The sequence below is a fragment of the Pseudomonas carassii genome, from assembly GCF_036324045.1.
Lineage (GTDB): Bacteria > Pseudomonadota > Gammaproteobacteria > Pseudomonadales > Pseudomonadaceae > Aquipseudomonas > Aquipseudomonas peradeniyensis.
This window is the reverse complement of the sequence record NZ_JAZDCT010000012.1, coordinates 56,409-111,658: the sequence shown is the minus strand read 5'-3', so window position 1 is coordinate 111,658 and position 55,250 is coordinate 56,409. Positions and strand designations below refer to the sequence as shown.

Below are 55,250 nucleotides of genomic sequence, written 5' to 3'. Positions count from 1 at the left end.
GGCGATCGCCTCGACGAAGGTCTTGCCGTGTTCGTCCTTGCCATCGAGGTCATAGCCGGCCGCGACGAAGAAGCCCACATAGCGCTCGAAATCATCGACCCGCAGGCCGCGGTAGCCCTTGATCAGCTTGTGATGGGACGGCGAGGTCAGGCCATCGGCCGGCTCGAACTGCAGGAACGTCTTGATGTACTCGTCGCTGATCTCGTCACCAATCACTTGTTTCTTGTCTTTACGCATCGCCGACTCCAACTGGACCATCACGGACATTTTCGAAGGCCGGCAGTTTACCCCCCGAAACCTGCGGCCCTCAACGCGTACGTACGGTACCGGTGTGCAGGTCGGCCCAGACGTGACCGTTGGCGTAGGTGAGGAACTGCACGTACAGGGTTTCGTTGCGCAAAAGGTCCATGATCACCCGATAATCGGCCATCGGATAGTTGAGGGTCAGGGTGCGGGTCTTTTCGTCGTAGACCGGTTTCTTCAGGCTCTTGCCACCTTCGCCGTCGAAGTTGAGCAGCACCTGGGCAATAGTCGACCCCTTGCTCAACGGCTTGCCCTTCAGGCGCATCTGCAAGGAGGAGGTGATCGGAATCGGTTGCTGGTCGGACTGGCGCTGGGTGCCCACCACCACGGTGTAATCGGTGACCTGCAGCAATTGCTGGCTGGCCGGTGCTTCCTGGCGCAGGGAGAGGTCGTCGGGCGGGAGGAACTGGCTGTGCAGCGGGGCGGCCGAGAGTGGCAGGCTCACCGCCAGCAGGAGGGGGACGATCGCACGCATGTGGGGCTCCTTGGCATGAGCAGGCACTCTACGCACAGGCCCTGTCGCGGGGCAAGCCGCAGCGGCGAACCGCCGCTCCCTCGATGAGGGGGCGCAGGCTCAATCGAACTGCGCGCGCATCCAGGCATGATACTCGGCAACCCCCGCCTCACCTTCACGCGGCGCCCAGTGAGCATGTTCTCCCTCGCCCACCGGCCGGTATGGGCCGGCCTTGCACTCGAACATCACGCTGTCCGCCTCGAGCACCACCAGGCCGTGGTAAGTGCCAGGCGCCAGGTCGACACCCAGGCACTCGCCGCCCGCCAACAGGACACGCTTGTCGATCACCTCACCCTGATCGTCGAAAATCAACAACCCCAGGCGCCCCTTGAGCACGATCAAAACCTCGGCCTTGTCATCACTCAGGTGCCGGTGCGGCGGAATGTAGGTGTGCGGCTGCAACCCCACCGCCATGCGGTGGCAGGGCTCTTCCATCTGGTGGAAGTTGTGGTGCTGGCGCCCACGCGGGCTTTCGCTGGCCTTCTGCGCCAGCCCGTCGAACAACGACTGATCGAGGAACGCGGGCTGGCGCATGATCACAGCCCCTTGACCGCGAAGATGCCGTTGGCGTTGCGCCAGTAGCCCTTGTAGTCCATGCCGTAGCCGAAGATGTAGCGGTCGACGCACGGCAGGCCGGTGTAGGTGGCCTTCAGGTCCGGGCTGGCCTTGCGGTCGTGGTCCTTGTCGATCAGCACGGCGGTGTGCACCGCGCGGGCACCGGCGTGCTTGCAGAACTCGATGATGGCGCTGAGGGTGTGGCCCTCGTCGAGGATGTCATCGACGATCAGCACATCGCGGTCGATGAACGACACTTCCGGCTTGGCCTTCCAGAACAGCTCGCCGCCACTGGTGGTGTTGCGGTAGCGGGTAGCGTGCAGGTACGAGGCTTCCAGCGGGAACTGCAGGTGGGTCAGCAGCTTGCCGGAGAAGATCAGGCCACCGTTCATCACGCAGAAGACCACCGGGTTCTTGTCGTGCAGGTCCTGGCAGATCTGTTTGCCGACCTCGGCGATGGCGGCCTCGACCTCGGCTTCGTTGTACAGGCAATCAGCCTCGTGCATCACTTGACGGATATGCTCGAGATCGGCGGACATGGCGCTCTCCAGGGGGTGCGTTTTGGAAAAGCGGGCAAAGGTACGCATCCGCTCGTCCCAGATCAAGCCTTTATGGACTAACGTGCACAATGACTGCACGACATCAAGGACTGAATAGATTAATCTAGCGCGGTTTTTTTGCCCGCCTCCCGGAGCCCTCCCCCTATGCCTACTCGTGAGATCCGCCATCCGCTGATCCGCCACAAGCTCGGCCTGATGCGCCGTGCCGATATCAGCACCAAGAATTTTCGCGAACTCGCCCAGGAAGTCGGTGCACTGCTGACCTATGAAGCCACCCAGGACCTGCCGCTCGAAACCTACGAGATCGACGGCTGGTGCGGCAAGGTGCAAGTCGAGAAAATCGCCGGCAAGAAGATCACCGTCGTGCCGATCCTGCGCGCCGGCATCGGCATGCTCGACGGCGTGCTCAGCCTGGTCCCCGGGGCCAAGGTGAGTGCCGTGGGCGTTGCCCGCAACGAGGAAACCCTCGAGGCCCACACCTACCTCGAGAAACTCGCGCCGGACATCAACCAGCGCCTGGCCCTGATCATCGACCCGATGCTGGCCACCGGCGGCTCGATGGTCGCCACCATCGACCTGCTGAAAAAGGCCGGCTGCAAGGAAATCCGCGCGATGGTCCTGGTCGCGGCGCCCGAAGGCATCGCCGTGGTGGAGAAAGCCCACCCGGACGTGCAGATCTACACCGCCTCGATCGACCAGCGCCTGAACGAACACGGCTACATCGTCCCAGGCCTGGGTGATGCCGGCGACAAGATCTTCGGCACCAAGCAGAAGGACGCCTGATCATGCAGGACGGCTTCAACGACCCGCTCTGGCGCCAGGTCGTCTCGGGCGCGCAGATGCTCTTCGTGGCATTCGGCGCGCTGGTGCTGATGCCGCTGATCACCGGCCTCGATCCGAACGTGGCGCTGTTCACCGCCGGCATCGGCACCCTGCTGTTCCAGCTGGTCACGGGCCGTCAGGTCCCGGTATTCCTGGCCTCGAGCTTCGCCTTCATCACCCCGATCATCCTCGCCAAGGGCCAGTTCGGCCTGGCCGAGACCATGGGCGGCGTGATGGCCGCAGGCTTCGTGTACACCTTCATGGGCCTGATGGTGAAGATCAAGGGCACCGGTTTCATCGACCGCATGCTGCCGCCGGTGGTGATCGGCCCGGTGATCATCTCCATCGGCCTGGCCATGGCGCCGATCGCCGCCAACATGGCGATGGGCAAGGGCGGTGACGGTGCTGCGCTGATGCCGTACAAGACCGCCATGCTGATCTCCATGCCGGCACTGCTGACCACGCTGATCGTCGCCGTGTTCGGCAAGGGCATCTTCCGCCTGGTGCCGATCATTGCCGGCGTGCTGGTGGGCTTCGCCCTGTCGTTCGCCTTTGGCGTGGTCGACACCGCCAAGATCGCCGCGGCCCCTTGGCTGGAACTGCCGAACTTCACCGCGCCGGCCTTCAACTGGCAGGCCATCCTGTTCATCGTGCCGGTGGCCCTGGCCCCGGCGATCGAACACATCGGCGGGGTGATCGCGGTGGGCAGCGTGACCGGCCGCGACTACCTGAAAAAGCCCGGCCTGCACCGCACGCTGCTGGGTGACGGCCTGGCCACCACCGCCGCCGGCCTGTTCGGCGGCCCGCCCAACACCACCTATGCCGAAGTGACCGGCGCGGTGATGCTGACCAAGAACTACAACCCGAAGATCATGACCTGGGCGGCGATATTCGCCATCACCCTGGCCTTCATCGGCAAGTTCGGCGCGCTGCTGCAGAGCATTCCGGTACCGGTGATGGGCGGTATTCTCTGCCTGCTGTTCGGCTCGATCGCGGCGGTGGGCATGAACACCATGATCCGCCACAAGATCGACCTGGCCGAGGCGCGCAACCTGGTGATCGTTTCGGTAACCCTGGTGTTCGGCATCGGCGGCGTGCTGATCGGCAGCGGCGACGGCCCGGACGACTGGGGCCTGAAGGGCATCGCCCTGTGCGCCGTGGTGGCCATTGCCCTGAACCTGATCCTGCCGGGCAACGATGGCTGGAAGAACAAGAAGCTGGATGATCAGTTGCCTTGAGTCTTTCTTGAAATCCTGGGGCCGCCTTGCGGCCCCTCGATTCAAAGCCAGGCGAGTCTCTCAAGCCTTCTCGCACATCCCCGCCAACACCCTCACCCACTCCGGGTGATCATTCAGGCACGGCACCAGCACCAGCTCCTTCCCGCCCGCCTCGATGAACTGCTCCTTGCCCCGATCGCCGATCTCCTCCAGCGTCTCGATGCAATCGGCGACAAACGCCGGGCACATCACCAGCAGCTTCTTCACCCCCGCCTTGCCCAGCTCATCCAGGCGCGTCTCGGTGTAGGGCTCGATCCATTTGGCCCGGCCCAGGCGCGACTGGAACGACACCGACCACTTGCCGTCCGGGATGCCCATCTTCTCGGCGAATGCCCTGGCCGTTGCCAGGCACTGGCCGCGATAGCACACCGCACGCATCTCGGCGCTGGCGTCCTTGCAACAGTCGGCGGCCTGGAAGTCATGCCGGCCGGTGGGGTCGAGCTTCTTCAGGTGTCGCTCGGGCAAACCATGGAAGCTCAGCAGCAGATGATCGTAATCCTGCTCCAGATACGGGCGGGCGCTGGCCACCAATGCATCGATGTACTCAGGGTGATCGTAGAACGGCTGCAGAATGCGGGTCTGCAAGGGCAGCTTGCGCTCGGCGATGGTCTGCTTCGCCAACTCCACCACGGTGGTCACGGTGCTGTCGGCGAACTGTGGATAAAGCGGTGCCAGCGTCACCTTGCGCACCCCTTGCGCGGCCAGGCGCTCCAGAACCTCCGGCAGCGCCGGTTGTCCGTAGCGCATGGCGATCTCCACCGGCCCATGGGGCCAATGGGCCGTCATCGCCTGCTGCAGACGACGGGTCAGCACCACCAGCGGCGAGCCCTCGTCCCACCAGATCGAGGCGTAGGCATGGGCCGACTGCTCGGGGCGCTTGATCAGGATCAGCGACACCAGCAACCGCCGCACCGGCCAGGGCAGATCGATCACGTACGGGTCCATGAGGAACTGGTTGAGATAACGGCGCACGTCGGCCACCGAGGTGGAGGCCGGCGAACCCAGGTTGACCAGCAGCAGGGCGTGATCGGTCATGCAGCGTCCTATGTCAGAGGCGGCTGGACAGGTTGTCCAGGGCCGATTGCAGATCGTTGAAACGGAACGTGAAGCCCGCCGCCAGCAAGCGCACCGGACGGGCGCGCTGGCCACCGAGCAGCAGCGTCGAAAGCTCGCCGAGCCCGGCCTTGAGCAACAGCGCTGGCATCGGCATGAACGCCGGGCGATGCAGGGTGTGGCCCAGGCGCTTGGCGAACTCGCGGTTGCGCACCGGCTCCGGCGCGCAGGCATTATAGGGACCGCTGGCTTCGTTGTGCCGCAAGAGAAAATCAATCAGGGCGATTTGGTCTTCGATATGCACCCAGGGCATCCACTGCCGACCATCGCCCAACGGCCCGCCCAGGCCCAGCTTGTATGGCAGGCGCAGGCGCGACAAAAAACCGCCATCGGCGGCCAGCACCAGGCCGGTGCGCACCAGCACCACGCGAATTCCCAGGGCCTCGGCACGCTGGGCGGTTTCTTCCCAGGCGATGCACAGCTGGCTGGCGAAGTCCTCCTTCACCGGCTGCGAAGCCTCGGTGAGCTCACGCTCGCCACCGTCGCCGTACCAGCCCACCGCAGAGCCGGAAATCAGCACTTGCGGGCGGCGCTCGCGGCGCTCCAGCCAGGCCAGCAACTGCTCGGTGAGGGTCACCCGACTGGCCCAGAGCAGATTGCGCCGCGCCGCGGTCCAGGGCCGGTCGGCGATCGGCGCACCGGCCAGGTTGACCACCGCGTCGACCTCGTCGTCATCAGCAATGTCCTCCAGTCGGGCCACGCCCCGCACGCCGGTACCGCAGATTTTCGCCACCTGTTCGGGGCGGCGGCTCCAGACTGTCAGGCGATGCCCTTGCTGGCGCCACACCTGGCAGAGGTGTTGGCCGATCAGGCCGGTACCGCCGGTCAGCAATATATGCATGGCTGTGTCCTCACACTGGGCGGCCGTGGTCTATTTTTAAGATCAAGGCACTTTTTTGACCGAACGCTCTCGGATAAACATAGGCCAACCTGCCTATCGAGCGGAATAACCTTATACAAACATTGTGCATTGTACAGGTTTGCCTGGCAGCGTAGGCTGCGTATAGCTAGGTTCGAAGAGGCCATCATGACAGTACCTATTGCCATCATCGGTGCCGGAATCGCCGGCCTGTCCGCCGCCCAGGCCCTGCAGAAGGCCGGGCAGACCGTCCACCTGTTCGACAAGGGCCACGGCAGCGGCGGACGCATGGCCAGCAAGCGCAGCGATGCCGGCGCCCTGGACCTCGGCGCCCAGTACTTCACCGCCCGCGACCGGCGCTTCGTCGAGCAGGTTCAGCACTGGGTGGCCAACGGCTGGGCCGCGCAGTGGAAGCCACAGCTGTACAACTACCGCGATGGCGAACTGACCCCCTCCCCCGACGAACAGACCCGCTGGGTCGGCGTACCGCGCATGAGCGCCATCACCCGCGGCCTGCTCAAGGATGTCACGGTGAACTTCGGCTGTCGCATCACCGAGGTATTCCGCGGCAAGCAGTACTGGCACCTGCAGGATACCGAAGGCTGCAGCCATGGGCCGTTCAGCCAGGTGGTGATCGCCGTGCCGGCGCCCCAGGCCACTCCGTTGCTGGCCGCCGCGCCCAAGCTCGCGGCGGTTGCCGCCGGGGTGCAAATGGAGCCGACCTGGGCCATTGCCCTGGGCTTCCAGGCACCGCTGGAAACCCCCATGCAGGGCTGCTTCGTGCAGGACAACCCGCTCGACTGGCTGGCCCGCAACCGCAGCAAGCCGGGCCGCGACGAACACCTCGACACCTGGGTGCTGCATGCCACCTCCAGCTGGAGCAAACAGCACATCGACCTGCCCAAGGAAGAAGTGATCGAACAGCTGTGGGGAGAATTCGCCGAACTGGTCGGCTGCGTCGTCCCCGCACCGACCTTTGCCCTCGCCCACCGTTGGCTGTACGCCCGCCCTGCCGTCAATCACGAGTGGGGCACGCTGGCCGATGCCGACCTGGGCCTGTACGCCTGCGGCGACTGGTGCCTGTCTGGCCGGGTCGAAGGGGCCTGGCTCAGCGGCCAGGAAGCTGCCCGACGCCTGCTGGAGCATCTGGAATAATCGACGGCAAACTTATACAAAAAAATATTCTTGTATAAGTTTTCATCTGTGCTGGAATAGACTTGTACAAACCGTGCAGCCTGTACAAGTCATTCCGGAGACCGCGATGAACGCTTCCCCGCCCAGTGGCAAGCCACGCCTGGCCATCAGCGCCTGCCTGACCGGCCGCAATGTGCGCTACAACGCCGGCCACAAAGCCTCCAGCCTGTGCCTCGAGCTGCTCGGCAAGCATTTCGACTGGGTCCCCCTGTGCCCCGAGGTCGCCATCGGCCTGGGCACGCCCCGCGAACCCATCCGCCTGGTGGGCGACCCCGAGCATCCGGCCGTCACCGGCACACGCAACAGCGCCACCGATTTCGCCGGCCCGCTGCGAGCCTATGGTGCCCAGATGGCCGACGAACTCGACGATATCTGCGGCTACATCTTCATGCAGAAGTCACCGTCCTGCGGCCTCGAACGGGTCAAGGTCTACCAGGAGGACGGCCATCCGGCCCACCAAGGTGGCCGAGGCGCCTACGCCGCGGCATTCTGCGAGCGGCGCCCGGACCTGCCGGTCGAGGAGGAAGGCCGCCTGCACGATCCGGTGCTGCGGGAAAATTTCATCGCCCGCGTCTACGCCTACGCCGACTGGCGGCAACTGCTGCGCCAGGGCCTGAGCCGCGGCGCGCTGATCCGCTTCCATGCCCGCTACAAGTACCTGTTGATGGCGCACAATCCCCAGGCATACCGCAGCCTTGGCCGCCTGCTCGGCAGCATGAGCCGCGACGACGACCCGACGCAACTCGGCCCGCGCTACTTCAGCCAGCTGATGCAGGCCCTGCGCCGCTGCGCCAGCCGCGGCACCCACGGCAACGTGCTGCAGCACCTGAGCGGCTACCTGCGCAACGACCTGGGCCAGGCGGACAAAGCCGAGTTGCAGCAGGTCATCGGCCAGTACCAGAAAGGCGTGGTGCCTCTGGTGGTGCCCCTGACCCTGCTCAAGCACCACCTGCGCCGCCATCCCGATCCCTACCTGCTGCAACAGGCCTACCTGCAACCCCATCCGGAAGACCTCGGACTGCGCAATGCCATCTGACCCATTGCTGCCCATCGGTGAAGTGGCCCGCCTGACCGGCGTCAACCCGGTCACCCTGCGCGCCTGGGAACGCCGCTACGGCCTGATCAAGCCGCAGCGCACGCCCAAGGGCCATCGCCTTTATCCACAGGACCAGGTACAGCGGGTCCAGGCCGTTCTGCGTTGGCTGGAGCGTGGCGCCGCGGTGAGCCAGGTGCGCGAACTGCTGGACAATGCCGCGCACGCCACGGCGCCGATCCAGGGCGAATGGGGCGAACGCATCGAACAGCTGATCGCGGCCATCGCCCGCCTTGCCCAACGCCCGCTGGACCAGTTGATCAACCAGGTCATGGCTCTCTACCCCGCCGTGACCGTCTGCGAACGCCTGCTGCTGCCGCTGCTCGAAGCCCTCGTCCAACGCTGGCAAACGCATTTCGACGCTCGCCTGGAACAGGTGTTCTTTCAGGGCTGGCTGCGCAGCAAGCTGGGGGCGCGGGTCTACCACGACAGCCATTCGCTCGGCGGCCCCTGTGTGCTGCTCGCCCGCTCCGACGATTCCCCCTTCGATGCCGAGTTCTGGCTCTGTGCCTGGCTGCTGAGCAGCAACGGCTACCCACTGGAAATCCTCGAGTGGTCGGTCGAGCCCCGCCAACTGCGCCTGGCCGTGGAACAGCTGCAGCCACGAGCACTGCTGCTGCACCTCGGCCGTCGCCCCGACCTGGCCGCGCTCGGCCGCGCACTGCAGGACGTCAACACACTGAAACTCCTGGGTGGTAGCACAGTCACTCTCCATGAGACGGAGTTGCACGCACTGGCGCTGCCTGACCTGCACCTGTTCGACAGCCCGCAAACCGCCTTGCGCTGCCTTCAGCAAACCCGACCTTGAGCCTGCCCCCATGCAACTGATCTGGCTGCGCAGTGACCTGCGCATCGACGACAACACCGCCCTCACAGCCGCCTGCCAACGCGGCCCGGCCGTGGCCCTCTGGATCGCCAGCCCCGGCCAGTGGCAAGCCCACGACGATGCGCCATGCAAGGTCGACTTCTGGCTGCGCAACCTGCGACTGTTGCAACAGTCGCTGGTGGCATTGAACATTCCGCTGCTGATTCGCACCACCGACACCTGGGCCGACGTCCCTGAATGCATGCTCGAGGTCTGCCGCCAACACCGCATCGAGGCCGTGCACTGGAACGACGAATACGGCATCAACGAGGCCCGGCGGGACCAAGCAACTCGCGAATCACTGCAACAAGCCGGGATCACCGCCACCAGCCATCTCGACCAGCTGCTATTCAGGCCCGGTAGCGTACTGACCCGCACCGGCCAGTACTTTCAAGTATTCAGCCAGTTCAAGCGGGTCTGCCTGGAGCATCTGCACCGCAGCCTCCCGCCGCTGGCTCAACAGGTACAGGCCCAGCAGGCCCTCGGGATCCGCAGCGACGCCGTCCCCCAGCAGGTCGAAGGCTTCGCGCTCCCTTGCGAAACCCTGCGCCAACACTGGCCGGCAGGCGAGGATGAAGGTAAGCGGCGGCTGCAGCGCTTCGTCGACGAAACCATCGACGACTACGCACAACTGCGCGACCTGCCTGCCATGGCCGGTACCAGCCAGCTCTCTCCCTACCTCGCCGCCGGCGTGGTCTCGCCGCGCCAGTGCCTGCATGCGGCACTGGCCAGCAACCGCGGCGAGTTCGACAGTGGCAGCGTCGGCGTGCAGACCTGGGTCAACGAGCTGCTGTGGCGCGAGTTCTACAAGCACACGCTGGTGGGCTATCCCCGGGTCTCCCGGCACCGCGCCTTCCGCCTGCATACAGAAGCATTGCCCTGGCGCGACGCGCCCGCCGACCTGCAGGCCTGGAAGGAGGGCCGCACCGGATTCCCTCTCATCGATGCCGCCATGCGCCAACTGCTGCACACCGGCTGGATGCATAACCGCCTGCGCATGATCGTCGCCATGTTCCTCAGCAAGAACCTGCTGATCGACTGGCGGCACGGCGAACGGCATTTCATGCGTCACCTGATAGACGGTGACCTGGCCGCCAACAACGGTGGCTGGCAATGGAGCGCTTCGACCGGTACCGATGCGGTGCCCTATTTTCGGATCTTCAATCCCATCACTCAGTCGCAGCGCTTCGATCCGAATGGGGTGTTCATCCGCCAGTGGTTGCCGGAACTGGAGGGAAAAGACGATAAATCGATTCACTACCCGGTGAAATCCGCCGACCTATTTGCTACTAATAATTACTCGGGCCCGATAGTCGATCTCGATAGTAGTCGCCAACGCGCATTGGAAGCCTTCAAAAGCTTGACCAGCTGGCAGGATCAGGGGGCATAGAGCATGACACGTCGTTTCTGGGTTACAGGAGCCGGCCACGGACTCGGCCTGGCCTTGGTGGAACAGTTGCTCGCACAAGGGCACACGGTGGCCGCCAGTGGCAAGGATAGCCAGGAACTCGACAGCCTGGGGGAGCTTCACGGAGCACGCTTGCTGCGGCTTTTCGGCCCCTTGCAGGATGCCGGCCAGCGGCTTCAGGCCGCCTGGGGGGCGCTGGATTGTCTGCTGGTAAATGCCGGGAGCTGCGACTATCTGCCGGACAATTTGGCAAATGCAGACCTGTTCGAACAGATCGTCAGCAGCAACCTTCAAGCCACGCACCAGAGTCTGAACGCCGCGCTGCCGTTGTTGGCCAAAGACCAGAGGCCGCAGGTCATGGTCATTCTCAGCCGCTATTCGGCATTGCAGCTGTTCGAACCGAACCAGCCGCTCAATGGCGGCAACAGCCTGCCGACATGGCTGAGCGAACAACGTAACACCCTGAGCACACTGGGCATCGACCTGACCCTAGTAGCGCCTCAGTCGCTGAAGACCCCGGTGACCTCGGTGCAGGCCATTCCGGAGCCCTGGACGGCGCAAAGCGCGGCGCAGGAGTTGCTGGCGCGCCTGGATCAGCGCCAACCCGAGCTGGTGCTGGAGGTGCTCAACCCAGGTGAACTGTGGCCACTGCCGAAGAACAGCTGACCGAGGGTTTCAAGGCAGGAAGCGCTGCACGCTGCCGGACTGGTTCCATAACAACGGCAGGACTTTCTGCAGGTTTTCCGGCTCGCCGCTGCTCCAGAACGCCGTCGGCTGCGCCGGCCCGTCGCCGAGCAACCCGCGAGCCTGCAGCAGACGTTGCAGTTGGCGCGCCACGGCAGCGCCGGTGTCGATGATCGCCACATCCACCGGCACCATCTCGGCCAGCATAGGCCGCAGGAACGGATAGTGGGTGCAGCCCAGGATCAGGGTGTCGCAGCCGGCCGCCAGCAAAGGTTTCACATAGCCCGACAGCAACTGACGCAGTTGCTCGCTGACCAGGTCCCCCGCTTCGATACGCTCGACCAGCCCAGGGCACGGCTGGGTGATCACCCGCACATCGCTGGCGAAGCGGTCGAGCAAGGCGGCGAACTTGGCGCTCTGCAGGGTACCGGTGGTGGCCAGTACGCCAACCACGCCGGAACGGGTCGCCGCAGCCGCCGGCTTGACTGCCGGCTCCATCCCCACCAGCGGCCAGTCCGGGTAGAGCTCGCGCAGGTCGGCCACCGCCGCCACCGTGGCCGTGTTGCAGGCCATGACCAATGCCTTGGCGCCCAGATCATGGTAGAACCTGGCGATCAGCCGCAGACGCTGGCGAATGTAGTCCGGGGACTTCTCGCCATAGGGCACATGGCCGCTGTCGGCCAGGTAAAGCAGCGACTCGTTGGGTAGCAGGCGCTGGATCTCGGCCAGCACCGACAAACCGCCGACGCCGGAATCCATCACGCCCACCGGCGCCGAACGCTCAGCCATGGCGATTGGCACACACGACACAGGCAGGGTCGCGCTTGACCCGCAGCTCGCGCATGCGGGTGCTCAGGGCGTCGATCAGCAACAGACGGCCGATCAGTGGCTCGCCGAAACCGGCCAGCAACTTCAGCGCTTCCAGCGCCTGCAGGCTGCCGACCAGCCCCACCAGTGGGCCGATCACCCCGGCCTCGCTGCAGGTCAGCTCGGCCTCGCTGCCATGGCCATACAGGCAGTGGTAGCAGGGGCTGGTGTCGTGGCGGGTGTCGAACACCGACAACTGACCTTCGAGGCGGATCGCCGCGCCGCTGACCAACGGTTTGCCCGCAACCACGCAGGCGGCATTGACCGCCTCGCGGGTGCCGAAGTTGTCGGAGCAGTCGAGCACCACATCGACCGCAGCCACCGCGGCGGCCAGCGAATCCTCATCCAGCGCCCGGCGATGGGCGACCAGGCTGATTTCCGGGTTGATCGCCTGCAAACGCTTGATGGCCGAATCGACCTTGCTCATGCCGACGCTGTCGCTGTCGTGGATCACCTGGCGTTGCAGGTTGGTCAGGTCGACGGTGTCGAAATCGGCCAGGTGCAGCTCACCGACACCCGCCGCGGCGAGGTACAGCGCCACCGGCGAGCCCAGCCCGCCGAGGCCGATGACCAGGGCCTTGCCGTGTTTCAAGCGCAACTGGCCGTCGATATCCACCTGCGACAGCAGAATCTGCCGGCTGTAGCGCAACAGCTCCTGATCGCTCAGCATGGCAGCCGCCCCAGGCTGATACGTTCGTGGCCGCCCAGGTCGACGCGGCTGGCGACGTCGACGAAGCCGGCCGCCATCAGCAGGTCGCGTACGGCGGGCGCCTGGTCATAGCCATGCTCGAGTAGCAGCCAACCTCCGGGCAGCAGGTGTGCCGGGGCCTGGGCGACGATCACCCGCAGGTCGTCCAGCCCGTCCTCGCCGGCCACCAGGGCGCTGCTGGGTTCGAAGCGCACGTCACCGGCCACCAGGTGCGGATCGGCGACGCGGATATAGGGCGGGTTGCTGAGAATCAGGTCGAAACGCTCACCTGCGAGGGCACCGAACCAGTGGCTGGCGCGCACCTGGACATTGCCCAGGCCCAGGCGCTGGCGGTTGCGCTCGGCCAGGGCCACGGCCTCGTCAATGCGGTCCACCGCGGTAACCTGCCACCCCGGGCACTCACTGGCCAGGGCCAGGGCGATGGCCCCGGTGCCGGTGCCCAGGTCGAGTACCCGGGCAGGCGTGGGCGGCACGAGCTCAAGCGCGGTCTCAACCAGCAACTCGGTGTCCGGACGCGGAATCAGCGTGTGTGGCGCGACTTCCAGGTCCAGTTTCCAGAACCCCTGCTGGCCGAGGATATAGGCCACCGGCTCACCGGCGCGACGCCGTTCGAGGTAGTCGGCGAACACCTGCGCTGCCTCGCTGCTGACGATACGCTCGGGCCAGGTGTGCAGGAAGCTGCGCGACTTGCCCAGGGCCGCGGCCAGGAGCAGTTCGGCGTCCAGCCGTTCGGTCGGCGAGTCTGGCAACTGCGCGTTGCGCAGCAGGCTGGCGATGATGGTCATTCAATCCCCCAGGGCGGCCAGCTGATCGGCCTGGTATTCGGCCAGCAACGGCTCGATCACGGCCTCCACGCCACCGGCGAGGATATCGTCCAGGGAGTAGAGGGTGAGGTTGATACGGTGGTCGGTGACCCGGCCCTGTGGATAGTTGTAGGTGCGGATGCGCTCGGAGCGGTCGCCCGAGCCCACCAGCAGCTTGCGCTCGCTGGCGATGGCGTTCTGCGCGGCGCTGGTCTGCATGTCGTTGAGCTTGGCCGACAGCCAGGACATGGCGCGGGCACGGTTCTTGTGCTGCGAACGCTCTTCCTGGCACTCGACCACGATGCCGGTGGGCAAGTGGGTGATGCGGATCGCCGAGTCGGTCTTGTTGACGTGCTGGCCGCCGGCCCCGGAGGCGCGGTAGGTGTCCACGCGCAGGTCGGCCGGGTTGATCTCGATGGCCACCTGCTCGTCGGGTTCGGGCAGCACCGCCACGGTGCAGGCCGAGGTGTGGATGCGGCCCTGGGATTCGGTTTCCGGCACCCGCTGCACACGGTGCGCGCCGGACTCGAACTTAAGCTTGCCGTAGACGCTATCGCCTTCGACCCGGGCGATGATTTCCTTGTAGCCGCCGTGCTCGCCTTCGTTCTCGGAGAGGATCTCCAGGCGCCAGCCGCGTTTCTCGGCGTAGCGCGAGTACATGCGGAACAGGTCGCCGGAGAAGATCGCCGCCTCGTCGCCGCCAGTGCCGGCGCGGATTTCGAGGAACACGTTGCGCCCGTCATTGGGGTCCTTGGGCAGCAGCATGCGCTGCAGTTGCGACTCCAGGCCCACCAGTTGCTCTTTCGCTTCCCGCACTTCTTCGACCGCCATCTCGCGCAGGTCGGGGTCGGCGTCCTTGAGCAGCGCCTGGGCGCCCTCGAGGTCGTCCTGGACCTTGCGCCAGCCTTGATAGCAGGCAATCACCGGCTCGACTTCGGCGTACTCGCGGGAGTAGGCGCGAAAGCGCGTCTGGTCGGAAATGACTTCGGCGTCACCGAGCAGCGCGGTGAGTTCCTCGAAGCGATCCTGGAGCGTGTCCAGTTTGTTCAGCAGCGACGCTTTCATTGCGGGGATTTGTCCGTCGAGCCCTCATGGAGGGCGAAGAGTTCCTGGGCCATGGCCAGCGCATCGAGGCGGCCTTCGGCGGAGAGCTTTTTCAGTTGCACGCTGGGGGCGTGCAGGAGCTTGTTGGTCAGGCCCCGGGCCAGTTGCATCAGCACGTCCTCGGGGTTGCCGCCGTTGCCGAGCAGGCGCAGGGCCTTTTGCAGTTCTTCGTCGCGCAGGCGCTCACTTTGCTGGCGGTAGGCCTTGAGCACATCCACCGCCGCCAGCTCGCGCAGGCGCGCCATGAAATCATCGGCGCCGGCCGACACCAGTTCTTCGGCGGCCTGGGCCGCGCCCTGGCGGCTCTTGAGGTTTTCCGCGACCACTTCGTGCAGGTCGTCGACGGTATAGAGGTAGACGTCGTCCAGCTCGCCCACCTGCGGCTCGATATCCCGCGGCACGGCGATGTCGACCATGAAGATCGGCTTGTGTCGGCGCTGCTTCAGCGCGCTTTCCACCGCGCCCTTGCCGAGGATCGGCAGCTGGCTGGCGGTGGAGCTGATGACGATGTCGCTGTTGGCCAGTTCCTGCGGGATGTCCGAGAGCAGCACGGCATGGGCGCCGAACTGCTCGGCGAGAATGCTGGCGCGCTCGAGGGTGCGGTTGGCCACGACGATGCGGCGCACGCCCTGCTCGTGCAGGTGGCGGGCGACCAGGGTGATGGTCTCGCCGGCGCCGATCAGCAGCGCCTGGCTGCGGCCCAGGTCGGAGAAGATCTGCCGGGCCAGGCTGACCGCGGCGAACGCCACCGAGACCGGGTTTTCGCCGATGGCGGTGTCGGTGCGCACTTGCTTGGCGGCGCTGAAGGTAGCCTGGAACAGGCGCCCGAGCAGCGGCCCGACGGTGCCGGCCTCGCGGGCCACGGCGTAGGCCGACTTCATCTGGCCGAGGATCTGCGGCTCGCCGAGCACCAGCGAATCGAGGCCGGAGGCCACGCGCATCATGTGCCGGACCGCGTCGTGCTCCTCGTGGACGTAGGCGCTGGCGCGCAGTTCGTCGAGGCTCAACTGGTGATAGTCGGCCAGCCATTGCAGCACGGCGTCGGCGGCGAGGTGGTCCTGCTCTATATACAGTTCGCTGCGGTTGCAGGTGGACAGGATCGCCGCCTCACGGCTGGCGGTCAGTCGGCAGAGCTGCTGCAGGGCATCGACCAGCTGCTCGGGCGTAAACGCCACGCGCTCGCGTACGTCTACCGAGGCAGTCTTATGGTTGATACCAAGTGCAAGAAAGGCCATGCAAGGTCGCTGGTTGGGACGTGAAGCCGATAATTGTCCTACTTCGCAGGTTTTAGAACAACCACCGTTCGCTATTGTGGTGATGCGGCGTGCCTATCGCCCCGCTCCGCCCCCATCCCTGCCGTTGCCGTTGCCGTTGCCGTTGCCGTTGCCGTTGCCGTTGCCGTTGCCGTTGCCGTTGCCGTTCAAGAGTCTAGCGCCATACCCAGCTAGCGACAGCTGCGCCAGTCCAGGCGCCGCCCGTACCTTCGCGACTTCAGGAGGCCTGCGTTCGGCCTCCTGAAGTCGCAATTGGTGTTGCCTGGACTACCGCGCGCTTAGAAGCAAAAGCAAAAACAAGGGCAAGGGCAAGGGCAAGGGCAAGGGCAAGGGCAAGGGCAGGATGCCGTGAGTGGTTGCGAACCACCGCTCCGGCTCATTGTCCCTATACTCCGAAGCAGCGCTTCACACCACGACCTTCGCAGGTGGGTTTGCCCTCGCGCTTGTGTCATCATGCTCCGACCGCCGGTTTAGCCTCTTTATAAGCCTCTATGAACAAATCCTACGCATTGCTGCTTGCCCTCGCCCTGCTTCAAGGCTGCCAAAGCCTGGCCCCGAAGACGGACGTTCAGTCGCCCGCCGTCGAAGCCGGCAAGAGCGCGGAAAAGCCCGTGGTGTACGGATCGTTCAAGCAGGACACCCTGTACAGCCTGCTGGTGGCGGAGCTGGCCGGCCAGCGCAACCGCTTCGACATCGCCCTGGCCAACTACGTCGACCAGGCCGAAAAGACCCAGGATCCGGCCGTTTCCGAGCGCGCCTATCGCATCGCCGAGTACCTGGGCGCCGACGAACCGGCCCTGGACACCGCGCTGATCTGGGCCCGCAACGACCCGCAAAACCTCGACGCCCAGCGCGCCGCGGCCATCCAGCTGGCCCGTGCCGGACGCTACGACGATTCCATGACCTACATGGAAAAGGTGCTGCAGGGCCAGGGCGACACCCACTTCGACTTCCTTGCCCTGGCGGCCGCCGAGACCGACCAGAGCACCCGTGACGGCTTGATGCAGAGCTTCGACCGCCTGCTGGTGAAATACCCCGACAACGGCCAGCTGGTATTCGGCAAGGCCCTGCTGCTGAACCAGGACGACAAGCCGCAACAGGCCCTCGACCTGCTCGAGGCCCATCCGCCGAAGAACGGCGAAATCGCCCCGGTACTGCTGCGCGCCCGCCTGCTGCAAGCCATGGACCGTGGCCCCGAGGCCCTGCCACTGCTGCGTGGGGCGATCCGCGACAACCCCGAGGACAAGCGCCTGCGCCTGACCTACGCCCGCACCCTGGTCGAGCAGGACCGTATCGATGACGCCAAGGCCGAATTCGAAAGCCTGCTGCAGCAGTACCCCGAAGACGACGAGATCCGCTACTCGCTGGCCCTGGTGTGCCTCGAAACCAAGCACTGGGACGAAGCCGAGGGCTACCTGCAGGAACTGGTCGAACGTGACGCCAACGTCGACGCCGCCCACCTCAACCTGGGCCGCATCCGCGAAGAGCGCAGCCAGCCGGCCGCCGCCCTGCGCGAATACGCCCTGGTCGGCCCCGGCCCGGACTACCTGCCGGCACAACTGCGCCAGGCCGATATCCTCATCGCCAACGGCCGCAGCGTCGAAGCCTCGCGGATACTCGCCGAAGCCCGCGAGGCCCAGCCGGACTACGCCATCCAGCTGTACCTGATCGAAGCCGAAAGCCTGGGCAACAACGGCAAGGAGGCCCAGGCCGGTCAAGTGCTGGAGCAAGCGATCAAGCGCTACCCGGACGACCTCAACCTGCTCTACACCCGCGCCATGCTCGCCGAAAAACGCAACGACCTGGCGCAGATGGAGAAAGACCTGCGCGCCATCCTTGCCCGCGAGCCGGAAAACGCCATGGCCCTCAACGCCCTGGGCTATACCCTGGCCGATCGCACCACCCGCTACAGCGAGGCCAAGGCGCTGATCGACAAGGCCCACCAGCTCACCCCGGACGACCCGGCGGTGCTCGACAGCCTGGGCTGGGTGGCCTATCGCATGGGCAACCTCGAGGAAGCCGAACGCCAGCTGCGCCTGGCCTTCGAGCGCTTCCCCGACCATGAAGTCGCCGCCCACCTGGGCGAAGTCCTCTGGGCCAACGGCAAACGCCGCGAAGCCCGCCAAGTCTGGGCCAAGGGCTTCGAAGCCCAGGCCGACAGCCCTATCCTGCGCAAGACCCTGCTGCGCCTGACCGGATCCGAGAGCCTGTAAACCATGTTCCTGCGTCATTGCATCACCTTCACCCTCATCGCCCTGCTCGCCGGCTGCGCCGGCTTCGGCAGCAAGGAAGCCGTGCAAGGCCAGGGCAACCCGCAGCTGTGGCGCGAGCACAAGCAGCAGCTCGGCAACCTCGACGGCTGGCAGATCAACGGCAAGGTCGGCATCCGCGCCCCACGCGACTCCGGCAGCGGCACCTTGTTCTGGCTGCAACGCCAGGACTACTACGACATCCGCCTGGCCGGCCCGCTGGGCCGCGGCGCGGCGCGCCTGACCGGGCGCCCCGGCGGCGTGGTGCTGGAAGTGGCCAACCAGGGCCGCTACGAGGCCGCCAACCCCGAGGCGCTGCTGGAAGAACAACTGGGCTGGCGCCTGCCGGTGTCGCACCTGGTCTGGTGGGTGCGCGGCCTGCCCGCTCCGGACAGCAAGAGCCAGCTGACCCTCGACGGCGACAGCCGCCTGGCCAGCCTTCACCAGGATGGCTGGCAGGTCGAGTACCTGAGCTATGTGGAGCAGAACGGCTACTGGCTGCCCGAGCGCCTCAAGCTGCACGGCGAGAACATCGACGTGACCCTGGTGGTCAAGGACTGGCAGCCACGCCAGCTGGGGCACTGAGCCGATGCACAAGCTGACCCTGCCCGCCCCGGCCAAGCTCAACCTGTGGCTGCACATCACCGGCCGCCGCGCCGACGGCTACCACGAGCTGGAAACCGTGTTCCAGTTCCTCGAGCACGGCGACGAACTGAGCTTCGTCCTGCGCGACGACGGTCAGATCCGCCTGCAGACTGAAATTGAAGGCGTGCCCCACGACAGCAACCTGATCGTCCGCGCCGCGCGCCTGCTGCAGGCTCAGTCCGGCACCCCGCTCGGCGCCGACATCTGCCTGCACAAGGTACTGCCCATGGGCGGCGGCATCGGTGGCGGCAGCTCGGACGCTGCCACCACCCTGCTGGCGCTCGCCCACCTGTGGCAACTGGACTGGGACGAAGACCGCCTGGCCAGCCTGGGCCTGTCGCTCGGCGCCGATGTGCCGGTGTTCGTCCGTGGCCACGCGGCCTTCGCCCAGGGTGTCGGCGAGCAGCTGACCCCGGTCGACCCCGAGGAACCCTGGTATGTCGTACTGGTGCCGCAAGTGTCTGTCAGCACAGCGGAAATTTTTTCGCATCCGGAGTTGACACGTGATTCCCTCCCCCTTAAGATGCGCCCCGTTCCCGAGGGAAACAGTCGAAATGACTGCCAACCGGTAGTAGAGCAACGGTACCCTGAAGTTCGCAATGCGCTGATTTCACTGGGTAAATTCACCGAAGCACGAATGACCGGCACTGGAAGTTGTGTGTTTGGGGCCTTCCCAAGCAAAGCCGAAGCTGATAGAGTTCTGGCCCTTCTTTCAGAGACCCAAACAGGGTTTGTGGCGAAAGGAAGCAATGTTTCGATGTTGCATCGCAAGCTGCAAGTTCTGATCAAGAAGTCGAGTTCATAAGAATTCGCAGCAACAGATACAGGGGCGTCGCCAAGCGGTAAGGCAGCAGGTTTTGATCCTGCCATGCGTTGGTTCGAATCCAGCCGCCCCTGCCATTTCTTATACTCATCCAGGTTACCCTCAGCCTTCAGGTACTGCGCGTGTCCAAGATGATGGTCTTCACGGGGAATGCCAACCCCGATCTGGCTCGGCGTGTCGTACGTCAGCTGCATATTCCACTGGGTGATGTTTCTGTCGGTAAATTCTCCGACGGCGAAATCAGTGCTGAAATCAATGAAAATGTCCGCGGTAAGGACGTCTTCATCATTCAGCCCACCTGTGCTCCAACCAACGACAATCTGATGGAACTGGTCGTGATGGCAGATGCCTTCCGCCGCTCCTCAGCGTCGCGAATCACCGCCGTGATTCCCTACTTCGGATACGCCCGCCAGGACCGCCGTCCGCGTTCGGCACGTGTAGCCATCAGCGCCAAAGTCGTCGCTGACATGCTCACTGTCGTGGGTATCGACCGTGTTCTCACCGTCGACCTGCACGCTGACCAGATCCAGGGTTTCTTCGATATCCCCGTCGACAACATCTACGGCTCGCCCGTACTGGTCGACGACATCGAGGACCAGCGTTTCGAGAACCTGATGATCGTTTCCCCGGACATCGGTGGCGTGGTGCGTGCTCGCGCCGTCGCCAAGTCCCTGGGCGTCGATCTCGGGATCATCGACAAGCGCCGCGAGAAGGCTAACCACTCCGAGGTTATGCACATCATCGGCGACGTCGAAGGACGCACCTGCATCCTGGTAGACGACATGGTCGACACCGCCGGCACCCTGTGCCACGCGGCCAAGGCCCTGAAAGAACACGGTGCCGCCAAGGTCTACGCCTACTGCACGCACCCTGTCCTGTCGGGCCGCGCGATCGAGAACATCGAGAAGTCGGTACTGGACGAGCTGGTGGTGACCAACACCGTGCCGCTGTCCGCCGCTGCTCAAGCCTGTGACCGTATCCGCCAGCTGGATATCGCACCGGTTGTCGCTGAAGCGGTCCGCCGCATCAGCAACGAAGAATCGATCAGCGCGATGTTCCGCTAAGCGGAACACTCGCTGACGAAAAGCGCCCCGCCCCAACACTGGTTGTTGGGGCGGGGCTTTTTTGCCATCCCCGTCTGGCGCTGGTCGCAAACGCCTTTCGGGAGGCTAATTTGGAGAAACAAAATGACTGACTTCATCCTGAACGCCCAAGCGCGTACTGACCTGGGGAAAGGTGCGAGCCGCCGCCTGCGTCACTCCGCCAACATCCCTGCCGTTGTCTACGGTGGCGATAAAGAAGCCCAATCCCTGACCATCGTGGCCAAGGAAATCGCCAAGCTGTTCGAAAACGAAGCTGCCTTCAGCCACGTGATCGAACTGAACGTCGACGGCGCCAAGCAGAACGTCGTGGTCAAGGCCATGCAGCGTCACCCAGCCAAAGGCTTCATCATGCACGCCGACTTCGTTCGCGTCGTTGCTGGCCAGAAGCTGACCGCCAAGGTTCCAGTTCACTTCGTCGGCGAAGAAGCCCCGATCAAGAAAGGCGGCGAGATCTCGCACGTCGTTTCCGAGATCGAAGTGTCCTGCGAAGCCAAGGACCTGCCTGAGTTCATCGAAGTCGACCTGTCCAAGGCCGAAGTCGGCACCATCATCCACCTGTCGGACCTGAAAGCTCCGAAAGGCGTAGAGTTCGTCGCTCTGGCCCACGGTGATGACAAAGCTGTTGCCAACGTCCACGCCCCGCGCGTTGCCGCTGAAGCTGCTGAAGGCGCTGCCGAGTAATCCACTCGCACGCCGGCGTTGATCGGGTTACAGTGCCGCGCGCACCGTAACCCACCAACTCCAAGGAAGAGCCCCTGACGTGACCGCCATCCAGTTGATCGTCGGCCTGGGTAACCCCGGCCCCGAATACGAACAGACCCGGCATAACGCAGGGGCTCTTTTCGTTGAACGCCTCGCCAGCGCCCAGCGCGTTTCGCTGTCCGCTGACAAAAAGTATTTCGGCCTGACGGCTAAATTCAGCCATCAGGGCAACGATGTTCGCCTGTTGATCCCCACCACCTACATGAACCGTAGCGGCCAGTCCGTGGCGGCTCTGGCCAATTTCTTCCGCATCAAGCCGGAAGCGATCCTGGTGGCCCACGACGAACTCGACCTGCCTCCCGGCGTCGCCAAGCTCAAGAGAGGCGGCGGCCACGGTGGGCACAACGGCCTGCGCGACATCATCGCGCAGCTCGGCAACCAGAACGACTTCCACCGCCTGCGGCTTGGCATCGGCCACCCGGGCGACGCCAAACTGGTCTCCAACTTCGTCCTGGGCCGGGCGCCACGCGCCGAGCAGGAGAAGCTCGACGCCAGCATCGATTTTGCCCTCGGCGTGATGCCCGACGTGCTGGCCGGCGACTTCGCCAAGGCCATGCGCGAACTGCACAGCCAGAAGGCCTGACACTTTACGAAAGGGGAATACCCATGGGTTTCAATTGCGGCATCGTCGGCCTGCCCAACGTCGGCAAGTCCACCCTGTTCAACGCCCTGACCAAGTCTGGCATCGCGGCGGAGAACTTCCCCTTCTGCACCATCGAGCCGAACAGCGGCATCGTGCCGATGCCCGACGCGCGCCTCAACGCGCTGGCCGAGATCGTCAAGCCGAACCGCATCCTGCCGACCACCATGGAGTTCGTCGACATCGCCGGTCTGGTCGCCGGTGCCTCCAAGGGTGAAGGCCTGGGCAACAAGTTCCTCGCCAACATCCGCGAGACCGACGCCATCGCCCACGTGGTGCGCTGCTTCGAAGACGAGAACGTGATCCACGTCTCCAACAGCGTCGACCCCAAGCGCGACATCGAGATCATCGACCTCGAGCTGATCTTCGCCGACCTCGACAGCTGCGAGAAGCAACTGCAGAAGGTCGCCCGCAACGCCAAGGGCGGCGACAAGGAAGCCCTGGCACAGAAGGCCATCCTCGAGCAGCTCATCCCCCACTTCACCGAAGGCAAGCCTGCGCGCAGCCTGATGAAGAACATGAGCGCCGAAGACAAGGCGGTGATTCGCGGCTTCCACCTGCTGACCAGCAAGCCGGTCATGTACATCGCCAACGTTGCCGAAGACGGCTTCGACAACAACCCGCACCTGGACGTGGTCAAGGCCATTGCCGAGGAAGAAGGCGCGGTGGTGGTGCCGGTGTGCAACAAGATCGAAGCCGAGATCGCCGAGCTGGACGACGGTGAAGAGAAGGACATGTTCCTCGAGGCCCTAGGCCTGGAAGAGCCTGGCCTGAACCGCGTGATCCGCGCCGGTTACGAGCTGCTCAACCTGCAGACCTACTTCACTGCCGGCGTGCAGGAAGTACGTGCCTGGACCGTGCGCGTGGGCGCCACCGCCCCACAAGCGGCCGGCGTGATCCACACCGACTTCGAGAAAGGCTTCATCCGCGCCGAAGTGGTGGCCTACGACGACTTCATCCAGTTCAAGGGTGAGGGCGGCGCCAAGGAAGCCGGCAAATGGCGCCTGGAAGGCAAGGACTACATCGTCAAGGACGGTGACGTGATGCACTTCCGCTTCAACGTCTGATACCCCGCTCCTGAAAAAACCCGCTGCGGCGGGTTTTTTTTCGCCTACAGAAAAGCCCTACAACCCGCGCCCGTAAAGACCGACATGCATATCGGCAAATTTGCATGCCCAAATATTTCCATAAATGCATTGACTGCATATGCATGCATGCATAATCTGTATCTCGAGCCGGACAGCAACCGGTTGTTACACAGGCAGCGATGAACAGGCCTCGACTGTTCAGAGGGTTGGCAACTGGCCCGGGTGTGCAGCGTAAAGCACCACGATCAGTTTTCCGGCGGGCAGACGGCCGCGGTCGGAGTCACCAATTCGAAGCGCAACCGCATGGCGTCACCAGTCGTGGCCAGCGGTTCGACAACGCATTACTGAAAAGCCTGCATGGCGGGCTTTTTGGAATGCCGAGCATGACTTCGGCGGTTCTCCGAACCCTGTGGAAGCGGGCAATCCCCCCACGTACTCAACGATGAATTTCTCAGCCACCTCGCCCTGTACGGAGGCCTCCCCATGAACCAGTTGAAAGCACTCACCACCTACCTGCTCGAACGCAAGCTGGTGCCTGCCGGGCAACTGCACGCCTGGGCCCAGCAGCTGGACCTGCAACTGGCCTGGACGCAAACCGAACTGGGCCTGCACATGGGCAACCTGCGCTACCGCGCCCTGTTCGACTTCGACGACTTCAGCGGTCATCCCGGGCGCCTGATGGCGCTCGCCGGCAGCTGGCTGGAAACCAACGACCCCGGGCGTCACCTGTTCGCCCTGCCGGCGCCGACCCTCGCCGTCAAGCAGAAGGTCCCGGGCAGCGACCTGCTCGATGTGTCGCTGGTCCTGGAGTTCGTCGAGCCCCTTTACCTGACCGAGGACGCGGCCGGCGAGATCGAGGTCTTCGGCAAGACCTGGTCATTCCAACCCTATGACCTGTGGGTCGCCGAGCAAGGCGAAATCGCCCTGCAGGCCAGTCCCCTCCCCTGACCCATTACCCGGGCTGCATTGCCCGACCCGCCCGCGACCTGATCGACAGGTCCTGGCACACCCCTTCAATCACCCCGCTAACGAGGCAACCTATGGCACTCGGTAAAATCAGCGTGAACAATCTCAACCTCGGCCAGGGTGCCGTGACCGAGATCGAACGCTACTTCCTCTTCATCGGCCCCGCCGCCAAGAACGTCGGCAAGCTGTTGACCCTGAACACGGACAGCGATCTGGACAACGAGCTGGGCGTGGCCGCCAGCGACCTGAAGACCCAACTGATCGCCGCCCGGGCCAACGGTGGCGACCGCTGGGCCTGCCTGGCCGCGCCGATCGGCGCCGAAGGCGACTGGGCAAGCGCCCTGGAGTACGCCCAGCAACACGGCTACTCGGTGGAAGGCATCGTCATCACCAAGCCGGCGACCGCCGGTGCGGAACTGCTGGCCATGCACACCGCCGCCGAACAGCTGAACGCCCGCTACGGCCGGCGCTCGTTCGTCCTGGCCGCGTCCGCCGGCATCCTGCCGACCGTGACCTGGTCGGATTACCTGCTCGAGCAGAAGGCACTCACCGGCGATGTCGCCGCGCCGCGTGTCGTGGTGGTGCCGCAGCTGCACGGCAACGACCTGGGCGTGCTCGCCGGGCGCCTGGCCAATGCCGCCTGGAGCATCGCCGATACCCCGATGCGCGTCGCCAGCGGCCCTGTCCTGGGCCTGGGCGTGGTGCCCGCGGACAAGGACGGCGTGCCACTGCCATCGGCGGTGCGCAGCGAGCTGGACAAGGCACGTTTCTCCGTCTCGCAGACCTACCCGGACTACGAGGGCGTGTACTGGGGCGATGCCAACATGCTCGACACCGCCGCCAGCGACTTCCAGGTCCTGGAATACCTGCGCCTGGCCGACAAGGCCGCCCGCCAGGTCCGCCCGCTGCTGATCCGCCGCATCGGCGACCGCCGCCTGAACAACAGCCCCGCCAGCATGGCCGCCAACACCAGCGCGCTGATGGCGCCGCTGCGGCGGATGGCCAAGGCGGTGAAGTTCGCCGGCGAAGTGTTCCCCGGCGAAATCCAGCCGCCGCGCGACGGCGACCTGGTCATCGTCTGGAAAAGCCACACCCAGGTGGAAGTGTTCATCCGCATCCGCCCGCACAACTGCCCCAAGGACATCACCGCGAACATCGCGCTGGACCTTTCCCAGGACAACCAGGAGTAACCCATGGCCAAGATCAGTGGCTTGAATTTCGACATCAACGTGGGCGACCTGAAGATCCACGTTGAGAGCGCAACCCTCGACATCGCCGACAACAGCGCCGTGGCGCAAACCAAGGGCGTGCCTGACGGCTGGGTCGCCGGCAACGTGACCGCCAACGGCGAGCTGGAGGTGGACACCAGCAACTTCAACCTGATCATCGAAGCCGCCGCCAAGGCGGGCAGCTTCCGTCAGCTGGGGACCTTCGACCAGTTGTTCTACGCCAAGACCCCCACCGACGAGATCCGCGTCGAGGCCTTCGGCTGCCGCCTCAAGATCTCCAACCTGCTCAACATCGACGCCAAGGGCGGCGAGAAGACCAAGCACAAGCTGCCGTACGACGTCACCAGCCCGGACTTCGTCCACATCAACGGCGTACCGTACCTGTCCTTCGCCGAGGTCGAGGGCCTGAGCTGATGGTGTGCCCATTCGACCGCGCCCAGGCCCTGGAACAGCTCAGGCGTGATCTGGCGATCGCCGCCGTCCGTGGCCGACGCGTGGCGACTGGGCCCAGCCTCACCCACTGCGCGGACTGTGGCGGCGATATCCCCGAGGCGCGCCGCGCCCTGGGCGGCATGCGCCGCTGCGTTCCCTGCCAGCACCTTCATGAGCGCGGCCGCTGAACACAGCGCCCGCCACGTTCTCTTCGATTCCCATATTCCAATGGAGTAGTACCCCATGACCCAACGCACCGAAATCACCCTGGAAGTCGGCGACCTGTCCCTGGACTTCGCCATCGATCCGGCGCTGATGACCAAGTACATCAACGCCCTGACCCCCTCCAACAAGGTCGCTCCGGCCAACAACCTGCTGGTCACCGCCGTGAAGCCCGAGCACAAGGACCAGCTCAAGCCGCTGCTGGCCAACCCGATGACCGTTATCCAGCTGGCCGGCGCCCTGGTCGAGGAGTACGCCCCGACCGTGGAAGTCACCGTAAAAAAGCGCTCGGCCACGCAGAGCGACTGACCGAGGACGGCCTGGGCCAGCTGCTGGCCCTGGCCGAACGCTGGCTGCCCGGTGCGCCGACCACGCCCGAGACCCTGGGCACGGCCAAATGGCTGGAGGACGAGCACTGGCGGCGAATGGAAATCGCCATCGCCAACGGCATCGCCCGTGCATTCAATGGAGGCTGATATCCCATGAGCGCGAACAACGCAATCAGCCGGCTGGATTTCATCCTGTCGCTGACCGATAAAGTCACCGCGCCGCTGGCGAGGATGACCCAAGGGTTCAACAATCTGAGCGAAAAAAGCCAGGCCGCCATCAAGCAGATCAGCGATGGCACGCAGAAGCTGCAAAGCTCTGCCGGCAGCTTTGGCACCTTCCTTGAGCCCGCCCTGGAAATGAACCGTGCCCTTGGGGATGTGCGCTCGCTCGGCGTGGCCGAGGACGCCATGGAGGCCTTGAACAAGAAAGCCCTGATGTTCTCCATCGCCTATGGCGAGAACGCCCGGGACTTCGTTGCCTCGGCGTACAAGATCGAGGGCGCGATCAAGGGGCTGTCCGGTTCCCAGCTGGCCACATTCACCTACGCCAGCAGCGTGCTGGCCAAGGCCACCAAGTCCGACCAGGGCGTGATGGCCGAGTATGTCGGCACGATGTACAACCTGCAGAAGCAGCAGGCCGACGCCATGGGCAAGGGCCAGTGGGTCAAGATCCTCGGCGGGCAGACCGCCCTGGCGGTCCAGCTGTTCCGCACCAGCGGCGAACAGATGAAGGATGGCTTCAAGGAGGCCGGCGCCCAGGCCTCCGCCGCCGGCATCGGCCTGGCCGAACAAATGGCCGTGATCGGCAGCCTGTCCGGCAGCATGGACGGCAGCGCGGCCGGCGGGCTTTACAAGGCCTTCTTCGAGAACATCGAGGACGCCTCGGACAAGCTCGGCATGAAGTTCACCGACACCAATGGCAAGGTCCTGCCGATGCTGGACATCCTGGCCAAGCTGCAGGGCAAGTTCGGCGACCTGCGCGGTGCGGCGGCCAACGCCAAGATCACCGAGGCCTTCGGCGGTGAGGCGGCCCAGCTCATCGGCGCCCTGGCCCAGGACACCGACCGCCTGAAGAACGGCATCGACAAACTCGGCCAGGTACGCGGCCTGGAACAGGCCGAACAGATGGCCAAGGCCATGGTCGCCCCCTGGCAGCAGTTCGGGGCCGCGGTAAAAGGACTGCGCATCGCCTTCGGCCAGGCGCTGATTCCCATTCTGCAACCGCTGATGACACGCCTGGTCGAGATCGCCCAGACCCTGGTCCGCTGGATCAAGCTGTTTCCCAACATTACCCGGGTGATCGCCATCGCCACCCTGGCGATCCTTGGCACCAGCGCCGCGCTGACCGCGCTTGCAGTCCTGAGTGGACTGGCCCGGATCGCCCTGCTGGGGGCACAGGCCGCCTGGGCCCTGCTCAACATGACCGGTTTGAAGAGCATCTTCATGTTCCTCCGGCACGCCTTGGTGCTGTCGATCTTCCTGACAAGCCTGATCGCCATGTACGCCTGGATGGGGATCGTGAGGCTCGCCACCCTTGCCTGGCAAGGCGCACTCTGGCTGGTGAACGCCGCACTCCTGGCCAACCCGATCATCCTCATCATCGCGGGCATCATCGCGTTGGTCGCTGCCGTGGTCCTGGTCATTGCCTACTGGGACGAGCTCAAGGCCGCGTTCCTGGACAGTGCCGCCTTCCAGTGGGTCAGCGCACAGCTGGACGCACTGAGCAAGTGGTTCACCGACATGGGGGGCTGGACCGGCATGGCCAAGGCCGCCTGGGACGGCATCGTCAAGATCTTCCGGAGTTCGCTCGACCTGGTGATCGAGTGGTTGAACAAGATCCCGGGCGTCAACATCGAGACCTCGTTCGCCGATCTGCCGGAAGCACCCAAGGTGCCAGGGCTTGCCAGCCAGGTCGCGCCGATCGGCGTACTGCCCATGAGCAGCACGCAGCCACTGCTCAAGACCCTGATGCAGGTGCCATCAGCGGCCCCGCACTCGGCTTCGATGGCACCCGCCGCCGTCGCCCCCAGCATGGCCAGCGCGCCGGTCGAGCAACTCGAGCAGCAGCGCCAGCGCATGACCCAGACCGCACTCAACCTCTCGCCGGCCAACCCGACGAGCGTTCCCCAGGGAGGCCTAATGACCCAGATCCAGAACACCACCCAGACGCAGGACCGGCGCATGCATGTCGAGAAGGTGGAGATCAACACCAGCAAGGCCATGAACCCGCTGGAGCTGGAACAGATGATGGCAATGGCGGTGGGCTGATGAGTGACTACATCGACCTGCTGATCCACGACAACGACCTGGTCCTGGACCCCTCCCACCAACCGCTGCTGATCGAGGACCGGGCCAGCATCGCCCAGGACATCGCCCACATGATCCGCGACAGCGGCCTGCTGGTGACCCTGGTGGCCGAGCGCAGCCGCCAGCGCCAGGCCGACTGCATCCTGCAACTGGAGCTGCTGGTGGAGGACGACGAGCGCCTGCTGCCGGGTACCGCGCGCGTCCTGGAAGAGCATCCGGGCCGCTACCTGGTCACGGCGAAAACCCTGAAATTCGGTGATATCGAGGTATACCTGTGAGCGACTTGGACTTTCGCAAGGTGCTGGCCGACGCCGGCATTCCCACCACTGAGGCGGCCCTGCACCAGGCCTGGGAGGCCGAAGTGGCCGCCCAGGGCAGCAAGCTCAGCAACACCAGCGCCTACTCGCCATTCTGGCGCGTGGTGACGGCGCTGGTGACCAAGCCGGTGCTGTGGCTGGTCGGTTTCATCAGCGACACCGTGCTGCCCAACTTCTTCGTCAAGACGGCCAGCGGCGCCTGGCTGGACAGCCTGGCCTGGGCGGTGAACGTCGAGCGCAAGGGCGCGACCAAGGCCCAGGGCCAGCTGTTGTTCACCCGTGAAAACAGCGCCGGCGAGCTGCTGATGCGTGCCGGCGTCGTGGTGCAATCCGCCGCGATCAACGGCCACGTCTACCAGCTGGTGACGGTCGAGGATGCTGTGTTCCCCGACGGCCGCCTGCAACAGTCGGTCAAGGTCCAGGCGCAGCAGGTCGGCAGCGGCTACAACCTGGCGCCCGGCTACTACGCCATCCTGCCCGAGCCGGTGCAGGGGATCGTCCAGGTGGTCAACGACGACGGCTGGATGACCTCGCCCGGAGCCGACCCCGAACCCGACGACCAACTGCGCCTGCGCACCCGCAACCAGTTCAGCGCGGTCAACCAGTGGCACACCGACGCGGTCTACCGCGCCATGATCGCCGCCTTCCCGGGGGTGCGCCCCGATGGCGTGTACTTCCTCCACGATGCGCCACGTGGTCCGGGCAGCGCCAACGCCTATGTGCTGTTCGACGCCGACGTGCCGGCGCAGGCGTATCTGGAGCAGATCAACGCCCATGTGCGCGACCAAGGCAACCACGGCCACGGCGACGACCTGCTGGTGATGGTCATGCCCGAGACCCGCCACGACATCGCGCTGACGGTCTGGCCGCGGACGAACCTGACGGCGAAGCGGCGCGAAGAGTTGCAGCAGGGCATCACCCAGTTCATCCGTGCGGCGTTTCGCGAAAGCACGGCCAGCGACTATCGGCCGACGCTGACTTACCCACAGTCGCGGTTCTCCTTCAGCCGCTTGGCCGAGGAGCTGCACCAGGCCTTCGCCGACATCGAGTCGCTGCATTTCGCCAGCGAGGACATCGTCTCGCAGCTGAGCATCGCGCGCATCGCCAACCTGCGGGTGGACCTGGTATGAGCCCGCTGAAACTGCCGTTCTGGCTCGCCGGCCCCGAACTGACCAAGCTCAAGGACGCCGCCCAGGCCTGGTGGGCCAGGGTGACCGAGTGGCTGCGCTGGCCGCTGCTACAGATGGACGCCGAAACCTGCCACCTCACCGTGCTGGACCTGCTCGCCTGGCAGCGGGACATCACCCGCTTCAAGGACGAACCGGAACGCCTGTACCGGCTGCGGGTGAAGTTCGCCTTCATCAACGCGGTCGATGCCGGCAGCACAGCAGGGCTCAAGCGCATCCTGCGCCGGCTCGGCGTGGGCTATGTCGAGATCGACGAACGCCTGGCCGGCCGCGACTGGGACGTGGTCCTGCTGCGCCTTTCCGACTCGCAGCTGTCGGAGAACCCCGAGCTGCTGCGGGTACTGATCCAGCAGTACGGCCGGACCTGCCGCCGCTACGACTTCGTCAGCATCACCCCCGTGACCCTGCGCATCGGCGCAGCTCAATTCAACGACGACCAGCAGACGCTGGTCGCCACGCTTTAGGAGTCCGCCGTGGCCAGAATCACTTTCGCGGGCGAAAGCCTGATCGCCCAGAAGCAGGGGGCCAAAGAAGTCCTGCAGATCACCCGTTTCATCTACGCCAATGTGCCCGGGCTCGACCCGAACACGCCGGTCGACCGCGCCGCGACCAGGCCGCCGGCCAGCCAGATCGTGCACAGCTACGACATTCCGGCGGGCAACAGCGGCTATGTGAACCCCAACCAGGTCGTCTACAGCTCGATGCTGGGCAGCGACATCGGCGACTTCGACTGGAACTGGATGGGCCTGGAAAGCGCCGAGGGCGTGCTGTTCGCCGTGGCCTACCTGCCGCTGCAGCAGAAACGGCGCAACATCCCGCCGCTGCAGATCGGCAACAACGTCACCCGCAACATCCTGGTGGAGTACAGCGGCGCCCAGGAGCTTACCGGCATCACCATCGATGCCAGCACCTGGCAGCACGACTTCACCGTGCGCCTGAAAGGCATCGACGAACGCGAGCGCCTGAGCAACCGCGACGTGTATGGGCGAGCGTGCTTCTTCGGCGACGGTTTGCAGTTCCAGAAGGTGGGTAACAACTACCAACTGGCCGCCGGCATCGCCTACCTGGAAGGCATGCGCCTGGAACTGCCCAAGGCCGTGCCGCTGAGCCCGCCGCAAGGCGCGACCCAGGTGTGGATGCATATCACCTGGCGCCGCGAGCTGAACGATGTGATCCCCAGCTGGAAGGTGGTGTATATGCCCGACCAGCAGGATTACGTCACGCCAGACGGCTGGGTCTACTGCATCCAGCTGGCGGACATCGCCAGCTCCGGGGGCATCGCCGACAAACGCAAGTCCGCCCCCATCGCCGGCCCGCTGGTGGAACACTTCGCCAGCCGCAAGTCGGTTGCGGACCTCGAGGAGGGTGTGACCTCCGCCGGCAAGGCGCGCCAGCTGGCCGAAGCGCGTCAGATCGCCTTGCAGGGCGATGTCGTCGGGCGCGTGGACTTCGACGGTTCCAGGAACGTGGCGATCCAGTCCACGCTTGCGGACATCGGCGTGGTGCCCGGGACTTACTCCAAAGTCACGATCAATGGCAAAGGCCAGGTCATCGGCAGCGAGGCACTGCTGCAGATCGACATCCCCAACCTTGACTGGAGCAAGATCACCAGCGGCAAACCGACCACCCTGCAAGGGTACGGCATCACTGATGCTGTCAAACGCGGCGACTATGGATTAGCGACCAACTTCGCCTCCCTGAGCCCGGTTGACACGATCGGATTGGCCGGCGGCTTTCACACAATAGCCGACGGCGCGACCTCGCTGGCGAACTATTGCAGCGTGCTCAACATGCCGTACTACTCCGAGAAGTTCTCGGCTCAGATCGCGATGGGCCAGGGAGGCCCTGGAGTGCGCATGTTTGCCCGCGCCACGACCAACCAGGGGCAATGGACCCCTACCGTCGAGGTGTTCCATACCGGAAACCTGACGCCCGGTGCCATCGTTCCGCCAGGGACGCTCGTCCAGACTTTCAGCCATGCGGCACCGACGGGCACGCTTCGCTGCAATGGCGCGGCCGTCAGCCGGGCGACCTTCGCAGCGTTGTTCGCGGCAATCGGCACCTCTTTCGGAGCAGGCGACGGGGCGACTACGTTCAACCTGCCAGATACCCGTGGCCTGTTCATCCGTGATGTCGATGACGGCAAAGGCCTGGATCTTGGACGAACACCGGGCACGGTCCAGCAAAACCAGAACCAGTACCACGCCCACTCAGCATCCTCGGGCAATGCCGGCTGGCACGCCCATGGCGGGAGCACCACCTCGGTCGCGGGTAGCCATACCCACGCCTTCAACTACGTGAATACGCCGACCACCCAGGATATCCCCGGGATCGGCGCGGCCATGCACCAGGCAGGCGTGAATTGGGCCGCCACCAACCGTATCCAAGCCGCCGGCGATCACAGCCATGCCCTGAACATCGTTGGCGACGGCGTTCACGCTCACCCGGTCACGGTAGATCCCTCCGGCGGTAGCGAAGCACGCCCCGTGAACATGGCCCTGTACTACTACATCAAATACTGAGGTGCCCGATGGCAAAGACGAAAACGGTCTACCAGACATCCCCACTGGGCTTGTTCACTGGCACCGCCGAAGCGGACGAGTCGCCGCTGGAGCCCGGCGTGTTCCTGATCCCCGGCGGTTGCGTGGAGACGGCGCCGCCGTCGATCCCCGAGCACAAGGCCGCCCACTGGAATGGCCAGGCCTGGTCCCTGGTGGACTACTACGACGGCCTGGTGGTCTACAGCATCACCACCGCCGAGGCTCTGACCATCACCGGCATGGGGCCGGTCCCCTCGGGTTACACGGTGAAAAAGCCCGGCCCGGACCAGGTATGGAAGAACGGCGAATGGGTGGACGACACCGCCGCCGTGCTGGCCAAGCTCCACCAGCAGAAGCTGGGCGAGATCAACACCGGCTGCGCGCAGTACATTGAGGCCGGCTTCGATTCGTCGGCCCTGGGCGAGGCGCACCGCTACAGCAGCTCGCTGGAAGACCAGGTCAACCTGACCGGCCTGGTATTCAGCGGCCTGGACAGCGCCTACCCCTGCACCGGCAGCGATGGCGTGCGCCAGTTCCTGGCCCATACCCGCGACCAGTTGCTGCAGGTGAACAAAGACCTGGTCCTGTTCAAGCAGGCGGCCCTGCAACACGCCGACCAGCTCAAGCGTGACGCGGCGAAGGCGCTGCAGGATAAGCAACTCGGCACACTGCGCACCATCCAGTGGACGGTGCCGGCATGAGCTGGTCGCCCGTCACCTTGCGCTGGCCCACCGAGGCGACCCGCTGGATGGGCCAGCTCGACGCCGCCAAGGCCCTGGCCGGCAGCGAGCTGGCCAGTACCGCCCAGCGCCTGAGCGGCCTGCAGGGACTGGCCAGCACCAACCCCGGCCCGGTCGGCGCCGCGGCCAAGGGCGCGATCGAGGCCGGGCGCCAGGCCCTGGCCGAACAGCTGGGCGAAGTGCCCAGGTGCCTGGTGGTGACGCCGTTCCAGAGCGGTATCGGCCAGGGTCGTGGCTACCAGCGTTTCCTGTCCGCGCCGAACCTGTTGCAGCAACTGGCCAACAAGCTGACCGACGCCACCGACGACGGTAGCCCCCAGGGTGAGCAGCACGCGCTGTGCCTGCTGTTCCTGGGCACCCGCCACGATCAGCTGGCCACCGGCCTGGGCCGCTTCAACGCCCTGATGCCGATCCCCGAGCTGGTGCGCGCGCAACGCCGCGCGGAGCACCTGGCCCGGCTCGAAACCGAGAAATGGCAGATTCCCCAGGCCACCGCCCTGCCGCGCTGGGAGGCCTTGCCGCTGGAGCGCTGCACGGTGCTGAAGGCGGCCCAGCAATCGCTGGCCGGGCAGATCGCGGTGCTGGAAAGCTACGCCGCCGACAGCTCGCCCATGAGCGACCTGTCCGGGCTGGCGGCGCGCAAGGCCAACCAGCAGCAGGTCCGCGACCAGCGCCTGGCCGACCTGCGCCAGCTGCTGGAAGGCGGCCAGGCCGACAGCTCGGTACGCACCCGCCTGCTGGGCCCGGGCAACAACACGCAACTGCGCCGCATGCTGCTCGAAGGCGATGCCCCGGGGCATGAATGGGTGATGAGCGCCGGCGTGATCCTGGTCGGCTCGGCCAAGGGCCTGAGCTTCGTTCGTGAAATGGTGGGTTTATGACACTGCTACTGTTGGACGGTCAGCCCGTCGAAGGCAAGACCCTGAAAGTCACCGGCAACCTGCGCATCGAAGCCGAGGACCTGTCCGGCCAGACCAGCAACACCGACACCGCGCACAAGGGCTTCAAGCCCAAGACCCTCACGGTCACCCTGACCATCCCCTACGTCAACGGCGCCTGGTTGCGCAGCCTGATGCGCCTGGCCGAAGCCACCGAGGGCGGCGGCCAGCTCAAGACCTACCGCATCGTCAACGACACCGCCGAGGCCTTCGGCATCCGCCAGGTGCGCTTCGCCGACAGCGTCAGCGCCCGGGAGGACGACTCGCTGGCCTGCTGGCGGGTGCAGTTCGGCCTGGCCGAAAAGACCTCCAACCCGGAAAAGGTCGAGAAGCGCCGCGCCAAAAAACGCGTCAAGGCCCAGGCCGCTCCGGGGGCGGCGGTGGGCGCGAAAGAGGAGGAAGAGGAGAAGGACCCGGAGCTGACCAGCTTCGAGCGCCTGCTGAAAAAAGTGGATGACTGGCTGGGAGAGAAGTCATGAAGCTGCATCAGGTACTCAATGTCGGCGGCGAGCGATACGAGCTGGTCAGGGCGGACGTGCGCCTGGAACTGCGCAACCCGGGGCGGGCGACCTTCATCGTCCAGGCCGAGGCGCCCCTCAAGGGCTTGGTCACCCTCGACATCGGCTACAACGACAGCCCGCTGCAGCGGCATTTCATCGGCTACGTCGAGCGCTGCACCAGCGCCAATGCCAGGCAGCAATTGCTGTTCTGCCGGGAACTGGCGGCGATCTTGGCCAGACCGTTGCCGATGAACCTGCGCCACGTCGACTTGCGCGGCGTGCTCGATCAGGTCGGCCAGCAGACCGGCCTGCGCTTTCGCGTGCCCGAGCGGCCCTACGCGTCGGTGCGCGCGCCGTTCTTCTACAGCCTGGCCGCCGGCTTCCAGGCCATGGAAAGCCTGGCCCAAGTCTTCGACATTCCCGACTTCATCTGGCAGCAGCAGGGCAACGGCGAGGTGTACGTGGGCAGTTGGGCCGACAGCTACTTCGGCGCGCGCCCCGCGCTGCAACTGCCCATGGAGCTGTTCGACAACTACCAGGGCAACCAGAGCGCCAGCATTGCGGCCCTGCCGGGGCTGCGTCCGGGCGCACCGATCAACCACGGCGAGCGCGTGACCCATGTCGCGCTGGCCGACAGCCAGATGGCCATACGATGGAAGACGCAATCCGCCGCGCCGTAGCGCGCCAGTTCCCCGAAATCACCGGCGGCTATCACCTGCCGCGCTTCGGCCGCGTGGTCGCGGTGCCCGATGCGCCGGAGGCGCCTGGGCTGTGCGACGATTTCCGCCCGCGCTTCGGCGTCGATGTCCAGGTACTGCTGCCGGACGGCGAGCCCGACCCGGCGTTGCCTGTGTTCACCAGCCTGCCGCTGCCGGCACCCATGGGCGGCCAGGAGCGCGGCATGTTCGGCTTCCCCGAGGAGGGCACCACCGTGGTGCTGTCGTTCGCCTACGGGCTGCCGCACAAGCCGTTCATCCAGCAGATCCTGCCCCACGGGCTGAGCCTGCCCAAGGTGCCGAAGGGCGACCTGGTGTGGCAGCACAGCGAGGCCTGCCAGCAGCGCGCCGACGCCGACGGCAACTGGCTGCGCCAGACCGATGGCCGGATCCGCGACAAGGCGATCGAACGTGAAGTCGAGGCGCTGGCCAACACCGAGCAGTTCCAGAGCCATGCCCGGACGGTGGACGACCACTCCACCGAGACCGTCGGCGGGGTCAAGAAGATCGAGGCACTCGGCGCGCTCAAGCTGCTGTCCGGCGGCTCCGCCAGCCTGGCCGCCCTCGACGACCTGCACCAGGCCACCGGACGCGACCTGAACCTGGCGGTGGGGCAGAAGCTCAACGCGGCGATTGGCGGCGACGTCCAGGAGCGGATCGAGGGCCTGCGCCACAGCGTGGTGAAGATCAGCCAGCGCCTGCAGGCGCCGAAGACCTGGCTGGGCTCCGAAGCGGTGAACGTGCTGCAGGTGCTCTGCGACTTGCTCGATCTGGTCCAGGAGATGAACACCGAACTGGCCGGGCACGTGCACGGGCCCACGCCACCACCAGGCAATGCGGCGGCCTTCAGCGGCGCGGCGGTGCGGGCCCAGGCCATGGGGCTCAAGTTGAAGCCGATCACGCTGTGATCTTCAGGGCATTTCGTATTCGCGGGGCCAGCCCGCTCCCACAGGTTCAGCCTTGAGCCTGTGGGAGCGGGCTGGCCCCGCGTTGCGTTTGGGGCGGAAAAAGTTGAGTGTGCGCACGACTGACTGCCAGCAGACTTGGATTTAACCCACCGCGCAAGCAGCCCAGGCTGGACGCTTTTCCGTGAACAGGCCTACCCCATGACGCAGCAGACTCAACGCCCCAAGGCAGTCCCCACCGTGCAGGTGAATACCGACGAAGTGATCGTCACCGAATGGCGCTTCGCCCCCGGCGCCGAGACCGGCCAGCATCGCCACGGCCTCGATTACGTGGTGGTGCCAATGACCGACGGCACCTTGTTGCTGGAAACCCCGGAGGGTGACAAACACGCGCCCCTGGTGGCAGGCCAGAGCTACTTCCGCAAGGCCGGCGTGGAACACAACGTGGTCAATGCCAGCGATCACGAGATTGTATTCATCGAGACCGAGTTGAAATAACATGGCCTCACGCAGGCCCTGTAGAAGCGGCCTTGTGCCGCGAAAGGGCCGCAAGGCGGCCCCAGGGTTGCAGCATCGTCGCTGCATCTGCCGGGGCTGCTACGCAGCCCTTTCGCGGCACAAGGCCGCTCCTACAAATCTGCGTGAACCGGGATAACCGAAGCACTGCCTCGAAACCCGATGGACCTGACCACTGCCGGTCAACCGTCGGGACAAATGGGTCCAGACCTTGGCCGGCCCGTTTATCGGAGGCAACACATGAGCCCGCGTATCTGGCTGCTGGCCCTGGCGACATTCGCCACGGGCATGGCGGAAAACATCACGGTCGGCATCCTGCCGGCCCTGGCCGATGGCCTGCAGGTCCCGCTCGGGATCGCCGGGCAACTGACCACGGTCTTCTCCCTGAGCTTCGCCCTCGCCGCCCCCTTCTCTCCCCTGCTGACCACCCGTTTCCCGTTGCGCCGACTGCTCTGCATCACCCTGGCCCTGTTCGCCTTGTGCAACCTCGCCGCGGCCCTCGCGCCGGGCTATACCGCGCTGCTGCTCGCCCGCATCGGCATGGCCACGACCAGCGCCCTCACCTGCCTGACCTGCACCCTGATGGCCACGCGCCTGGTGCCCGAGGCCCTGCGTGGCCGTGCCATCGGCGTGATCTTCATGGGCATCTGCAGTTCACTCGTGCTGGGCGTGCCCGCCGGAATGCTGCTATGCGACGTGCTGGGCTGGCGCGGGGTGTTCACTGGCCTGAGCCTGCTGGCGATCGCGGTGCTGCTGATGGCCTGGCGCGGACTGCCGCAACTGCAGAGCAGCGAACGCATTGCCCTGGGCAGCTACCTGCGCCATCTGCGCGACAGCCGCCTGGTGGCCGCCCAGGGCGTGTCGCTGTTGATGATCGCCGGACACTTCACGGTGTTCGCCTACCTGGCGCCTTATGCCCGGCAGGTCGCCGACATCCCCGTGCAATGGCTGGCCGCCCTGTTCGCCGCCTTCGGAATCGCCGGCGTCTCGGGCGGCTATGTCGGCGGCTGGATGGCGGACCGGCTCGGCGCAGGTCGCTCCATCGCGCTGGCGCCACTGCTCTATCTCGCCAGTTTGCTGGTACTGCCCCTGAGCGTCGGCACGCCCTGGCTGTTCCTGCCGGCGATGATGCTCTGGGGCGGGCTCAGCTGGACTACCTCGCCCGTGGTACAGAGCTACCTGGCGACCCGTGGCCCGGACACCTTCCCGGCCGGCATGAGCCTGAACATGTCGGCCATGCACCTCGGTGTCGGGCTGGGTTCGGCCATCGGCGGCGTGGTGATCACCGGGGCGACGCTGGCGGCCACCCCCTGGGCCGGCGCCGCGCTGACCGCGTTGGCGGCAGGCCTGGCGTTCTGGTCGGCCCGCCCACCCGCAGAGCCTGGTTTCAGCGAGCGCGAACCGGCGTAGCGGCCTGCTGCTCCTGCTCGAAGGCATCGGCCAGGTAGTCGATCAGCTTGCGCACTGCGGGCATCAACCCGCGTCGGGAAGGGAACAACGCCACCACCTCCCCTTCCCGTGGCGCCCAGTCGTCGAGGACATGCACCAATCGCCCGGCGGCCAGGTCCTCGCGCACCGCCTCCTCGGGCAACAGCACCGCGCCCACCCCGGCCAGGGCGGCCTCGCGCAGCACGGCGAGGTCGTCCGACACCACACGGGGGCGATGGCGCACGGCAGCCTCGGCGCCCGCGGGCCCGACCAGCATCCAGGAGGCGTCCTGCACATTGGCGCCCCAGTTCAAGCTCGGCAGAACCTGGAGCCCTTCCGGCGACAGCGGGCGCCCGTGTTCGGCCAACAGGCCCGGCGCGGCCACCAGGCACTGCCGGCTCGGGGCCAGGCGACGCATCACCAGCTCGCTGCTTTCCAGTGGCTGGTGCTGCACGCTGAGCACCAGGTCAAAGCCCTCGCCGATCACATCCACCCGGCGGTTGTAGCTCTTGACCAGCAGCTCGACCACCGGGCATTGCGCCATGAAGCGCGCCAGCATCGGCGCCAGGCGCGAATCGAGCAACGCGGTGCTGCTGGCCAGGCGCACGATGCCGCGGGGCTCGGCGCGGTTGCGTTCGACCGCATCCTCGGCGGCGACAGCCTGCTCGAGCATGCCCAGGCAATGGCGGTAATACTCCAGCCCCACCTCGGTGACCTGGAACTGCCGTGTGGAGCGCTGGATCAGGCGCACACCCAGGCGCTCCTCGAGCTTGGCCACGCGCCGGCTGAGGCGTGACTTGGGCAGGCCAAGGATGCGCCCGGCGGGCGCGAAGCCGCCGTGCTCCACCACCTTGGCATAGAGATAAAGGTCGTTCAGGTCGAACATCGGCAACACTCGTCCACGGCTCACTGCTGCATCATCCGTCATTCTTCGAGGATCGTCACAGTGGCGGTGGTCCCGGCCCGCAAAGCAGGCGCCTCGGCATCCTGCGGTTCCAGGCGCAAGCGTACCGGCACGCGCTGGGCCAGCTTGACCCAGGTGTAGTTCGGGTTGACGTTGGCCAGCAGGCGGTTGCCCGGCTGGTTCTCACGGTCGGTGATGGCGTAGGCGATGCTCTCCACCGTGCCCTGCAATGCCTGGCCATTCATCAGCACGATGCGCGCCCGGCTGCCGACGGCGATGCGCGGCAGCTTGGTCTCCTCGAAGTAGCCACTGACATGGAACGAATCGCTGTCCACCAACGCCAGCAACGCGGCGCCCGGTTGCGCGAAGTCGCCCTGACGGGTCAGCAGGTTGGTGACATGACCATTGACCGGCGCCAGCACCTCAGTGCGCTGCAGGTCAAGTTGCGCCTGTTCCAGCGTGGCTTCGGCCAGTTGCACATTGGCTTGCGCCAGGCCGAGGCTGGACTGCTCGCGCAGCAGGTCGGCCTGGGCCACAGCCACATCAGTCTTGGACTTTTCCCACTCCTCGGCGGAAATGGCCGACAGTGACTGCAACTTGCCACGGCGCTGTTCCTCGCTGCGCCGCTGCTTGAGCAACGCCTGGTTGGCGACGATGTTCGCCTGCGACTGCCCCAGGGCTGCCCGTGCCACCTCGACCGCGCGCCGCGCATGCAGCACGGCCAGCTCATAGCGCGCCGGGTCGATGCGCAACAGCAGGTCGCCCTTGTGCACGAACTGATTGTCCCGCACCGGCAGGGCGACGATTCGGCCGCTGACCTCCGCCGCCAGGGTGACCACATCGGCCCGCACCCGCGCGTCGCGGGTCCAGGGCGCCTGGGTATAGTGCGTCCAGGCCAGCCAGCCCAGCACGATGGCAACGGCCAGCATGACCAGGGTCAGGCTGCGCGACAACAGCGGCTTGATCGACGACATCTACCTGCTCACTCCCATCCACAACAACAGGGCCGCGCAAATCGCGGTGTACAAGGCACCCTGGAACAGCGCCGGATGCCAGACGAATGCCAGCACGCCCACCCGGCGCAACAAGGCATCGATCAGCAGAAACAACGGCAGCGCCAGCAGCAGCGCCTGGGCGATGGGCGGCAGGTAGACCCCGCCCACCTCGAAATCAATGGGCATTGGCCACCTCCGGCAACAGCCGCGATCGTTCAGCTTCCAGCACCTGGCGATAACGCGCCAGCAACTGCCCGGCCACCGCCAGCGCCACCCGCAGGATGAACAGTCGGCGCAAGGCGTCACGCCCCATCTGCCCTGGCGCGCCATGCAGGGCATCGAGCAACTGCGCCTGATCGTCCAGTTCCCGCAACAGCGGATCGAGCGCCACCCCGCCCTGGCCACCGACGAAGTCGGCGACACCCTGCAGGCTTTCCCGCAAGCGTGTCCGGGTCGCCGACGGCAACGCCAGGTCACTGTTGCACAAGGCGCGCGCCTGGCCCAGGGCGATGGCCAGCGCCGGGCATACCAGCGCACACTCGACACGCTCGCGCGAGGTCATGTCCGTAGCGGCCGGCAGCAGACCAATCAGCGCCGACAGGCGATCAAGCAGCAGGCTCTCGAAGGCGAACTGCCCAGCCAGCGAACCGTTCCCGAGCACCTGGCGGCGCACATCCTCACGGGTCTGGCGAAACAATCGAGCGATGCGTTTCTGCGCATTGAACGGAAAGACCAGCGCGAACACGGCCATCGCCAGCACCCCGGCCACCAGGTAGCCACCAGCGAACTCGAACCACTGGATATCGCTGTTGTGATAGGCCCCGATATTCTGCGGCCCGATCATCAGCAGGCTGATCAGACCGATGCCCATGCCGATCCCCGCGGTCATCGGGTTGGCCAGGCCGACCGCCGCCAGGTACAGCAGCGGTGCCAGGCACAGGGCAAGCATCTCGAAGTCGGTGAACAGCGGCAGCAGGGCGAACTGATAGAGCGCGGACAAGCCCATGCCCACCAACAGCCCGCGGTTGTAGTTCTGGCTGGCCAGCAGCGGTCGGGGCAAGGTCGCCATCAGCGAGCACATCACGCCCATCAGGATCACCGCCGAACGCGCGCCATCCCAGGCGCTCTCGATCCACAACCCGCCGATCAGCAGCAGGGCCAGGCAGGCGCGCACGGCGTTCATCGCCGCCAGTGGCCAGTCCAGGTGCAAGGCGCTGGCGCGCCCCTGCTGCTGGGGACAACTGGCCAGACGACCCTGCTGGATCGCCTCGTTCAGCTCGATCAGCTCGTCCAGTTGCTGCAGCAGGCGCGCCTGCTCCCAGCGCAAGGCCCAGGCCAGGGCGCGCAGGTGCGGGGGCAGTGGCTCATTGAGAAATTCCGCACGGTCGGCGGCGTCATCGAACCCCTTGTACAGGGTGCGCAGGGCCTCGCGGTCCGCTGCCGAGAGCGCCATACCGTCACGCGCCAGCGCATCCAGGCTGGCCAGTTCGGCGTCGCGCAGCAGCTGGATATCCGCGGGCAGCGGCCCATGCCAGTGCGCCTTGATCAGCTCACGCTGCTGACGCAGCACCAGCAGTCGCGAAACCAGCAGCACCAGCTGGTTGGCGAACAGTTGCACCAGCCCATCGCCGCTGCGCAGGTGCGGGGCATCGAAGTACAGGTGCCGACGCAACCCCTCCAGCGCGCTGACCTCGGCGATCAACCGGGCCTGACGCTGACCGAATGCGGCCTCGTCCTCTTCGGTGCGGATCACCTCGGCGGCATGCTGGGCGATCAGTTTCAGCAGGCTGTCGACTTTGGCGAAATAGCTGTTGGCCACCGCCTGCGGGCGGGCCGTCAGCAGGCTGACCACGGCCACGCAGGCCACCGCCAGCAAGGTCTCGGTAACCCGTGTGACGGCCAGCATGAAGGTGCCCTCGGGCTCGGGTACGGCCAGCATGGCCACCACCACCGCGGTAAAGCCGCTGAGCACGAAGGCATGGGAATCGGTATAGCGCAGCAAGGTGCCACCGGCGGTGCACAGCCCCAGCCACAGCGCCAGGCTGACCAGCAGGGTGTACGGCATCTGCGCGAACAACGCCATCAGCAGCACGGCCACCGCCGCGCCGACCACGGTGCCGAGCACCTGCGCGAGGCTGCGCTTGAGGGTCATGCCGGCCAGCGGCAGGCTGATGATGATCACCGTCATCAGCGCCCATTTCGGTTGTTCCAGGTCGAACACAAACGCCAGGTAGAGACACAGCAGGCCAGCCACCACCGTACGCAGCGCGAACAGCAGCACATCGCGCCCGGGGCGCAGGGCAAGCCTGAAATAGGCAATCAGTGGAGCCATCCATTACCTCGTAACCGACAAGGCGGGTCCGGGCCCCAGCACCGGGGCCCGGACACACCGTCACTTGGCCAGCTTGCTGTAGCTGGTCATCAGGTTACGGTAGTCGGGAATGTGGTTGGAGAACAACGTGCCCAATCCTTCGATGTCGTTGCGCCAGTCACGGTGCAGCTCGCAGGCCACGCCGAACCAGGTCATCAACTGCGCGCCGGCGGCCTCCATGCGACGCCAGGCCGAGTCGCGGGTCAGCTCGTTGAAGGTGCCGGAGGCGTCGGTCACCACGAACACGTCGAACCCCTCCTCCAGCGCCGACAACGCCGGGAAGGCCACGCACACCTCGGTGACCACGCCGGCGATGATCAGCTGCTTCTTGCCGGTGGCCTTCACCGCCTTGACGAAGTCCTCGTTGTCCCAGGCGTTGATGTTGCCGGGGCGGGCGATGTAGGGCGCCTCGGGGAACTGCTCCTTGAGCTCGGGCACCAGCGGGCCGTTGGGGCCGGTCTCGAAGCTGGTGGTGAGGATGGTCGGCAGCTTGAAGTACTTGGCCAGGTCGGACAGCGCCAGCACGTTGTTCTTGAACCGGTCCGGGTCGATGTCGCGCACCAGCGACAGCAGCCCGGTCTGGTGATCGACCAGCAGTACCGCGGCGTTGTTCTTGTCCAGACGCTTGTATTGGAATGCCATGGTGAATCTCCTTACTTGGATGGGAAACAGCCAGGTTCAGTTGCGTTGCGAGTCCAGTTGCTCATGACCGGTGGCGACGGCCTGGGCCTTGGCGTAGCTCTCGATCAGCAGTTGATAGTGCGGGAACACCGCGCTGTAGGCCTCGGCCCACTGGGCGGCGTCCGGACGGTTCCAGGTGCGTTGCACCTCGGAGCAGACGGCGGCGGTGTCCATCGGCACCACGCCGGCCTGGACCACCCGCGCCAGGGTCACTTCCTGGGCCATCTTGGAGTAGGTGCCTGACGCGTCGATGACAGCGAACACCTGGTAGCCGGCAGCCACTGCGCTGATGCTGGGGAAGGCCATGCACACGCTGGTGATGGTGCCGGCGATGATCAGCTGCTTGCGCCCGGTGGCCTTCACCGCGGCGACGAACTCGGGGTTGTCCCAGGCGTTGATCTCACCCTTGCGGGCCACGTATTGCGCATGTGGCGCGGCCTCGTGGATTTCCGGGATCAACGGGCCGTTGGGGCCCTGGGGTACCGAGGCGGTAGTGATGACCGGGATCTTCGCCAGGCTGGCGACCTTGGCCAGGGTGATGGCATTGGCCCGCAGCTCGGTCATGGGCATGTCCTTGACCGTCTGGAACAGGCCGCTCTGGTGGTCGATCAGCAGCATGGTGGCGTTGTCGGGGTCGATGCGTGGCACCTGGCCTTCGAAGTTGGCGACTTGCGAGAAATTGCTCATCGTTCTCTCCTCTTGGTGTGAGAACAGGCCATCCTGGCCGCTGCGGTCGGACCGCGCCCCACACATCCACAGTGGGGACTATGAGAGTAGGCAACGCAGGCTGAACGAAGCGACCGTCAGTCGGCGGGCCGTGGCAAATGCCCGTGCGGCCTGGGGCCAGGCGGGCGACAGGGCTAACGGTAGAGAGGAGAGACGCGGGCCGGTAGGCCCATGGGTGAACCCTCAGAGTTGCGCTGGGGGAACGATGATGAGTGCCTGCCCCCAATCACCAGCCTGACGGATCGGCAATTTTTAGCAGCGCTACTTAGTCGGTTACTTGGTCGGTTACTTGGTCGGTTACTTGGTCGGTCACCCCATTGGTTCACGATTTCCTGAACTGATTATTTGCCCACAGCGATTTTTCCCCCCGCCCGCCCCCACCAGAATCGCTTCACCAACAATCACAATAAACCGTGAGGCCACTCCCGTGGACCAGACACTCCAGGTACGGCAGGCCGCCGCCGACCTCGTCGCCGCCTTCGCCAGCAACGACACCGCCCGCTACTTCGCCTGCTTCAGCGAAGACGCCACCTTTCTCTTCCACACCGTGCCGCAACCGCTGCTGTCACGCCGCGCCTATGAAGATCTCTGGGCGGGCTGGCAGGCGGACGGATTCGCCGTGCTCGGCTGCGAGTCGAGCAACGCGCAGCTGAGCCTGCAGGGCGACGTGGCGATCTTCATGCACGATGTGGCCACGCGCCTGCGCGTGGCCGGCGAAACCCTCGACCTGAACGAGCGCGAGACCATCGTCTTCCGACTGCACGGCGAGCGCTGGCTGGCCTGTCACGAGCACCTGTCGGCCGTCTCGCCGGCCTGATTCCCTTTCAAGCGGCCCTGCCGCACTGCCATCGCACCCACAACAAGGCCGCCCGACGGCCGACAACATTCGCGCTGGAGCATCACCATGAGCCACTCGACCGGTATCGAGACCAATGGCGTCGAACAGATCCCCGACGATCAACGCGACGCCTCCCCGCTGGACCTGTTCCGCCTGATCTTCGGCGGTGCCAATACCTTCGCCACCGCCGTACTGGGCAGCTTCCCGGTGCTGTTCGGGCTGTCGTTCCAGGCTGGCGTCTGGGCAATTTTGCTCGGCGTCGGCGTCGGCGCGCTGATCCTCGCGCCGATGGGCCTGTTCGGCGCGCTCAACGGCACCAACAACGCGGTATCGTCCGGCGCCCACTTCGGCGTGCACGGGCGTATCGTCGGCTCGTTCCTGTCGCTGCTGACCGCCGTGGCGTTCTTCTCGCTGTCGGTGTGGAGCTCGGGCGATGCCCTGGTCGGCGGCGCCAAGCGCCTGGTCGGCCTGCCGGAAACCGACCTGACCCTGGGCCTGGCCTACGGCCTGTTCGCGGTGCTGGTGCTGGTGGTGTGCATCTTTGGCTTTCGCTTCATGCTGTGGGTCAACAAGATCGCGGTGTGGGCCTCTAGCCTGCTGTTCCTGCTGGGCATCTTCGCCTTCGCCGGGCCCTTCGACGCGGGCTACGCCGGCAGCGTCAACCTCGGCCAGGCCGGCTTCTGGGCGGCGTTCGTCGGCGCGGCGATTTTGGCGATGAGCAACCCGGTGTCGTTCGGCGCCTTCCTTGGCGACTGGTCGCGCTATATCCCGCGCGAAACCGCCAAGTCGCGCATCATGCTGGCGGTGATCCTCGCCCAGGCCGCCACGCTGATCCCGTTCCTGTTCGGCCTGTGCACCGCCACCCTGGTGGCCAGCCAAGCGCCGGACTACATCGCCGCCAACAACTACGTCGGCGGCCTGCTGGCGATCTCGCCGGGCTGGTTCTTCCTGCCGGTGTGCCTGATCGCGGTGATCGGCGGCATGTCCACCGGCACCACGGCGCTGTACGGCACCGGCCTGGACATGTCCAGCGTGTTCCCGCGCCTGCTCAGCCGCGCCGCCGCCACCCTGCTGATCGGCGTGCTGGCCATCGGCTTCATCTTCGTCGGCCGCTTCACCTTCAACCTGGTGCAGAGCGTGTCGACCTTCGCCGTGCTGATCATTACCTGCACAAGCCCCTGGATGGTGATCATGATCCTCGGCCTGATCACCCGCCGCGGCTTCTACCACGCCGACGACCTGCAGGTGTTCACCCGTGGCCAGCAGGGCGGCCACTACTGGTTCGACCACGGCTGGAACTGGCGCGGCATGGGCGCGTGGATCCCCAGCGCGGCCGTCGGCCTGTGCTTCGTCAACCTGCCCGGGCAGTTCGTCGGCCCCCTGGGCGAACTCGCCGGCGGCATAGACCTGAGCCTGCCGGTGACCCTGGGCATCGCCGCCGTGCTGTACCTGATCCTGCTCAACCTGTTCCCCGAACCCGCTGGCGTGTATGGCCCACAAGGCCCGCGCTGGGTGCGCTGCAAAAGCACACCCGTAAAGCCCGTGACCACCGCCGAAATGGCCTGACCGGAATCCGACCATGACCACACCTCACTACATCGACGGCCACTGGGTCGAAGGCCAGGGCAGCGACTGCATCGTTGTCCACAACCCGTCCGACGGCCAGCCGTTCGCCGAACTGATGGCCGCCAGCAGCGCCCAGGTCGACCAGGCCGTGGCCGCCGCGCGTCGTGCCTTGACCTCCTGGAAGGCGGTCAGCGCCACCGAGCGCGCCACCTACCTGCGCGGCTTCGCCGAACAACTGGGCCTGCGCCGCGACGAACTGATCGCCCTGCAGATGCGCAACAACGGCAAGCCGCGCCACGAGGCCGAGATCGACCTGGACGACGCCATCGCCACCTTCGCCTACTACGCCGACCTCGCCGAGCAACTGCCGGCGAAGAACCGCGACGTGCCTCTGGCAGCGCCGGGCTTCACTGCCCGTACCCGCCTGGAGCCGGTGGGCGTGGTCGGCCTGATCGTGCCGTGGAACTTCCCGCTGGTGACCAGCGCGTGGAAGCTCGCCCCGGCCCTGGCGGCCGGCTGCACCGTGGTACTCAAGCCTTCCGAGGTCACCCCGCTGATCGAGCAGGCCTACGGCCAGATCGCCGAGGGGCTGGGCCTGCCGGCCGGCGTGCTGAACATCGTGGGTGGCAAGGCCGAGACCGGCGCCGCCCTGAGCGGCCACAACGGCCTGGACAAACTGTCGTTCACCGGCAGCAACGGCGTCGGCAGCCAGGTGATGCGCGCCGCCGCGGCCCAGTGCCGGCCGGTGACGCTGGAGCTGGGCGGCAAGTCGGCCATCGTGGTGTTCGACGATTGCGATGTCGACCAGGCGGTGGAGTGGATCGTCGCCGGCATCACCTGGAACGCCGGGCAGATGTGCTCGGCCACCTCGCGCCTGCTGGTGCAGGACGGCATCGCCGACACCCTGCTGCCGCGCTTGCAGGCAGCGCTGGAAGCCTTGCGCGTGGGCAACCCGCTGGCGGAAGAAGTGGACATGGGGCCACTGACCAGCCAGGCGCAGTGGCTCAAGGTCGCCGGCTATTTCGCCACCGCCCGCGAAGAGGGCCTGAAGTGCCTGGCCGGCGGCAAGGCGCTGGACCGCGACGGCTGGTTCGTCAGCCCGACGCTGTACGTGGATGTGCCGGTGAGCAGCCGCCTGTGGAGCGAGGAGATCTTCGGCCCGGTGCTGTGCGCGCGGCGCTTCGGCAACGAGGCCGAAGCTATCGCCCAGGCCAACGACAGTCGCTTCGGCCTGGTGGCCACCGTCTGCTCCGCCGACCTGGAGCGCGCCGAGCGCGTGGCCGATGCGCTGGAGGTCGGGCATGTGTGGATCAACTCGGTGCAGGCGGTGTTCGTCGAGACCTCGTGGGGCGGGACCAAGGGCAGCGGCATTGGGCGAGAGCTTGGGCCTTGGGGGCTTTCGGGGTATCAGTCGGTGAAGCATGTGACGCGGTGTTTGGGGTGAGTAGCTGAGCCCTTTCACAGGGCGCGCGAGGCTGGCAGGTGTTCGACGGCAGCCTTGCAGCGCCTGCGAGAGCGAGCGCCGCCCGCTCGGCGCATCGCGACGCAAGGCCGCTCCCACATTTGTTGCAACGTGCCGAACCTGTCAGGCCATGGTTGCCCGCCTTGGTGCCTGTCTTGAGACAGATGAGGCGCCAGTGGTGCCTACACTGAAACCGCGTCGTACCAACAAGGCGGACCCGGTAATGGCACAGGATTGACTGGCCGCTCCTACACAGGCAGGTGTAATTCCCGAACACGCGGCCCCGACACCCCGTGACTTTTGCCCCGCCCCCTGAAGTCACACCTCCTGGTAGCCCCACAATCACAACACCAGGCCAGCCCACCCATGCATCCTCTTCGCACCGCCCTGCACAACGAACTGCACGCCCGCCCGTCGCTGTACTTCGACGACCCGGCGCATGTCTACCACCTTGCCGTGCTCGGCGACGCCAACGCCTGCCAGGCCCTGCTGCAACGCTGCTGCCCCGAGGCCCCCGACACCCATGCGGCCCAGGGCATCACCCGGCTGGACGGCCACCCGTTCAAGTGGGAACGCCACACCGAATTCTTCACCCTGACCCTGGTGGTGCCCTGCACGACCCACGACAGCGACTGGCCCCCCCTGCCCGCCGTGCTAGCCGAGGCCATCGCCCCGCAGGCGGCGCAGGTGATCAACGCCGTGCAGGTGCTGGTTCGCGACGAACAGGACCTGGACCTCGGCCGCTATGGTTTCAAGGACCCCTGCGGCTCCAGCGTCGGCGGTGGCGATGCGGTGGTGTGGAGCGATTTCCGCCTGACCGGGGGCGGCACCAACCGCTTCCTGTTCATCAACCGCCGGCTCAACGCCTACCGCCAGGGCCGCATGATCCGCCGCCTGCTGGAGATCGAGACCTACCGCATGATGGCCTCGCTGACCCTGGACACGGCCAAGGCCCTGAGCCAGGAACTGGACGATTTCGACGCCACCCTGGTGAGCCTTTCCGAGCGCGGCGCCAGCAGCGCGGCCCATGACTCCAAGGCCCTGCTCGAAGCCATCGCCCACTTGTCACGCCAGGTGGTCGACCGCACGGTGCAGACCCGCCACCGCTTCGGCGCCAGCCAGGCCTATGCGCAACTGGTGTTCGAACGCCTGGGCGAGCTGCGTGAGAGCCATGTCGCCGACTGCCAGCGCCTGGGGGTGTTCATCGAGCGGCGATTCAAGCCGACCCTGCGCTACTGCGTTGCTACCGAGCAGCGACTGGAGCAGCTGGCGAAGAACGTCGCCAACCTGGGCGACCTGCTGCAGGCGCGGGTGCAGGTGGAGATGGAGGAGCAGAACGCCGAGATCCTGCGCAGCCTCAATGCCCGGGCCGATGCCCAGGTGAAGATCCAGCGGGCGGTGGAAGGCTTGTCGATCATTGCCATCACCTACTACCTGCTGAACCTGTTCAAGCTGCTGTATGGCGGGTTGAATGTGCTGGGGGCGGGATTGACGGCGCGGGAGGCGATGCTGGGGATGGCGCCGGTGGCGGGATTGGTGCTGCTGGTAATCCTGATGAGGATTCGACGAGCCAAGCAGCATTGAAAACGGCGCGGAGCCAACCCGCGTCATCAATTCTTGCACGATCTCTGTAGGAGCGGCCTTGTGCCGCGAAAGGGCCGCGTAGCGGCCCCAGATTTCAGTGTTGAGCAAAGATCTCGGGGCCGCTTTGCGGCCCTTTCGCGGCACAAGGCCGCTCCTACCAAGAGCCGAGATGGCCTCACGCCGGCTCGTCGGCCGGTCGCCCATTCTCCTGCACCAGCACCATGCTCTGCGGCGACGACAGGGCGATGCCTTCGTCACGCAAGCGCCCGAGGATGGTGAACAGCAGGTCGCTGCGCGTGCTCGACACCTGCCGCGGCGAGGCCACGTAGCCACTGACCGCGATCACCATGCCACTGCTGGTCAAATCCTTGAAGGTCACCGACGTGGCCGGCGCATCGAGGATCGACTCATGGTCCTTGTAGGCCGCCAGCAGCAGCTCGCGCACATGGCTGGCATCGGTTTCCAGCGGCAGCGTCAGGGTAACGCTGACCACCCCCAAGGCATTGGCCATGGTCACGTTGCGCACGTTCTGCGAAATGAACTGCGAGTTAGGCACGATCACCGTCGAGCGGTCGGACATCTGGATTTCGGTGGCGCGCACGTTGATCCGGCGAATGTCACCCTCGACACCGGCCAGGCTCACCCAGTCGCCCACTTTAACCGGACGCTCGGTGAGCAGGATCAGGCCGGAGATGAAGTTCTGCACGATCTGCTGCAGGCCGAAACCGATACCCACCGACAGCGCACTGACCACCCAGGTCAGGCTGGTCAGGTTGATGTGCAAGGTGGACATCACCAGCATGGCCAGGAACAGGAAGCCCAGGTAGCCGACCAGGGTCACCAGCGAGGCGCGCATGCCGGCGTCCATGTCGGTCTCCGGCAGCAGGCGCTCGCTCAGCCAGCGCTTGACCACGCGGATGGCGAACCAGCCACCAAGGAAGATCGCCACGGCCAGGAAGATGTCCTGAGGCACGATGTTCAGGTTGCCCAGCACCTTGCCGCCGGTGCCGTCCCAGTCCGCCAGGCTCAGCAGCAGCTCGCCCGGGCTGGTGCCCGAAGGCATGAACACCAGCAGCGCGGCGGCGAACAGCAGCAGCGTGCGGCCAATGCCCGCCAACACCGTGCTGGCCTGGGCCTGGTGGCGTTGCTGCAGGCCAAGCGCCGAGGCCAGCGCCAGGCCACCGGGCTGGCGGGGCGACAGCAGGGTTTCGCACAAATCGCCGAACACCGTGACCAGCAGGTAGGCACAGACCACCACCACGCTTATCCACAGCAGCTTGGCAGTGAGGAAGTAGGCCAGTGTCAGGTAACCGGCAAGCAGGGTCAGCAGGATCGCCAGCACCCACACCACGATCACGAACGGGATCAGCCCGGCCAGGCCCTTGGGCCGCTCCAGGTCATGCTGGCGGTGGGCGCGGCGGTAGCGCAGCAGGGCCACGACGAACAGCAGCGACACCACCAGCGCGGTCAGGCCGTTGGTGGCCAGGGTCAGCGCCAGGCTGGTGCCGATCACGCTGTTGATGCGCTCCTGGGTGAGCAGCACCATCAGCGCCAGGGCCAGGACCTTGGGGAACCAGCCCAGGGCGCTGGCCACTTCGTCGGCGATCGGCGGCAGGCGCCAGGACGGGCGCTGCAGCATCAGCATGGCGCGGCCCAGGCCCGAAATGAAGGCACTGAAGATCACCAGGGCGAGGATATGGTTGGTCAGGCTGGCCAGATCCGTACCAAGGTCGGCGCTGCTCTCCAGACCCCAGCGCAGCAGCGACACGGAGCCGGAAATCGTACCCAGGGTTGCCAGGCTGACGCTCAGCGCCAGCGCGCTGCGGCGCAGGCGGCCTTCGGGCAGCCAGCGGATCATGGCATCGGCCAACAGGCGCTCCAGCACCCGCCGTACCAAGGTCCAGACCAGCACCGCCGCCACCAGCGCGGTGATGAACAGCCAGCGGTGCTCGGCGCTGAAGGCGCTGGCCATGGCGTCCGACACCTCGCCACGCAGGTCGCGCAGGCGTGCCACGTCGTCATCGGTGGGGCGGATCAGGCTCGACCAGAACGCCGGGCTCAACGGGCTGGCGGCGCGGCTGGTGATCTGCGAGTTGAACAGGCTGCGGCGCAGGTTGACGATCTGCGTCGACAGGTCACGGGCCGACTGGGTCAGCGTGGTGGCGTCCTTCTGCTCGGCGACCAGCTTGTTCTTCTCGTCGTTGAGCTGCTTGCGCTGGCGGGTCAGGCTCTCGGCCTCCTCCTCCATCGGCGGGCCAAGCACGTTGAGCTGGTCGTCCAGGCGCTGCACGTCGGCGGTGCGCTGGGTGACCAGCACATCGGCCTGGCGCTGCACCTGCAGGGCCGACTGGCGCAACTGCGCGAGCAGGTCGTCGTTGGCATTGCTGGTGACGCCCTGGCGGATCTGGTCGAGCCGTTCGCTCAACTCCTCCAGGCTGGCGTTCTCGTCCAGCACCTGCTGCTCGGCCACGGCCAGGCGCGATACCGGCGTCGCTGGCGCGGCCCAGGCCGGCACGGCCAGGCATAACAGCAGGGCGAAAATCCCCGCATAGAATCGGTCAAGGCTGACACGCCTCATCGAATGTTCCTCTACACAACTCGACAGGGCGTGAATTCTACGCGGTCTGGAGGCTCAGGAGAGTGCCGTCTCTCGGTCCAGCAGCTGACGCTTGCGTTCGATGCCCCAACGGTAGCCGCTGAGGTCGCCGTCGCGGCGCACCACCCGGTGGCAGGGAATGGCCACGGCGATCGCGTTGGCCGCGCAGGCCTGGGCGACGGCCCGCACGGCCTTGGGCGCGCCGATGCGCTCGGCGATGTCGGTGTAGCTGACCGTGGTCCCGGCCGGCACCTCGCGCAGCGCCTGCCAGACCCGCTCCTGGAACGCCGTGCCCTGCACATCCAGAGGCAGCGCCAGGCCCAGGGCCGGCGCCTCGACGAAGCCGATCACCTCGGCCACCAGCCGCTCGAAGGCGTCATCGCCGCCGATCAGCTGGGCCTTGGGGAATTTGTCCTGCAGGTCCTTGAGCAGTGGTTCCGGCTCGTCACCGAGCAGGATCGCACAGATGCCCCGCTCGCTCTGGGCCACCAGGATCGCGCCGAGAGCGCATTGGGCCAGGGCGAAACGAATGGTCGCGCCCTTGCCGCCGGCACGGTATTCCCTGGGGCGCATACCGAGGCGCTCGCCGGCGCTTTCGTAGAAGCGGCTGTTGGAGTTGTAGCCGGCGTCGAAGATGGCTTCGGTGACGCTGCCGGCGGCGTCCAGGCGCTGGCGCAGACGCTGGGCGCGGAAGGCCGAGGCATAGGCCTTGGGGGTCAGGCCGGTCTCGGCCTTGAACAGGCGGTGCAGGTGGAACGGGCTGACGTTCAGCTCGCTGCCGAGCTGGTCGAGGTTGGGCGCGGTCTCGCTGGCCTCGATCAGGCGACAGGCGCGGGCCACCAGCTCGGTGCGACGGCTGCCCTGCCCGCCCTTGCAGCGCTTGCACGGGCGATAGCCGGCGGCCTCGGCCTGGGTGGCGGCGCTGAAGAACTCGACGTTCTCGCGCTTGGCCAGACGCGACTTGCAGGCGGGCTGGCAATACACGCCGGTGGTGCGCACGGCGTAGACGAAATGGCCGGTGGCGGCTGTGTCGCGGGCCTGCACGGCGTGCCAGCGTTCGGTGTCGGTGGTGTAGGTGGTCGGGGCGGGCTTCATGACGCCTCTCCTGCTAAGTGATGCGATGAGCTTGGCTGGCTATCCGGCAGCGAACACTCCGAATCTTGCGTTGTCTTTGACGACCCTCTTCAAGCCCGCCACAGGTACCAGGCCGCCACTGTCCGATACGGGCTCCACACCCCGCCCAATACCCGCATCTGCGCAGGCGTCGGCGCCTTGTCCAACCCCTTCATGCGCCGATACCCCTCGCGCACGCCAAAATCATCCACCGGCAGGATATCCGATCGCTCCAGGCTGTAGATCAGCAGCATCTCCACCGTCCAACGCCCCACTCCGCGCAACGCCACCAGGCGCTCGACCAGTGCGGCGTCCGGCATATGCAGCGCCTCTTCCCGGCTGGGCACCACGCCCGCCACACGCGCCTGGGCAATCCCGTGAACCGTGGCGATCTTGCTCGCGGAAAACCCACAGGCGCGCATCGCCTCCGGCGTCACCGCCAGCAACTGTTCGGGCGAGGGAAACGCCCCCTCCGCGAACAGCGCCAGTAATCGCCCGAGGATCGCCTCGGCCGCCCGCGCATGCAACTGCTGGTAGGCGATCGCCCGCACCAGCGCCTCGTACGGCTCGCGTCCGGGCGTGGCACGGTGCAGGCAAGGCCCCACGGCGGCAATATGCCGCGCCCAGTCCGGGTCCTGCCCGGCCAGCCAGGCAGCGGCTTCGTCAAAGGCCTGCGGGGAAAGGTCTGCAAGGATCATCAAGGGCATTCGCACAAGTCACGATCCCCTAGCCTAGCCCAACCGTTCATCGGTGAAACGCTCAATCTTGCGCATCGAATTACTGGCATACCATTGCTCCGCCCGCCGCGCCCCGCATAGAATTGAGAACTATTAACAATCACATTATCCGGGCAGGCTCTCCAGACGATGCAGATCGATGACACGCTGAAACCGGCCGAGGTCGATCTGCTCTATCAGGCGCACCACCGCTGGCTACGCGGCTGGCTCGGTGCCCGGGTCGGCTGTCGTGAGCACGCCGCGGACCTGGCCCAGGACACCTTCGTGCGCCTGCTCAAGGCGCGCCAGGTTTCACCGCTCAAGGAGCCGCGGGCCTACCTGAGCAGCATCGCCCGCGGCCTGATGATCGACCAGTTCCGCCGCCGCGCCCTGGAAAAAGCCTACCTCGAGAGCCTGGCCAGCCTGCCCGAACAGGAGGCACCCAGCGAGGAACAGCGCCTGCTGATCCTCGACACCCTCGAACGCCTCGACCGCGCCCTGCAACGCCTCAAGCCACGGGTGCGCCAGGCGTTCCTGCTGGCCCAGCTCGACGGCCTCACCCTCACCCAGGTCGCGCAACGCCTGGACGTGTCCCGGGCCACGGTCGAGCGCGACCTGGCCAAGGCCCTGGGTGTCTGCTATCGGATCCGCTACGCCGATGCCTGACCAGAACCCGACCCAGGCCCAGGTCGACCAGGCCATCGAATGGCTGGTGAAACTGCGCTACGACAGCCCCGGCCCACGCACCGAACAGCAGTTCCAGCGCTGGCTGGCCAGCCACCCGCAGCATGCCCAGGCCTGGCAGCGGGTCAGCAGCCTCGGCGACGAACTGGCCAGCCTGCCCGCCGAGCTGAGCCGCCAGACCCTGGCCGGCAGCGAGCGCCGCCGCATGAGCCGGCGCGACCACCTCAAGCTGCTTTCGCTGCTGACGCTCGGCGCCAGCGTCGGCTGGGCCGCGCGCGAGCCCCTGGGCCTGCCGGCGCTGATGGCCGACAGCCGCACCGCCACCGGCGAGCGCCGCGAACTGCTGGCCAGCGACGGCAGCCTGATCCGCCTGAACACCGCCAGCGCCATCGACCTGCGCTACAGCGCCGAGCAGCGCCGGCTGACCC

58 protein-coding genes and 1 tRNA gene (2 of these 59 cut by a window edge) are annotated in these 55,250 nt (G+C 66.0%); 39 read left to right on the top strand and 20 right to left on the bottom strand.

Features of this window, described 5'->3' with window-relative positions:
- From V0R62_RS11505 to V0R62_RS11490, 4 genes are all read right to left on the bottom strand, one after another.
- Positions 1-237 carry the 5' portion of a PA4642 family protein gene (locus V0R62_RS11505; RefSeq protein WP_102685300.1) on the bottom strand. It extends 54 nt beyond the left edge of the window, so 237 of the gene's 291 nt are visible here — the first part of the coding sequence; its start codon is at positions 235-237; its stop codon lies off the left edge, out of view.
- A gap of 70 nt (positions 238-307) precedes the next feature.
- Entirely contained in the window at positions 308-778 is a 471-nt protein-coding gene (locus V0R62_RS11500) for a hypothetical protein (protein WP_330103804.1), read from the bottom strand.
- Positions 779-877: 99 nt separating this feature from the next.
- Positions 878-1,351, bottom strand: coding sequence for a WbuC family cupin fold metalloprotein (locus V0R62_RS11495; protein WP_330103803.1), 474 nt, complete (start codon positions 1,349-1,351; stop codon positions 878-880).
- Between the two features lie 2 nt (positions 1,352-1,353).
- On the bottom strand, positions 1,354-1,911 hold the full coding sequence (locus V0R62_RS11490; RefSeq protein WP_280082648.1) for a hypoxanthine-guanine phosphoribosyltransferase: 558 nt from the start codon (positions 1,909-1,911) through the stop codon (positions 1,354-1,356).
- Positions 1,912-2,076: 165 nt separating this feature from the next.
- On the opposite strand from V0R62_RS11490, the gene upp reads away from it, so the two are divergent.
- Both upp and V0R62_RS11480 read left to right on the top strand, forming a co-directional pair.
- On the top strand, positions 2,077-2,715 hold the full coding sequence (upp, locus tag V0R62_RS11485) for a uracil phosphoribosyltransferase (protein WP_028691132.1): 639 nt from the start codon (positions 2,077-2,079) through the stop codon (positions 2,713-2,715).
- Between the two features lie 2 nt (positions 2,716-2,717).
- Positions 2,718-3,992, top strand: a complete 1,275-nt coding sequence (locus V0R62_RS11480) for a uracil-xanthine permease family protein (protein ID WP_050703741.1) — start codon at positions 2,718-2,720, stop codon at positions 3,990-3,992.
- Positions 3,993-4,052: 60 nt separating this feature from the next.
- Here V0R62_RS11480 and hemH read toward each other — a convergent pair whose 3' ends face one another.
- Both hemH and V0R62_RS11470 read right to left on the bottom strand, forming a co-directional pair.
- Entirely contained in the window at positions 4,053-5,066 is a 1,014-nt protein-coding gene (hemH, locus tag V0R62_RS11475; RefSeq protein WP_330103802.1) for a ferrochelatase, read from the bottom strand.
- Positions 5,067-5,079: 13 nt separating this feature from the next.
- Positions 5,080-5,985 (bottom strand): TIGR01777 family oxidoreductase, encoded by a 906-nt coding sequence (locus tag V0R62_RS11470; RefSeq protein ID WP_330103801.1) that lies wholly within the window; start codon positions 5,983-5,985, stop codon positions 5,080-5,082.
- 186 nt (positions 5,986-6,171) lie between these two features.
- Between V0R62_RS11470 and V0R62_RS11465 the strand changes: the two genes are divergently transcribed.
- From V0R62_RS11465 to V0R62_RS11445, 5 genes are all read left to right on the top strand, one after another.
- Positions 6,172-7,158, top strand: coding sequence for an NAD(P)/FAD-dependent oxidoreductase (locus V0R62_RS11465; protein ID WP_050703738.1), 987 nt, complete (start codon positions 6,172-6,174; stop codon positions 7,156-7,158).
- A 106-nt stretch (positions 7,159-7,264) separates the two neighbouring features.
- Complete coding sequence (locus V0R62_RS11460) at positions 7,265-8,233, top strand: DUF523 and DUF1722 domain-containing protein (RefSeq protein ID WP_330103800.1); 969 nt, start codon at positions 7,265-7,267, stop codon at positions 8,231-8,233.
- The gene (locus V0R62_RS11455) at positions 8,223-9,098 is read left to right on the top strand and encodes a MerR family transcriptional regulator (protein WP_330103799.1); all 876 of its coding nucleotides are present in this window, start codon (positions 8,223-8,225) and stop codon (positions 9,096-9,098) included. Before V0R62_RS11460 ends, V0R62_RS11455 begins: the two co-directional genes overlap by 11 nt.
- 10 nt (positions 9,099-9,108) lie before the next feature.
- Positions 9,109-10,545 (top strand): deoxyribodipyrimidine photo-lyase, encoded by a 1,437-nt coding sequence (gene phrB, locus V0R62_RS11450; protein WP_330103798.1) that lies wholly within the window; start codon positions 9,109-9,111, stop codon positions 10,543-10,545.
- A 3-nt stretch (positions 10,546-10,548) separates the two neighbouring features.
- Entirely contained in the window at positions 10,549-11,229 is a 681-nt protein-coding gene (locus V0R62_RS11445) for an SDR family NAD(P)-dependent oxidoreductase (RefSeq protein WP_330103797.1), read from the top strand.
- A gap of 9 nt (positions 11,230-11,238) precedes the next feature.
- On the opposite strand, the gene murI is transcribed toward V0R62_RS11445, so the two are convergent.
- From murI to hemA, 5 genes are read right to left on the bottom strand one after another with little or no spacing between them, the layout of a single operon-like run.
- A complete protein-coding gene (murI, locus tag V0R62_RS11440) occupies positions 11,239-12,036 on the bottom strand; it encodes a glutamate racemase (RefSeq protein ID WP_330103796.1) in 798 nt (265 codons plus the stop codon).
- A complete protein-coding gene (locus tag V0R62_RS11435) occupies positions 12,029-12,784 on the bottom strand; it encodes a molybdopterin-synthase adenylyltransferase MoeB (protein ID WP_330103795.1) in 756 nt (251 codons plus the stop codon). Before V0R62_RS11435 ends, murI begins: the two co-directional genes overlap by 8 nt.
- The gene (gene prmC, locus V0R62_RS11430) at positions 12,778-13,608 is read right to left on the bottom strand and encodes a peptide chain release factor N(5)-glutamine methyltransferase (RefSeq protein ID WP_330103794.1); all 831 of its coding nucleotides are present in this window, start codon (positions 13,606-13,608) and stop codon (positions 12,778-12,780) included. Before prmC ends, V0R62_RS11435 begins: the two co-directional genes overlap by 7 nt.
- Positions 13,609-14,691, bottom strand: a complete 1,083-nt coding sequence (gene prfA, locus V0R62_RS11425) for a peptide chain release factor 1 (RefSeq protein ID WP_028691144.1) — start codon at positions 14,689-14,691, stop codon at positions 13,609-13,611. It abuts the gene before it with no gap.
- Positions 14,688-15,965: a glutamyl-tRNA reductase gene (hemA, locus tag V0R62_RS11420; RefSeq protein WP_330103793.1), complete on the bottom strand. Its 1,278-nt coding sequence runs from the start codon at positions 15,963-15,965 to the stop codon at positions 14,688-14,690. Before hemA ends, prfA begins: the two co-directional genes overlap by 4 nt.
- A 530-nt stretch (positions 15,966-16,495) precedes the next feature.
- Between hemA and V0R62_RS11415 the strand changes: the two genes are divergently transcribed.
- From V0R62_RS11415 to V0R62_RS11295, 26 genes are all read left to right on the top strand, one after another.
- The gene (locus tag V0R62_RS11415) at positions 16,496-18,217 is read left to right on the top strand and encodes a tetratricopeptide repeat protein (RefSeq protein ID WP_330103792.1); all 1,722 of its coding nucleotides are present in this window, start codon (positions 16,496-16,498) and stop codon (positions 18,215-18,217) included.
- Positions 18,218-18,220: 3 nt separating this feature from the next.
- Positions 18,221-18,838 carry a lipoprotein insertase outer membrane protein LolB gene (gene lolB / locus V0R62_RS11410; protein WP_330103791.1) on the top strand — a complete coding sequence of 206 codons (618 nt, stop codon included), beginning with the start codon at positions 18,221-18,223 and terminating at the stop codon, positions 18,836-18,838.
- A gap of 4 nt (positions 18,839-18,842) precedes the next feature.
- Positions 18,843-19,703: a 4-(cytidine 5'-diphospho)-2-C-methyl-D-erythritol kinase gene (gene ispE, locus V0R62_RS11405; protein ID WP_330103790.1), complete on the top strand. Its 861-nt coding sequence runs from the start codon at positions 18,843-18,845 to the stop codon at positions 19,701-19,703.
- Between the two features lie 20 nt (positions 19,704-19,723).
- Positions 19,724-19,798, top strand: a tRNA-Gln gene (locus V0R62_RS11400).
- 45 nt (positions 19,799-19,843) lie between these two features.
- Entirely contained in the window at positions 19,844-20,785 is a 942-nt protein-coding gene (locus tag V0R62_RS11395) for a ribose-phosphate pyrophosphokinase (RefSeq protein WP_016391678.1), read from the top strand.
- A gap of 123 nt (positions 20,786-20,908) precedes the next feature.
- The gene (locus tag V0R62_RS11390) at positions 20,909-21,505 is read left to right on the top strand and encodes a 50S ribosomal protein L25/general stress protein Ctc (protein WP_011532196.1); all 597 of its coding nucleotides are present in this window, start codon (positions 20,909-20,911) and stop codon (positions 21,503-21,505) included.
- Between the two features lie 79 nt (positions 21,506-21,584).
- Positions 21,585-22,169, top strand: a complete 585-nt coding sequence (pth, locus tag V0R62_RS11385) for an aminoacyl-tRNA hydrolase (protein ID WP_023629555.1) — start codon at positions 21,585-21,587, stop codon at positions 22,167-22,169.
- 23 nt (positions 22,170-22,192) lie between these two features.
- A complete protein-coding gene (gene ychF / locus V0R62_RS11380; RefSeq protein ID WP_028691150.1) occupies positions 22,193-23,293 on the top strand; it encodes a redox-regulated ATPase YchF in 1,101 nt (366 codons plus the stop codon).
- 504 nt (positions 23,294-23,797) lie between these two features.
- Positions 23,798-24,262, top strand: a complete 465-nt coding sequence (locus V0R62_RS11375) for a phage tail protein (protein WP_280081268.1) — start codon at positions 23,798-23,800, stop codon at positions 24,260-24,262.
- 92 nt (positions 24,263-24,354) lie between these two features.
- Complete coding sequence (locus tag V0R62_RS11370; protein ID WP_330103789.1) at positions 24,355-25,470, top strand: DUF2586 domain-containing protein; 1,116 nt, start codon at positions 24,355-24,357, stop codon at positions 25,468-25,470.
- 3 nt (positions 25,471-25,473) lie between these two features.
- A complete protein-coding gene (locus V0R62_RS11365) occupies positions 25,474-25,923 on the top strand; it encodes a phage protein (protein WP_186714152.1) in 450 nt (149 codons plus the stop codon).
- A complete protein-coding gene (locus V0R62_RS11360) occupies positions 25,923-26,129 on the top strand; it encodes a TraR/DksA family transcriptional regulator (RefSeq protein ID WP_330103788.1) in 207 nt (68 codons plus the stop codon). The genes V0R62_RS11365 and V0R62_RS11360 overlap by 1 nt, the downstream gene beginning before the upstream one ends.
- Before the next feature lie 55 nt (positions 26,130-26,184).
- The gene (locus tag V0R62_RS11355) at positions 26,185-26,472 is read left to right on the top strand and encodes a putative phage tail assembly chaperone (protein WP_050703720.1); all 288 of its coding nucleotides are present in this window, start codon (positions 26,185-26,187) and stop codon (positions 26,470-26,472) included.
- A 20-nt stretch (positions 26,473-26,492) separates the two neighbouring features.
- Entirely contained in the window at positions 26,493-26,639 is a 147-nt protein-coding gene (locus V0R62_RS26805) for a DUF6890 family protein (protein WP_408005667.1), read from the top strand.
- 6 nt (positions 26,640-26,645) lie between these two features.
- Positions 26,646-28,760: a phage tail tape measure protein gene (locus tag V0R62_RS11350; RefSeq protein WP_330103787.1), complete on the top strand. Its 2,115-nt coding sequence runs from the start codon at positions 26,646-26,648 to the stop codon at positions 28,758-28,760.
- Complete coding sequence (locus V0R62_RS11345) at positions 28,760-29,077, top strand: DUF2590 family protein (RefSeq protein ID WP_088852557.1); 318 nt, start codon at positions 28,760-28,762, stop codon at positions 29,075-29,077. The genes V0R62_RS11350 and V0R62_RS11345 overlap by 1 nt, the downstream gene beginning before the upstream one ends.
- Complete coding sequence (locus V0R62_RS11340; protein WP_330103786.1) at positions 29,074-30,246, top strand: baseplate J/gp47 family protein; 1,173 nt, start codon at positions 29,074-29,076, stop codon at positions 30,244-30,246. Before V0R62_RS11345 ends, V0R62_RS11340 begins: the two co-directional genes overlap by 4 nt.
- On the top strand, positions 30,243-30,767 hold the full coding sequence (locus V0R62_RS11335; RefSeq protein WP_330103785.1) for a phage tail protein: 525 nt from the start codon (positions 30,243-30,245) through the stop codon (positions 30,765-30,767). The genes V0R62_RS11340 and V0R62_RS11335 overlap by 4 nt, the downstream gene beginning before the upstream one ends.
- 9 nt (positions 30,768-30,776) lie before the next feature.
- Positions 30,777-32,825 (top strand): phage tail-collar fiber domain-containing protein, encoded by a 2,049-nt coding sequence (locus V0R62_RS11330; RefSeq protein ID WP_330103784.1) that lies wholly within the window; start codon positions 30,777-30,779, stop codon positions 32,823-32,825.
- An 8-nt stretch (positions 32,826-32,833) separates the two neighbouring features.
- Positions 32,834-33,544 (top strand): DUF4376 domain-containing protein, encoded by a 711-nt coding sequence (locus V0R62_RS11325; protein ID WP_330103783.1) that lies wholly within the window; start codon positions 32,834-32,836, stop codon positions 33,542-33,544.
- Positions 33,541-34,464: a hypothetical protein gene (locus tag V0R62_RS11320; RefSeq protein WP_330103782.1), complete on the top strand. Its 924-nt coding sequence runs from the start codon at positions 33,541-33,543 to the stop codon at positions 34,462-34,464. The genes V0R62_RS11325 and V0R62_RS11320 overlap by 4 nt, the downstream gene beginning before the upstream one ends.
- Complete coding sequence (locus V0R62_RS11315) at positions 34,461-35,000, top strand: baseplate complex protein (protein WP_330103781.1); 540 nt, start codon at positions 34,461-34,463, stop codon at positions 34,998-35,000. The genes V0R62_RS11320 and V0R62_RS11315 overlap by 4 nt, the downstream gene beginning before the upstream one ends.
- The gene (locus V0R62_RS11310; RefSeq protein WP_330103780.1) at positions 34,997-35,701 is read left to right on the top strand and encodes a hypothetical protein; all 705 of its coding nucleotides are present in this window, start codon (positions 34,997-34,999) and stop codon (positions 35,699-35,701) included. Before V0R62_RS11315 ends, V0R62_RS11310 begins: the two co-directional genes overlap by 4 nt.
- Positions 35,674-36,645: a hypothetical protein gene (locus V0R62_RS11305; RefSeq protein WP_330103779.1), complete on the top strand. Its 972-nt coding sequence runs from the start codon at positions 35,674-35,676 to the stop codon at positions 36,643-36,645. The genes V0R62_RS11310 and V0R62_RS11305 overlap by 28 nt, the downstream gene beginning before the upstream one ends.
- Before the next feature lie 198 nt (positions 36,646-36,843).
- Positions 36,844-37,140, top strand: coding sequence for a cupin domain-containing protein (locus tag V0R62_RS11300; RefSeq protein WP_028691151.1), 297 nt, complete (start codon positions 36,844-36,846; stop codon positions 37,138-37,140).
- Positions 37,141-37,398: 258 nt separating this feature from the next.
- Positions 37,399-38,568 (top strand): MFS transporter, encoded by a 1,170-nt coding sequence (locus V0R62_RS11295; protein WP_186735437.1) that lies wholly within the window; start codon positions 37,399-37,401, stop codon positions 38,566-38,568.
- Here V0R62_RS11295 and V0R62_RS11290 read toward each other — a convergent pair.
- The 6 genes from V0R62_RS11290 to V0R62_RS11265 are packed head-to-tail and all read right to left on the bottom strand — an operon-like array spanning position 38,546 to position 44,224.
- Complete coding sequence (locus V0R62_RS11290; protein WP_330103825.1) at positions 38,546-39,472, bottom strand: LysR substrate-binding domain-containing protein; 927 nt, start codon at positions 39,470-39,472, stop codon at positions 38,546-38,548. The genes V0R62_RS11295 and V0R62_RS11290 overlap by 23 nt on opposite strands.
- A gap of 38 nt (positions 39,473-39,510) precedes the next feature.
- The gene (locus tag V0R62_RS11285; protein ID WP_096050255.1) at positions 39,511-40,455 is read right to left on the bottom strand and encodes an HlyD family efflux transporter periplasmic adaptor subunit; all 945 of its coding nucleotides are present in this window, start codon (positions 40,453-40,455) and stop codon (positions 39,511-39,513) included.
- A 9-nt stretch (positions 40,456-40,464) separates the two neighbouring features.
- Complete coding sequence (locus V0R62_RS11280; RefSeq protein WP_330103778.1) at positions 40,465-40,671, bottom strand: DUF1656 domain-containing protein; 207 nt, start codon at positions 40,669-40,671, stop codon at positions 40,465-40,467.
- Positions 40,661-42,817, bottom strand: coding sequence for an FUSC family protein (locus V0R62_RS11275; RefSeq protein ID WP_330103777.1), 2,157 nt, complete (start codon positions 42,815-42,817; stop codon positions 40,661-40,663). Before V0R62_RS11275 ends, V0R62_RS11280 begins: the two co-directional genes overlap by 11 nt.
- Before the next feature lie 60 nt (positions 42,818-42,877).
- The gene (ycaC, locus tag V0R62_RS11270; protein ID WP_186735430.1) at positions 42,878-43,498 is read right to left on the bottom strand and encodes an isochorismate family cysteine hydrolase YcaC; all 621 of its coding nucleotides are present in this window, start codon (positions 43,496-43,498) and stop codon (positions 42,878-42,880) included.
- 36 nt (positions 43,499-43,534) lie between these two features.
- Positions 43,535-44,224, bottom strand: a complete 690-nt coding sequence (locus V0R62_RS11265; RefSeq protein WP_330103776.1) for a hydrolase — start codon at positions 44,222-44,224, stop codon at positions 43,535-43,537.
- A gap of 466 nt (positions 44,225-44,690) precedes the next feature.
- Here V0R62_RS11265 and V0R62_RS11260 point away from each other — a divergent pair, with 466 nt between their 5' ends.
- The 4 genes from V0R62_RS11260 (at position 44,691) to V0R62_RS11245 (ending at position 49,713) form a co-directional block, all read left to right on the top strand.
- Positions 44,691-45,080, top strand: a complete 390-nt coding sequence (locus V0R62_RS11260; RefSeq protein WP_330103775.1) for a YybH family protein — start codon at positions 44,691-44,693, stop codon at positions 45,078-45,080.
- A gap of 87 nt (positions 45,081-45,167) precedes the next feature.
- Positions 45,168-46,667 carry a purine-cytosine permease family protein gene (locus tag V0R62_RS11255; RefSeq protein WP_330103774.1) on the top strand — a complete coding sequence of 500 codons (1,500 nt, stop codon included), beginning with the start codon at positions 45,168-45,170 and terminating at the stop codon, positions 46,665-46,667.
- A gap of 13 nt (positions 46,668-46,680) precedes the next feature.
- On the top strand, positions 46,681-48,111 hold the full coding sequence (locus V0R62_RS11250) for an aldehyde dehydrogenase family protein (RefSeq protein ID WP_330103773.1): 1,431 nt from the start codon (positions 46,681-46,683) through the stop codon (positions 48,109-48,111).
- A 384-nt stretch (positions 48,112-48,495) separates the two neighbouring features.
- Positions 48,496-49,713, top strand: a complete 1,218-nt coding sequence (locus V0R62_RS11245) for a DUF3422 domain-containing protein (protein ID WP_330103772.1) — start codon at positions 48,496-48,498, stop codon at positions 49,711-49,713.
- Between the two features lie 175 nt (positions 49,714-49,888).
- On the opposite strand, the gene V0R62_RS11240 is transcribed toward V0R62_RS11245, so the two are convergent.
- From V0R62_RS11240 to V0R62_RS11230, 3 genes are all read right to left on the bottom strand, one after another.
- Positions 49,889-52,291, bottom strand: coding sequence for a DUF3772 domain-containing protein (locus tag V0R62_RS11240; protein ID WP_330103771.1), 2,403 nt, complete (start codon positions 52,289-52,291; stop codon positions 49,889-49,891).
- Positions 52,292-52,345: 54 nt separating this feature from the next.
- Entirely contained in the window at positions 52,346-53,404 is a 1,059-nt protein-coding gene (ada, locus tag V0R62_RS11235) for a bifunctional DNA-binding transcriptional regulator/O6-methylguanine-DNA methyltransferase Ada (RefSeq protein WP_330103770.1), read from the bottom strand.
- 89 nt (positions 53,405-53,493) lie between these two features.
- Positions 53,494-54,120 carry a DNA-3-methyladenine glycosylase family protein gene (locus V0R62_RS11230; RefSeq protein WP_330103769.1) on the bottom strand — a complete coding sequence of 209 codons (627 nt, stop codon included), beginning with the start codon at positions 54,118-54,120 and terminating at the stop codon, positions 53,494-53,496.
- Positions 54,121-54,288: 168 nt separating this feature from the next.
- On the opposite strand from V0R62_RS11230, the gene V0R62_RS11225 reads away from it, so the two are divergent.
- Together V0R62_RS11225 and V0R62_RS11220 are read left to right on the top strand one after the other, a co-directional pair.
- Complete coding sequence (locus V0R62_RS11225) at positions 54,289-54,804, top strand: sigma-70 family RNA polymerase sigma factor (RefSeq protein WP_330103768.1); 516 nt, start codon at positions 54,289-54,291, stop codon at positions 54,802-54,804.
- On the top strand, positions 54,797-55,250 hold the 5' portion of the coding sequence (locus tag V0R62_RS11220; protein ID WP_330103767.1) for a FecR domain-containing protein. 497 nt of this gene lie beyond the right edge of the window; the window shows 454 of its 951 coding nt (coding positions 1-454); it begins with the start codon at positions 54,797-54,799; its stop codon lies beyond the right edge, outside the window. The genes V0R62_RS11225 and V0R62_RS11220 overlap by 8 nt, the downstream gene beginning before the upstream one ends.

Bases quoted from the DNA above. Each gene is read 5' to 3' on its own strand.
- V0R62_RS11500 (WP_330103804.1), bottom strand. From the start codon at position 778: ATGCGTGCGATCGTCCCCCTCCTGCTGGCGGTGAGCCTGCCACTCTCG.
- V0R62_RS11495 (WP_330103803.1), bottom strand. From the start codon at position 1,351: ATGCGCCAGCCCGCGTTCCTCGATCAGTCGTTGTTCGACGGGCTGGCG.
- V0R62_RS11490 (WP_280082648.1), bottom strand. From the start codon at position 1,911: ATGTCCGCCGATCTCGAGCATATCCGTCAAGTGATGCACGAGGCTGAT.
- upp (WP_028691132.1), top strand. From the start codon at position 2,077: ATGCCTACTCGTGAGATCCGCCATCCGCTGATCCGCCACAAGCTCGGC.
- V0R62_RS11480 (WP_050703741.1), top strand. From the start codon at position 2,718: ATGCAGGACGGCTTCAACGACCCGCTCTGGCGCCAGGTCGTCTCGGGC.
- hemH (WP_330103802.1), bottom strand. From the start codon at position 5,066: ATGACCGATCACGCCCTGCTGCTGGTCAACCTGGGTTCGCCGGCCTCC.
- V0R62_RS11470 (WP_330103801.1), bottom strand. From the start codon at position 5,985: ATGCATATATTGCTGACCGGCGGTACCGGCCTGATCGGCCAACACCTC.
- V0R62_RS11465 (WP_050703738.1), top strand. From the start codon at position 6,172: ATGACAGTACCTATTGCCATCATCGGTGCCGGAATCGCCGGCCTGTCC.
- V0R62_RS11460 (WP_330103800.1), top strand. From the start codon at position 7,265: ATGAACGCTTCCCCGCCCAGTGGCAAGCCACGCCTGGCCATCAGCGCC.
- V0R62_RS11455 (WP_330103799.1), top strand. From the start codon at position 8,223: ATGCCATCTGACCCATTGCTGCCCATCGGTGAAGTGGCCCGCCTGACC.
- phrB (WP_330103798.1), top strand. From the start codon at position 9,109: ATGCAACTGATCTGGCTGCGCAGTGACCTGCGCATCGACGACAACACC.
- V0R62_RS11445 (WP_330103797.1), top strand. From the start codon at position 10,549: ATGACACGTCGTTTCTGGGTTACAGGAGCCGGCCACGGACTCGGCCTG.
- murI (WP_330103796.1), bottom strand. From the start codon at position 12,036: ATGGCTGAGCGTTCGGCGCCGGTGGGCGTGATGGATTCCGGCGTCGGC.
- V0R62_RS11435 (WP_330103795.1), bottom strand. From the start codon at position 12,784: ATGCTGAGCGATCAGGAGCTGTTGCGCTACAGCCGGCAGATTCTGCTG.
- prmC (WP_330103794.1), bottom strand. From the start codon at position 13,608: ATGACCATCATCGCCAGCCTGCTGCGCAACGCGCAGTTGCCAGACTCG.
- prfA (WP_028691144.1), bottom strand. From the start codon at position 14,691: ATGAAAGCGTCGCTGCTGAACAAACTGGACACGCTCCAGGATCGCTTC.
- hemA (WP_330103793.1), bottom strand. From the start codon at position 15,965: ATGGCCTTTCTTGCACTTGGTATCAACCATAAGACTGCCTCGGTAGAC.
- V0R62_RS11415 (WP_330103792.1), top strand. From the start codon at position 16,496: ATGAACAAATCCTACGCATTGCTGCTTGCCCTCGCCCTGCTTCAAGGC.
- lolB (WP_330103791.1), top strand. From the start codon at position 18,221: ATGTTCCTGCGTCATTGCATCACCTTCACCCTCATCGCCCTGCTCGCC.
- ispE (WP_330103790.1), top strand. From the start codon at position 18,843: ATGCACAAGCTGACCCTGCCCGCCCCGGCCAAGCTCAACCTGTGGCTG.
- V0R62_RS11390 (WP_011532196.1), top strand. From the start codon at position 20,909: ATGACTGACTTCATCCTGAACGCCCAAGCGCGTACTGACCTGGGGAAA.
- ychF (WP_028691150.1), top strand. From the start codon at position 22,193: ATGGGTTTCAATTGCGGCATCGTCGGCCTGCCCAACGTCGGCAAGTCC.
- V0R62_RS11375 (WP_280081268.1), top strand. From the start codon at position 23,798: ATGAACCAGTTGAAAGCACTCACCACCTACCTGCTCGAACGCAAGCTG.
- V0R62_RS11370 (WP_330103789.1), top strand. From the start codon at position 24,355: ATGGCACTCGGTAAAATCAGCGTGAACAATCTCAACCTCGGCCAGGGT.
- V0R62_RS11365 (WP_186714152.1), top strand. From the start codon at position 25,474: ATGGCCAAGATCAGTGGCTTGAATTTCGACATCAACGTGGGCGACCTG.
- V0R62_RS11360 (WP_330103788.1), top strand. From the start codon at position 25,923: ATGGTGTGCCCATTCGACCGCGCCCAGGCCCTGGAACAGCTCAGGCGT.
- V0R62_RS11355 (WP_050703720.1), top strand. From the start codon at position 26,185: ATGACCCAACGCACCGAAATCACCCTGGAAGTCGGCGACCTGTCCCTG.
- V0R62_RS11350 (WP_330103787.1), top strand. From the start codon at position 26,646: ATGAGCGCGAACAACGCAATCAGCCGGCTGGATTTCATCCTGTCGCTG.
- V0R62_RS11345 (WP_088852557.1), top strand. From the start codon at position 28,760: ATGAGTGACTACATCGACCTGCTGATCCACGACAACGACCTGGTCCTG.
- V0R62_RS11335 (WP_330103785.1), top strand. From the start codon at position 30,243: ATGAGCCCGCTGAAACTGCCGTTCTGGCTCGCCGGCCCCGAACTGACC.
- V0R62_RS11325 (WP_330103783.1), top strand. From the start codon at position 32,834: ATGGCAAAGACGAAAACGGTCTACCAGACATCCCCACTGGGCTTGTTC.
- V0R62_RS11320 (WP_330103782.1), top strand. From the start codon at position 33,541: ATGAGCTGGTCGCCCGTCACCTTGCGCTGGCCCACCGAGGCGACCCGC.
- V0R62_RS11315 (WP_330103781.1), top strand. From the start codon at position 34,461: ATGACACTGCTACTGTTGGACGGTCAGCCCGTCGAAGGCAAGACCCTG.
- V0R62_RS11310 (WP_330103780.1), top strand. From the start codon at position 34,997: ATGAAGCTGCATCAGGTACTCAATGTCGGCGGCGAGCGATACGAGCTG.
- V0R62_RS11305 (WP_330103779.1), top strand. From the start codon at position 35,674: ATGGAAGACGCAATCCGCCGCGCCGTAGCGCGCCAGTTCCCCGAAATC.
- V0R62_RS11300 (WP_028691151.1), top strand. From the start codon at position 36,844: ATGACGCAGCAGACTCAACGCCCCAAGGCAGTCCCCACCGTGCAGGTG.
- V0R62_RS11295 (WP_186735437.1), top strand. From the start codon at position 37,399: ATGAGCCCGCGTATCTGGCTGCTGGCCCTGGCGACATTCGCCACGGGC.
- V0R62_RS11290 (WP_330103825.1), bottom strand. From the start codon at position 39,472: ATGTTCGACCTGAACGACCTTTATCTCTATGCCAAGGTGGTGGAGCAC.
- V0R62_RS11280 (WP_330103778.1), bottom strand. From the start codon at position 40,671: ATGCCCATTGATTTCGAGGTGGGCGGGGTCTACCTGCCGCCCATCGCC.
- V0R62_RS11275 (WP_330103777.1), bottom strand. From the start codon at position 42,817: ATGGCTCCACTGATTGCCTATTTCAGGCTTGCCCTGCGCCCCGGGCGC.
- ycaC (WP_186735430.1), bottom strand. From the start codon at position 43,498: ATGGCATTCCAATACAAGCGTCTGGACAAGAACAACGCCGCGGTACTG.
- V0R62_RS11265 (WP_330103776.1), bottom strand. From the start codon at position 44,224: ATGAGCAATTTCTCGCAAGTCGCCAACTTCGAAGGCCAGGTGCCACGC.
- V0R62_RS11255 (WP_330103774.1), top strand. From the start codon at position 45,168: ATGAGCCACTCGACCGGTATCGAGACCAATGGCGTCGAACAGATCCCC.
- V0R62_RS11250 (WP_330103773.1), top strand. From the start codon at position 46,681: ATGACCACACCTCACTACATCGACGGCCACTGGGTCGAAGGCCAGGGC.
- V0R62_RS11245 (WP_330103772.1), top strand. From the start codon at position 48,496: ATGCATCCTCTTCGCACCGCCCTGCACAACGAACTGCACGCCCGCCCG.
- V0R62_RS11240 (WP_330103771.1), bottom strand. From the start codon at position 52,291: ATGAGGCGTGTCAGCCTTGACCGATTCTATGCGGGGATTTTCGCCCTG.
- ada (WP_330103770.1), bottom strand. From the start codon at position 53,404: ATGAAGCCCGCCCCGACCACCTACACCACCGACACCGAACGCTGGCAC.
- V0R62_RS11230 (WP_330103769.1), bottom strand. From the start codon at position 54,120: ATGATCCTTGCAGACCTTTCCCCGCAGGCCTTTGACGAAGCCGCTGCC.
- V0R62_RS11225 (WP_330103768.1), top strand. From the start codon at position 54,289: ATGCAGATCGATGACACGCTGAAACCGGCCGAGGTCGATCTGCTCTAT.